Annotated in this window: 52 protein-coding genes and 1 pseudogene (2 of these 53 only partly in view); 13 read left to right on the forward strand and 40 right to left on the reverse strand. The window is 48.3% G+C overall.

Going from position 1 to position 57,671, the window contains the following annotated elements; all coding sequences use genetic code 11:
* Window positions 1-725: the 5' portion of an iron-sulfur cluster carrier protein ApbC gene (gene apbC / locus CWE09_RS03300; RefSeq protein WP_126802588.1), read on the reverse strand. It extends 295 nt beyond the left edge of the window; the window shows 725 of its 1,020 coding nt (coding positions 1-725); its start codon is at window positions 723-725; its stop codon lies off the left edge, out of view.
* 179 nt (window positions 726-904) lie between these two features.
* On the opposite strand from apbC, the gene metG reads away from it, so the two are divergent.
* Together metG and CWE09_RS03310 are read left to right on the forward strand one after the other, a co-directional pair.
* Window positions 905-2,938, forward strand: a complete 2,034-nt coding sequence (gene metG, locus CWE09_RS03305; RefSeq protein WP_126802589.1) for a methionine--tRNA ligase — start codon at window positions 905-907, stop codon at window positions 2,936-2,938.
* Entirely contained in the window at window positions 2,938-4,125 is a 1,188-nt protein-coding gene (locus tag CWE09_RS03310; RefSeq protein ID WP_126802590.1) for a class I SAM-dependent rRNA methyltransferase, read from the forward strand. The genes metG and CWE09_RS03310 overlap by 1 nt, the downstream gene beginning before the upstream one ends.
* 72 nt (window positions 4,126-4,197) lie before the next feature.
* Here CWE09_RS03310 and CWE09_RS03315 read toward each other — a convergent pair whose 3' ends face one another.
* The 6 genes from CWE09_RS03315 to CWE09_RS03340 form a co-directional block, all read right to left on the reverse strand.
* Window positions 4,198-5,637, reverse strand: a complete 1,440-nt coding sequence (locus CWE09_RS03315) for an efflux transporter outer membrane subunit (protein WP_126802591.1) — start codon at window positions 5,635-5,637, stop codon at window positions 4,198-4,200.
* Window positions 5,630-8,758, reverse strand: a complete 3,129-nt coding sequence (locus CWE09_RS03320) for an efflux RND transporter permease subunit (RefSeq protein ID WP_126802592.1) — start codon at window positions 8,756-8,758, stop codon at window positions 5,630-5,632. The genes CWE09_RS03315 and CWE09_RS03320 overlap by 8 nt, the downstream gene beginning before the upstream one ends.
* Window positions 8,759-9,904, reverse strand: coding sequence for an efflux RND transporter periplasmic adaptor subunit (locus tag CWE09_RS03325; RefSeq protein ID WP_126802593.1), 1,146 nt, complete (start codon window positions 9,902-9,904; stop codon window positions 8,759-8,761). It lies immediately after the preceding gene.
* A 49-nt stretch (window positions 9,905-9,953) separates the two neighbouring features.
* Entirely contained in the window at window positions 9,954-10,541 is a 588-nt protein-coding gene (locus CWE09_RS03330; RefSeq protein ID WP_157982800.1) for a TetR/AcrR family transcriptional regulator, read from the reverse strand.
* Window positions 10,542-10,618: 77 nt separating this feature from the next.
* Window positions 10,619-11,104 carry a TetR/AcrR family transcriptional regulator gene (locus CWE09_RS03335; RefSeq protein WP_126802595.1) on the reverse strand — a complete coding sequence of 162 codons (486 nt, stop codon included), beginning with the start codon at window positions 11,102-11,104 and terminating at the stop codon, window positions 10,619-10,621.
* Between the two features lie 220 nt (window positions 11,105-11,324).
* Window positions 11,325-11,606 carry a PilZ domain-containing protein gene (locus CWE09_RS03340; protein WP_157982801.1) on the reverse strand — a complete coding sequence of 94 codons (282 nt, stop codon included), beginning with the start codon at window positions 11,604-11,606 and terminating at the stop codon, window positions 11,325-11,327.
* A 104-nt stretch (window positions 11,607-11,710) separates the two neighbouring features.
* Between CWE09_RS03340 and CWE09_RS03345 the strand changes: the two genes are divergently transcribed.
* Entirely contained in the window at window positions 11,711-12,079 is a 369-nt protein-coding gene (locus CWE09_RS03345; RefSeq protein WP_126802597.1) for a histidine triad nucleotide-binding protein, read from the forward strand.
* A gap of 11 nt (window positions 12,080-12,090) precedes the next feature.
* Here the strand turns inward: CWE09_RS03345 and CWE09_RS03350 are convergent, their stop codons facing one another.
* Window positions 12,091-12,531: a hypothetical protein gene (locus tag CWE09_RS03350; protein WP_126802598.1), complete on the reverse strand. Its 441-nt coding sequence runs from the start codon at window positions 12,529-12,531 to the stop codon at window positions 12,091-12,093.
* Between the two features lie 22 nt (window positions 12,532-12,553).
* Entirely contained in the window at window positions 12,554-14,311 is a 1,758-nt protein-coding gene (gene ggt, locus CWE09_RS03355; RefSeq protein WP_126802599.1) for a gamma-glutamyltransferase, read from the reverse strand.
* Window positions 14,312-14,388: 77 nt separating this feature from the next.
* On the opposite strand from ggt, the gene rrtA reads away from it, so the two are divergent.
* Window positions 14,389-14,991: a rhombosortase gene (gene rrtA, locus CWE09_RS03360; protein ID WP_126802600.1), complete on the forward strand. Its 603-nt coding sequence runs from the start codon at window positions 14,389-14,391 to the stop codon at window positions 14,989-14,991.
* A gap of 56 nt (window positions 14,992-15,047) precedes the next feature.
* On the opposite strand, the gene CWE09_RS03365 is transcribed toward rrtA, so the two are convergent.
* The 12 genes from CWE09_RS03365 to pspA form a co-directional block, all read right to left on the reverse strand.
* The gene (locus CWE09_RS03365) at window positions 15,048-17,534 is read right to left on the reverse strand and encodes a S9 family peptidase (RefSeq protein ID WP_126802601.1); all 2,487 of its coding nucleotides are present in this window, start codon (window positions 17,532-17,534) and stop codon (window positions 15,048-15,050) included.
* Between the two features lie 82 nt (window positions 17,535-17,616).
* Complete coding sequence (gene maiA / locus CWE09_RS03370; protein WP_126802602.1) at window positions 17,617-18,255, reverse strand: maleylacetoacetate isomerase; 639 nt, start codon at window positions 18,253-18,255, stop codon at window positions 17,617-17,619.
* A gap of 2 nt (window positions 18,256-18,257) precedes the next feature.
* Window positions 18,258-19,277: a fumarylacetoacetate hydrolase family protein gene (locus CWE09_RS03375; protein ID WP_126802603.1), complete on the reverse strand. Its 1,020-nt coding sequence runs from the start codon at window positions 19,275-19,277 to the stop codon at window positions 18,258-18,260.
* Window positions 19,278-19,280: 3 nt separating this feature from the next.
* Complete coding sequence (locus CWE09_RS03380; protein ID WP_126802604.1) at window positions 19,281-20,414, reverse strand: homogentisate 1,2-dioxygenase; 1,134 nt, start codon at window positions 20,412-20,414, stop codon at window positions 19,281-19,283.
* Window positions 20,407-21,486 carry a 4-hydroxyphenylpyruvate dioxygenase gene (hppD, locus tag CWE09_RS03385; protein ID WP_126802605.1) on the reverse strand — a complete coding sequence of 360 codons (1,080 nt, stop codon included), beginning with the start codon at window positions 21,484-21,486 and terminating at the stop codon, window positions 20,407-20,409. The genes CWE09_RS03380 and hppD overlap by 8 nt, the downstream gene beginning before the upstream one ends.
* Window positions 21,487-21,736: 250 nt before the next feature.
* Window positions 21,737-23,290 carry a transcriptional regulator TyrR gene (gene tyrR / locus CWE09_RS03390; RefSeq protein WP_126802606.1) on the reverse strand — a complete coding sequence of 518 codons (1,554 nt, stop codon included), beginning with the start codon at window positions 23,288-23,290 and terminating at the stop codon, window positions 21,737-21,739.
* A gap of 131 nt (window positions 23,291-23,421) precedes the next feature.
* Complete coding sequence (locus CWE09_RS03395; protein WP_126802607.1) at window positions 23,422-23,763, reverse strand: 4a-hydroxytetrahydrobiopterin dehydratase; 342 nt, start codon at window positions 23,761-23,763, stop codon at window positions 23,422-23,424.
* A 32-nt stretch (window positions 23,764-23,795) separates the two neighbouring features.
* Entirely contained in the window at window positions 23,796-24,608 is an 813-nt protein-coding gene (gene phhA, locus CWE09_RS03400) for a phenylalanine 4-monooxygenase (RefSeq protein WP_126802608.1), read from the reverse strand.
* Window positions 24,609-24,735: 127 nt separating this feature from the next.
* Window positions 24,736-25,938: a methionine gamma-lyase gene (gene megL / locus CWE09_RS03405; protein ID WP_126802609.1), complete on the reverse strand. Its 1,203-nt coding sequence runs from the start codon at window positions 25,936-25,938 to the stop codon at window positions 24,736-24,738.
* Window positions 25,939-26,057: 119 nt separating this feature from the next.
* Window positions 26,058-26,486, reverse strand: coding sequence for an envelope stress response membrane protein PspC (gene pspC, locus CWE09_RS03410; protein WP_126802610.1), 429 nt, complete (start codon window positions 26,484-26,486; stop codon window positions 26,058-26,060).
* On the reverse strand, window positions 26,483-26,734 hold the full coding sequence (gene pspB, locus CWE09_RS03415) for an envelope stress response membrane protein PspB (RefSeq protein ID WP_126803900.1): 252 nt from the start codon (window positions 26,732-26,734) through the stop codon (window positions 26,483-26,485). The genes pspC and pspB overlap by 4 nt, the downstream gene beginning before the upstream one ends.
* An 81-nt stretch (window positions 26,735-26,815) precedes the next feature.
* Complete coding sequence (pspA, locus tag CWE09_RS03420) at window positions 26,816-27,484, reverse strand: phage shock protein PspA (protein WP_126802611.1); 669 nt, start codon at window positions 27,482-27,484, stop codon at window positions 26,816-26,818.
* Window positions 27,485-27,676: 192 nt separating this feature from the next.
* Between pspA and pspF the strand changes: the two genes are divergently transcribed.
* The 7 genes from pspF (at window position 27,677) to putP (ending at window position 35,768) form a co-directional block, all read left to right on the forward strand.
* Window positions 27,677-28,762 carry a phage shock protein operon transcriptional activator gene (pspF, locus tag CWE09_RS03425; protein WP_126802612.1) on the forward strand — a complete coding sequence of 362 codons (1,086 nt, stop codon included), beginning with the start codon at window positions 27,677-27,679 and terminating at the stop codon, window positions 28,760-28,762.
* A gap of 1 nt (window position 28,763) precedes the next feature.
* Window positions 28,764-30,401 (forward strand): ABC transporter substrate-binding protein, encoded by a 1,638-nt coding sequence (locus CWE09_RS03430; RefSeq protein ID WP_126802613.1) that lies wholly within the window; start codon window positions 28,764-28,766, stop codon window positions 30,399-30,401.
* On the forward strand, window positions 30,398-31,429 hold the full coding sequence (locus tag CWE09_RS03435; RefSeq protein ID WP_126802614.1) for an ABC transporter permease subunit: 1,032 nt from the start codon (window positions 30,398-30,400) through the stop codon (window positions 31,427-31,429). The genes CWE09_RS03430 and CWE09_RS03435 overlap by 4 nt, the downstream gene beginning before the upstream one ends.
* Window positions 31,416-32,309 carry an ABC transporter permease subunit gene (locus CWE09_RS03440; RefSeq protein ID WP_126802615.1) on the forward strand — a complete coding sequence of 298 codons (894 nt, stop codon included), beginning with the start codon at window positions 31,416-31,418 and terminating at the stop codon, window positions 32,307-32,309. Before CWE09_RS03435 ends, CWE09_RS03440 begins: the two co-directional genes overlap by 14 nt.
* Window positions 32,309-33,316 (forward strand): oligopeptide/dipeptide ABC transporter ATP-binding protein, encoded by a 1,008-nt coding sequence (locus CWE09_RS03445; protein ID WP_126802616.1) that lies wholly within the window; start codon window positions 32,309-32,311, stop codon window positions 33,314-33,316. The genes CWE09_RS03440 and CWE09_RS03445 overlap by 1 nt, the downstream gene beginning before the upstream one ends.
* Window positions 33,309-34,079 carry an ATP-binding cassette domain-containing protein gene (locus CWE09_RS03450; protein ID WP_126802617.1) on the forward strand — a complete coding sequence of 257 codons (771 nt, stop codon included), beginning with the start codon at window positions 33,309-33,311 and terminating at the stop codon, window positions 34,077-34,079. Before CWE09_RS03445 ends, CWE09_RS03450 begins: the two co-directional genes overlap by 8 nt.
* A 144-nt stretch (window positions 34,080-34,223) precedes the next feature.
* Window positions 34,224-35,768, forward strand: coding sequence for a sodium/proline symporter PutP (putP, locus tag CWE09_RS03455; RefSeq protein ID WP_126802618.1), 1,545 nt, complete (start codon window positions 34,224-34,226; stop codon window positions 35,766-35,768).
* 81 nt (window positions 35,769-35,849) lie between these two features.
* Here the strand turns inward: putP and rssA are convergent, their stop codons facing one another.
* On the reverse strand, window positions 35,850-36,836 hold the full coding sequence (rssA, locus tag CWE09_RS03460) for a patatin-like phospholipase RssA (protein ID WP_126802619.1): 987 nt from the start codon (window positions 36,834-36,836) through the stop codon (window positions 35,850-35,852).
* Window positions 36,837-36,911: 75 nt separating this feature from the next.
* On the opposite strand from rssA, the gene CWE09_RS03465 reads away from it, so the two are divergent.
* Window positions 36,912-38,132 (forward strand): EAL and HDOD domain-containing protein, encoded by a 1,221-nt coding sequence (locus CWE09_RS03465; RefSeq protein ID WP_126802620.1) that lies wholly within the window; start codon window positions 36,912-36,914, stop codon window positions 38,130-38,132.
* Here the strand turns inward: CWE09_RS03465 and CWE09_RS03470 are convergent.
* The 4 genes from CWE09_RS03470 to CWE09_RS03485 form a co-directional block, all read right to left on the reverse strand.
* On the reverse strand, window positions 38,129-38,848 hold the full coding sequence (locus CWE09_RS03470; protein WP_157982802.1) for a metallophosphoesterase: 720 nt from the start codon (window positions 38,846-38,848) through the stop codon (window positions 38,129-38,131). The two genes, CWE09_RS03465 and CWE09_RS03470, sit on opposite strands and share 4 nt — an antisense overlap.
* A complete protein-coding gene (locus CWE09_RS03475; RefSeq protein WP_126802622.1) occupies window positions 38,838-40,655 on the reverse strand; it encodes a DUF885 domain-containing protein in 1,818 nt (605 codons plus the stop codon). The genes CWE09_RS03470 and CWE09_RS03475 overlap by 11 nt, the downstream gene beginning before the upstream one ends.
* A gap of 184 nt (window positions 40,656-40,839) precedes the next feature.
* Window positions 40,840-41,883, reverse strand: coding sequence for a recombinase RecA (gene recA / locus CWE09_RS03480; protein WP_126802623.1), 1,044 nt, complete (start codon window positions 41,881-41,883; stop codon window positions 40,840-40,842).
* A 123-nt stretch (window positions 41,884-42,006) separates the two neighbouring features.
* On the reverse strand, window positions 42,007-42,489 hold the full coding sequence (locus tag CWE09_RS03485) for a CinA family protein (protein ID WP_241974295.1): 483 nt from the start codon (window positions 42,487-42,489) through the stop codon (window positions 42,007-42,009).
* A gap of 100 nt (window positions 42,490-42,589) precedes the next feature.
* Between CWE09_RS03485 and mutS the strand changes: the two are divergent.
* Window positions 42,590-45,139, forward strand: a pseudogene (gene mutS / locus CWE09_RS03490) (DNA mismatch repair protein MutS).
* Between the two features lie 38 nt (window positions 45,140-45,177).
* On the opposite strand, the gene rpoS reads toward mutS, so the two are convergent.
* The 14 genes from rpoS to relA all read right to left on the reverse strand — a co-directional run.
* A complete protein-coding gene (gene rpoS / locus CWE09_RS03495) occupies window positions 45,178-46,143 on the reverse strand; it encodes an RNA polymerase sigma factor RpoS (RefSeq protein ID WP_126802624.1) in 966 nt (321 codons plus the stop codon).
* Window positions 46,144-46,178: 35 nt separating this feature from the next.
* Window positions 46,179-47,039: a peptidoglycan DD-metalloendopeptidase family protein gene (locus tag CWE09_RS03500; RefSeq protein ID WP_126802625.1), complete on the reverse strand. Its 861-nt coding sequence runs from the start codon at window positions 47,037-47,039 to the stop codon at window positions 46,179-46,181.
* 4 nt (window positions 47,040-47,043) lie between these two features.
* Window positions 47,044-47,622 (reverse strand): YqaA family protein, encoded by a 579-nt coding sequence (locus CWE09_RS03505; RefSeq protein WP_126802626.1) that lies wholly within the window; start codon window positions 47,620-47,622, stop codon window positions 47,044-47,046.
* Complete coding sequence (locus CWE09_RS03510) at window positions 47,619-48,260, reverse strand: protein-L-isoaspartate(D-aspartate) O-methyltransferase (RefSeq protein ID WP_126802627.1); 642 nt, start codon at window positions 48,258-48,260, stop codon at window positions 47,619-47,621. Before CWE09_RS03510 ends, CWE09_RS03505 begins: the two co-directional genes overlap by 4 nt.
* A complete protein-coding gene (gene surE, locus CWE09_RS03515; protein ID WP_126802628.1) occupies window positions 48,257-49,006 on the reverse strand; it encodes a 5'/3'-nucleotidase SurE in 750 nt (249 codons plus the stop codon). Before surE ends, CWE09_RS03510 begins: the two co-directional genes overlap by 4 nt.
* Window positions 48,987-50,045: a tRNA pseudouridine(13) synthase TruD gene (gene truD / locus CWE09_RS03520; RefSeq protein ID WP_126802629.1), complete on the reverse strand. Its 1,059-nt coding sequence runs from the start codon at window positions 50,043-50,045 to the stop codon at window positions 48,987-48,989. Before truD ends, surE begins: the two co-directional genes overlap by 20 nt.
* A complete protein-coding gene (gene ispF, locus CWE09_RS03525) occupies window positions 50,042-50,518 on the reverse strand; it encodes a 2-C-methyl-D-erythritol 2,4-cyclodiphosphate synthase (RefSeq protein ID WP_126802630.1) in 477 nt (158 codons plus the stop codon). The genes truD and ispF overlap by 4 nt, the downstream gene beginning before the upstream one ends.
* On the reverse strand, window positions 50,519-51,226 hold the full coding sequence (ispD, locus tag CWE09_RS03530; protein WP_126802631.1) for a 2-C-methyl-D-erythritol 4-phosphate cytidylyltransferase: 708 nt from the start codon (window positions 51,224-51,226) through the stop codon (window positions 50,519-50,521). It abuts the gene before it with no gap.
* A complete protein-coding gene (ftsB, locus tag CWE09_RS03535; RefSeq protein WP_126802632.1) occupies window positions 51,226-51,510 on the reverse strand; it encodes a cell division protein FtsB in 285 nt (94 codons plus the stop codon). The genes ispD and ftsB overlap by 1 nt, the downstream gene beginning before the upstream one ends.
* A 9-nt stretch (window positions 51,511-51,519) precedes the next feature.
* Window positions 51,520-52,146 carry a hypothetical protein gene (locus CWE09_RS03540; protein ID WP_126802633.1) on the reverse strand — a complete coding sequence of 209 codons (627 nt, stop codon included), beginning with the start codon at window positions 52,144-52,146 and terminating at the stop codon, window positions 51,520-51,522.
* 18 nt (window positions 52,147-52,164) lie between these two features.
* Window positions 52,165-53,463 carry a phosphopyruvate hydratase gene (gene eno, locus CWE09_RS03545; RefSeq protein ID WP_126802634.1) on the reverse strand — a complete coding sequence of 433 codons (1,299 nt, stop codon included), beginning with the start codon at window positions 53,461-53,463 and terminating at the stop codon, window positions 52,165-52,167.
* 19 nt (window positions 53,464-53,482) lie between these two features.
* Window positions 53,483-55,120, reverse strand: coding sequence for a CTP synthase (locus CWE09_RS03550; protein ID WP_126802635.1), 1,638 nt, complete (start codon window positions 55,118-55,120; stop codon window positions 53,483-53,485).
* Between the two features lie 81 nt (window positions 55,121-55,201).
* The gene (mazG, locus tag CWE09_RS03555; protein WP_126802636.1) at window positions 55,202-55,981 is read right to left on the reverse strand and encodes a nucleoside triphosphate pyrophosphohydrolase; all 780 of its coding nucleotides are present in this window, start codon (window positions 55,979-55,981) and stop codon (window positions 55,202-55,204) included.
* A gap of 10 nt (window positions 55,982-55,991) precedes the next feature.
* A protein-coding gene (relA, locus tag CWE09_RS03560; RefSeq protein ID WP_126802637.1) for a GTP diphosphokinase crosses the window boundary here: on the reverse strand, window positions 55,992-57,671 show its 3' portion. 504 nt of this gene lie beyond the right edge of the window; the window shows 1,680 of its 2,184 coding nt (coding positions 505-2,184); its start codon lies off the right edge, out of view — the gene reads right to left on this strand; it ends in the stop codon at window positions 55,992-55,994.

Below are 57,671 nucleotides of genomic sequence, written 5' to 3' on the forward strand. Positions count from 1 at the left end.
ACCTTACGGAACATAGCGATGCCTTTTTGCGCATCGGCCAGGGCTACAGTTTGTGGCGTAGTCACCACGACAGCGCCAGTTAAAGGTAATTTTTGTGCCAGGGTCAGCTGAATATCCCCGGTCCCTGGCGGCATATCAATTAACAGATAATCCAGATCCTGCCACTGTGTATCGTTATACAGCTGCTCCAGAGCACCACTGGCCATAGGACCGCGCCACACAGTGGCGTCTTCTGCATCCACCAGGTACCCCAGCGAATTGACCTGCAATCCATACCGCTGCAACGGCAGCATTTTACGATTCGGCGTAAACGTCAGCTTAGCGTCTCTGTTACCCAACATAGTGGGCAGCGATGGACCATACACATCCGCATCCAGAATGCCCACCTTGGCACCGGCACGACTTAATGCCAAAGCCAGGTTTACGCACACCGAGGACTTGCCGACGCCGCCCTTGCCCGACGCCACAGCGATCACATTACGGGCGGCAATCGGCTGACCGGCACCTTTGCTGTGCGCCATGCTCTCAACGGCTACCTGAACATCCCAACGATAACCCTGCAGCAAAGGGTCGCTCTTAATCAGTCGTTCGGCTTCGGTTTTAGCCGCAAACGGCAGTTTCAGGCTAATCTGCGGGCCTTTGATATCCAGCCATTCAGCTAATAAGCCCTGAGTGAAAATATCGCTACGTAAAGTAGCGCAATGGTTTTTTAATGGCTCTGTCATGAGTTCATTCCTAGTGACAAACTTTAACTGGCTTCAGGCTTCAATCATTTAATGAAAAAGCGTACAGTTTTCGATACTATAGCGGCCTTACAGCAGGCCATTTTGGGGCTGTTTCCCGATATTTAAAGTGGCCGCCGAACAGACTACCCACTTCACCTGACAAAAGATGAGCGATCAGCATGGCAGATAACAAACGACAAATTCTGGTTACCAGCGCCCTTCCCTATGCCAACGGCCCTATCCATATTGGCCATATGCTAGGTTACATTCAGGCTGATATCTGGGTACGTTTTCAGAAAATGTGCGGCCATGACGCTCACTTTGTATGCGCAGATGACGCGCATGGCACACCTATCATGCTTAAATCTCAACAACTAGGCATTACACCTGAAGCCATGATAGCGCAAATGAGCCAGGAGCATCAGGCCGATTTTTCCGATTTCGGGGTCAGTTTTGATCATTACCATTCAACCCATAGCGAAGAAAACCAGGAACTCGCCAGCCTGATTTATACGCGCCTGCGGGACAATGGGCATATTACAACACGCACCATTGAACAGTTATTTGATCCTGAACGGGAAATGTTCTTACCGGATCGTTTTGTAAAAGGCGAATGTCCGGACTGTGGCGCTGAAGATCAGTATGGCGATAACTGCGATGTCTGCGGTGCGGCCTATGCACCAACCGATTTAAAAAACCCACGCTCCGCCATATCAGGCGCAACGCCTGTCATTCGCGAATCCGAGCACTATTTCTTTGACCTGCCAGCTTTCGGCGACATGCTGCAAAAATGGACCCGTTCAGGCTCCTTACAGGAAGAAATGGCCAACAAACTGAATGAATGGTTTGAACAAGGCCTGCAGCAATGGGATATCAGTCGCGATGCCCCCTACTTTGGTTTTGAAATCCCTGACGCACCGGGCAAATATTTCTACGTCTGGCTGGATGCCCCCATAGGCTACATGAGCAGTTTTAAAGCCTATTGCGCGAAGAGTAACCTTAACTTTGATGATTACTGGCAGGAAGACAGCAAAGCTGAGGTCTATCATTTTATTGGTAAAGACATTATTTATTTCCATAGCCTGTTCTGGCCGGCCATGCTCAAAGGCGCTCAGTTCCGCCAGCCAACGAACGTCTGGGCACACGGTTTTATTACGGTGAACGGTACTAAGATGTCAAAATCTAAAGGTACCTTTATTCAGGCGCGTACCTATCTGGATCATCTGAACCCGGAATACCTGCGCTATTATTTTGCAGCCAAGCTCAGCAGCCGCATTGACGATCTGGACCTGAACCTGACTGACTTTGCACAACGGGTAAACTCTGACCTGGTTGGTAAAGTGGTCAATATCGCCAGTCGTTGTGCCGGCTTTATCAGTAAAAAGTTTGATGCTCAATTATCCGACACGGTTTCAGAGCCTGAGTTGCTGGCGCAGTTTCAAGACGCCGCCGATCGACTGGCTGACATGTACGAAAAACGCGAATTCTCCAGAGCTATGCGTGAAATCATGGCGCTGGCCGACAAAGCCAATGAATACATAGCCATCAAAGAGCCCTGGCAGTTGATCAAAGACGAGAACAAACAACAGGACGTGCATGATATCTGCTCTATGGGCATCCACCTGTTCCGCTGTCTGATGGTCTATTTAAAGCCGGTAGTGCCCGAACTGGCCCAACAGGCTGAAACCTTTTTAAATGATCGTTTTACCTGGGACAGTGCTCAACAGGTGCTGACCGGTCATAAAATCAATAAATTTAAAGCCCTGCTACAGCGGGTGCCTATGGAAAAAGTTGAAGCCATGATTGAAGACTCAAAAGACAAAATGGCGGCCGCGGCAGCCCCTGCTGAAACGGTAAATCCGTATCTGTCTGAAGATCCGGTAAGCCCTGAAATTCAGTTTGACGACTTCGCTAAAGTGGATTTACGAGTAGTTAAAATAGTCAACGCCGAACATGTTGAAGGCGCAGACAAACTGCTCAAGCTAACTTTAGATCTGGGTGGCGAGAGCCGTCAGGTTTTTGCCGGTGTCAAATCAGCCTACGAACCCGAAGCCTTAATTGGACAACTCACAGTCATGGTTGCCAACCTGGCCCCGCGTAAAATGCGTTTTGGTCTGTCAGAAGGCATGGTGCTGGCCGCAGGTCCCGGTGGTAAAAACATCTTTATCATGAATCCGCACGATGGTGCTGAACCTGGCATGCGGGTCAGTTAATGGCCGGTCAACTGATTATCAAGCAGGGCAAAGAAAAAGCCCTGCGCCGGCGCCATCCCTGGGTATTTACCGGAGCCGTGCATAAAATCAAAGGCAAACCCGGACTCGGCGATACCGTAGAACTGGTTGATCAAAAAGGCGACTTCCTGGGTCGCGCCGCCTATTCGCCGCATTCGCAGATATGCGCACGGGTGTGGAGCTTCGACGCCGCGGAAGACATCGATGATGCTTTTTTCCTGCGCCGCATAGAACGCGCTAAAGCCCTGCGTACAGCGCTGATACCGGCTGCGACCACAGCTTATCGGCTGATTGCTGGTGAATCTGACGGCCTGCCCGGTGTCACCATTGATATCTATGCCAACTGGATCGTCTGCCAGCTTTTATCTGCAGGTGCCGATGTTCAGCGCGGCAGCATTCTGAACGCCCTGAAAGCCCTCTACCCTGATTTTAGTATTTATGAGCGCTCAGATGTTGATGTACGTAAAAAAGAAGGACTGGAGCCAGTCACAGGACTGCTGCACGGCAATCAACAACCTGAGCCCCTGATCATTGAAGAAAACGGGCTCAAGCTTTGGGTCGATATCCAGAAGGGTCATAAAACCGGCTACTACCTGGATCAAAGAGACGCCCGGCAATCAATTAAAAAATACTGCCAGGACAAAAGCGTGTTGAACTGCTTTAGCTATACTGGTGGTTTTGGTCTCTACGCAGCCTCGGCTGGCGCCAGTGCTGTGACCAATATAGATATGTCTCAGTCCGCGCTGGATATCGCGCAGCAGAATTTAGAGCTTAATGAGTTACAGACACCCGTCGAACACACTCAGGGCGATGTCTTTAAGTTATTAAGAGAATATCAGCAACAAGAGCGACGCTTTGACGTCATAGTGCTGGATCCGCCTAAATTTGTTGACTCTAAAGCCAGCCTGACCCGTGCCTGTCGTGGTTATAAGGATATCAACCGCCTTGCCGCAGAACTCCTGGCTCCTGAAGGCATACTCTTAACTTTCTCCTGTTCTGGCCTGCTCAGCACTGAGCTGTTTCAGAAAGTCGTCGCAGACGGAGCCCTGGATGCAGGTCGTGATATGCATATCATAGAGCGTCTGTTCCAGGCACCGGATCATCCGGTCAGCATGCCTTATCCGGAAGGTTTGTATTTAAAAGGATTTATATTAAGAGCCCGGGACTGAAGCAAGAACATTCGCAGTAAATATAAATAGAAAGGTCGCAAATAAGCGACCTTTCTTTTAACTACAGGTTAACTAACCTTCAGAGACATACTCATCAGCATCAGGTTCATTCCAGCCACCACCCATAGCTTTAAATAATGAAGCTGAGGCAATTAAACGATCACTCACTGCATCGCTCAGGTTCATCTCTGCATTCATCAGCTCGCGTCGCGCATTGAGTAACTCATAAAAACCAATAGCACCTAATTCGTACTGAATTTCAGCCATTTCTACCGTTTCCCGGATAGCATCCGTCTGACGACGAATCGCCGCTACCCGTTGCTCTGAGTTCTGATAAAGCGTTAAAGCGTCCCGTACATCACGAAAAGCACTGGTTACGGCCATCTGATATTCAATCTGCGCTTGTGCACTTTGGGCTTCTGCGCTCTCTACATTCGCCCGTCGGCGCCCGAAATCAAAGATAGGCCCTGCCAGGCCAGCCCCCAGACTCCAGGTTTCTGACGAAGATGTAAAAAGATCGCTGGTATCCAGCGCCGCTGTGCCTATCATGGCATTCAGGTTAAGACTCGGCCAACGTTCAGCCATAGCCACACCGACCTGAGCGTTGGCCGCGATCATTGACGACTCCGCTGCTCTGACATCAGGCCGTCGCTGCAATAGCTCAGACGGCATTACCGCAGGCACATCATCGGGCAACTGAATATCCGCTAAACGGCTATCGCCAAAATCCATTTCCAGAAGTAATTCTTCAGCGGAGTAACCAACCAACATCGCCAATGCACTTTGCAAGGTATGTACCTGCTGCCTTAACTCAGGTAATAAAGCCTGAGTCCCTGCCAGCTCAGCTCGCGCCTGACGAATACTTAAAGGATCGCTGGCGCCACTGGCGTCACGATATTCTTCAAGCTGCAAGGTTTCCCGTCTCGATTCCAATGTATCCAGGCCAGTGGCGTACTGCTGTTCCGCGGCTCGCAGATTGAAGTAGGTAGTTACCACTTCAGTTACCAGATTCAGACGCACCGCTTCAGTGCCGTACAATGAGCCTTCAAGTTGGGCAATCGCCGACTCGCGCTGGCGTGCAACACGACCCCAGAGATCCAGTTCATAACTCAATACACCGGACACAGCGAACTGATTGCGCGGCGCGCCTCCGCCCAATTCGGGTGGAAATATACCGGCAGGTTGTTGTTCCCGGGTAGCGTCCGCCTGCGCACTTAAAGAAGGCCAGCGGTTAGCATTGCTCAGCCCCAGCTGAGCACGGGCCTGTTCAATACGTTGCAGTTGCAACTGCAGCTCCAGATTGTCATCCAGAGCGCGTTCGACTAATGCCGTTAACGCTGGGTCCTCAAAACGAGTCCACCACTGTTGCCAGGATTGCTGCTGCTCAGAGGACTGTTCCAGCTGTTCAGGCCAGTGCTCAGGCAATTCCATTTCCTGCGCCTGGTAATCAGGCCCCATGGCACAACCACTGAGTAGTATAGCTAGCGTTGCTGCGATAATTGATTTATGCATTCTGAGTGCCTCCCTTACGTTCTGAACGCCAGTTTGACAGGTCTTCAAACAGCTTATAGCCCAGTGGTACAAAAAGTAGCGCCAGAGTACTGGCTGCCAGCATGCCGCCAACCACTACAGTACCTATTTCCTGACGACTGGCTGCACCGGCGCCCGTTGCAAATACCAATGGCAAGGTACCAATAATAAAGGTCATAGCCGTCATCAGAATGGCACGGAAACGCTGACGTGCTGCTGCGATAGCGGCCTCTGTTGAGCTCATGCCCTCTTTACGGTTTTGGGCCGCAAATTCGACAATAAGAATGGCGTTCTTAGCCGCCAGACCTATTAACACCAGCAGCCCCACCTGGAAATACACATCGTTAGGGAAGCCTCTCAATAAAGAAGCCCCCGCGGCACCTAACACACCAAAAGGTATAGCAGTAGCAACTGCCAGGGGCAGTGTAATACGCTCATACTGAGCCACCAGGATCAGGAACACCATCAGCAAACCAAGACCGAAGGCAGCACCACCGGCACCAGCTGCTTCATCCAGCTGGAAGGCTTCACCAATCCAGCCTAACTGGATATTGGCAGAACCGTTCTCTTCAGCCACCACCTGCTCTAAAGCATCTTTTGCCTGACCTGTGGTGAAACCAGGCGCTGGATCGGCCATGATTTTAGCCGCAGAGAAGATATTAAAGCGGTTAATGATGTCCGCACCACTGATCCGTTCCACGGATAACAGTGAACTCAGAGGTACCATAATCCCCTGCTCTGAACGGACAAATACATGGCGTAGATCATCAGGCTGAGTACGATATTCGCCTTTCGCCTGCACGTTGACCTGCCACAAACGACCTGAGTAAGTGAAATCATTCACATACAAAGAGCCTAATGTGCTTTGCAAGGTACTAAAGACATTGTCCAGAGTGACGCCCATAGCCAGTGCTTTCTCACGATCTACTTCTATGTGATAGCGTGGAATACTGGTATCCAGAGTAGTTCGGGCGTTAATAAGTTCAGGTCTTGCATTGGCAGCCGCGGCCACCCGTTGTGCGATGGCTTCAACTTCCTGAGGCGTAGACTGTTCACGCACCTGAAGGTAACCTTCAACCCCTCCGGTCAATGACAATCCCTGAATAGGAGGCGGCACAAAAGCCAACACATTGGCTTCCTGTACACCAAATCCCATACCCATAACACGTTGAGTAATGGCCTGTGCATGTTGCTCGGCGCTGCCTCGCTCAGACCAGTCAGTGAGATTGATGAAACCCGCCATGGTATTGCTTCGCAGTGTACTGGCAATAATGTCAAAACCAGCAAATGAAGTGAAATCCTGCACTTCATCCATAGCTAATAGTTGCTCAGACAAGCTGTTACGCACTTCTTCAGTGCGACTCAACGACGATACTGCAGGTAACTGAGCGTATAACATAGCAACACCCTGATCTTCCTGAGGTACCAGACTGCCAGGCATACGGGTTAACAAAAATACAGCCAACACTGAACTCAATGCAAACAGACCTACACCGATAATCCAGTGATGAATCAACCAGCTCACAGTGCCCACAAAACCATTGGTTAAACGTTCAAAACCACGGTTGAATATCTGAAACGGCTTAGAAACCTCTCGTTTCTGACCATCCAGAAAGAGTGCGCACATAGCCGGTGTTAAGGTCAATGCGACCACACCTGAAACCACTACAGAAACGGCAATGGTCACTGCGAATTGCCGATAGAGTTCGCCACTCAAACCACCGAGGAAAGCAACTGGCGCAAATACCGCAACCAGCACCAGCGTCGATGAAACTACAGCACCAGACACCTGTTTCATGGTTTCAACCGCAGCGTCACGCGCTTTCATGCCTTTTTCAGAAATCAGGCGTTCAACGTTTTCCATTACGATAATGGCGTTGTCCACCACAATACCAATCGCGAGTACCAACCCAAACAAAGTCAGCATATTGATAGAAAAGCCCATCAATTGCATACCTGCAAAGGTACCAATAAGAGACACAGGTATAGCCGCCACCGGAATCAAAGTAGCGCGGAAACGTTGTAGGAATAAGAAGGTAACCAGCACCACCAGTAATACTGCAATCAGTAAAGTAGTGACCACCTCTTTCACTGAGATTTCGATAAACTCTGTGGTGTCATATGGGATATAAAAATCAATGCCTTCAGGAAAGCGTGAACGCATATCTTCCAACGCGGTACGTACACCAGCAGCAGTCTCCAACGCATTCGCGCCGGGCTGCAGGAATATACCCATAGGGACCGCAGGCTGACCATTATAGACCGCCGAGAAATCATAATTCTGCGAACCTAACTCAACATCAGCTACGTCTCGCAGGCGCAGTGAAGCGCCCTGTTCATCAGAACGTAAAATGATATTTTCAAATTCTTCGGGTTCGCTCAACTGGGTACTGGTGGTCGCACTATAAGTAAAAGCCTGACCTTCTGGCGCCGGGTTTGCTCCGAAACGACCTGCCGCATACTGCCGATTCTGTGAACCTATAGCGGCCGCAATATCAGCAGGATTTAAGCCGTGCTCTGCGAGTTTCGCCGGATCCGTCCAGATACGCATGGAATAATCGTCAGGTCCGAACAAAGAGGCATCGCCCACACCCGGTAAGCGTGACAATTCGTCCAGGACATTGATTAACGCATAATTACTAAGATCGAGCGTTCGCTGGGAATCATCCGGAGAGAAAAGCACCGGAACCATAAGAATATTGGTCGACTGCGACTGGACCTGAACACCAAGATCGCGAACAATTTGGGGTAAACGTGAAAGTGCCGCCTGAACCCGGTTATTGACGTTAATCTCAGCCTGATCCGGGTCGGTGCCCATGGCAAAAGAAACGGAAATCTGCAGCATGCCAGCATCACTGCTGGTCGACTCCATATACAGCATGTCATCAACACCGTTAATTTCCTGCTCCAACGGCGCAGCCACGGCCTCTGCCAGGACCTCGGCACTCGCGCCGGGATAGATAGCATTCACAACAACCTGAGGAGGAACTACATCCGGATATTGCTCAATAGGCAAGGCCCGTAAAGCGACCACACCCATCAACATAATAATAATTGAAATAACCGATGCAAAGAGTGGACGGTCAATGAAAAAACGTAACATTTAACCCTCCTCGCTACTGTTATCATTCACCGCAATAGATGCACCATCAGCTATGCCTGCAATCCCATTGACAATAAGTTCATCGCCTTCACTTAAGCCATCAAGAACCAGTTGCTTGCCATCAACCACAGGTCCGAGTTGAACCAGCTGCGCACGGGCCGTATCACCATCACGCAAAAATACCTGAGCGCCTTCGGGGCCCTGGTTAACTGCAGAAGGTTCAATCAGGAAAATATCGCTATAATCACTCAACACCACTCGCACACGGATAAACTGGCCAGGGATAAGCGCTCCTTCAGAGTTATCAAACTCAGCGCGCATGGACACACTGGCCGACGCTGCATCAACCCGAGGGTCGATAAAATTAATACGCCCTACTTCAGTGTATTCAGTGCCATCCGGCAAAATCGCCCAGGCCTGACGCATCAGGTCCTGCTTCGACTCCTCGCGTCTTTGGGTGCGCTGCTGATAGGCATCATTTTCCGGCACTGAAAAATGCACTCGTATAGGATCCGTCTGCGTCACATGAGTGAGTGAGGTACCCGACTGGATTAAATTACCTTCGGAAATATTCTCCATGCCAGCAATACCAGAGACCGGCGCTTCTACGCGGGTATAGCGCAGATTCCGTTGCGCATCCGCCAGTGCCGCTTCAGCACGTTCGATACGCGCCTGAGCGGCGTCTCTGTTACTTCTTGCCTGCTCGTAATCACGTTGGCTGACCGCGTTGCGCTCATACAGACCTGACACACGATCCCATTCACTTTGTGCCTGACGGTTTGCGGAACGCGCATCAGTAAGCTCGGCCCGGGCTGAACTTACCTGGATTTCATAAGGTTCAGGGTCAATCTGAAATAAGGTCTGTCCTTCTTCAACAAAGGAACCTTCCTCATAACGACGTTCTTTTAAAATGCCAGCAACCTGAGCGCTGATTTCTACTTCCCTTGCACCTCGCACACGACCTGCGTAAGTCCCGTAGTGCGTCAGATCTTCAGCACTGACTTGCGTCACCGTTACTGGAGCCGGCGGCATCTGCTGCCCTTGCTGCTGAGGATCGCCACCACAGGCCGCTAACAACGCAAGAACACTTATACCTGTCACAGATCGAAATACAAAACGACCTGAAAATACATTACCAACTTTCATTAAAAACACTCCATTAAACTTGTAAATCCTTCAAAATAAGTACTCGGTATTATTTATGCTGCAAAATACCCTGAACATAGAAATCGAAAATAACCTCCAGACTTTCGCTGGAAGATTTTTTATTAAATGGCAAATCATGCAAAATGACGGCTCCATGCATGAGATCCGCGCAGACATCCCGCATGTCTTCTACGCTGATATCGCGCACCGGGTAAGCCGCTTTAATATCAGAGAATAGATGCAGCCAGTCATCCCGGTTTTCAGATACACGCATGAAATAAACAGATTGTGTTTTATCGCGAAACTCCGCCCGCTCCTGAGCAAATAACTCAAGCACCTCGGGATTATCTTCGAAAAAACACATATGAGCTTTCATCACCAGCCGCAAACGGGCTAAAGGGTCAGTTTCTGCGTCATGGGCTTTTTCCATAATGCAACGAAGCATATCCAGCTTTTCATGCAGAACAGACTTAAAAAGCTCTTCTTTACTGGGGAAATATCGATAAACGGTGCCTTTGCCAACCCCCGCTTTATCCGCGATCACCTGCATATCTGCCGCCTGATAACCGCACTTTGAAAAAATTTTCGCCGCCGCTTCCAGTATTTCATGCTGCCGCTCTTCAGCCGGTTTATGCACCCGCTTGCCTTTACACCCTACAACCATTTTACAACAAACCTCAATAGACGGACTGGTCAGTCCGAAATTATATAGGACTAAGCATATTCAAGCAATTCTTCATCCAGGATCCCGTAGACTTTTATAACCCTGTGGCCTACAGCAGCATAAAGATCGACCAACCCGTCATTTGTAGCTATATTTTGCCGCTTAAATGCTGCAATGAGACGTTCTCGAAAAGTTTCATTTTCAAGTGCATGCTTTATAAATAAAGACTCAACATTTGCTTCCACAGGCATAGAGTCAATTACCGCAATAAGTTGCTCAAAGGATACTGATTCAAGTTCTGTCGACTCCAGGAAATGATTTTTTACACTTTCCCGATAATAAAAGACCAGCATTTGCCAGACCAGGTCGCTCATTCCCTTAAAGTGGTAAAGTAAGCCTCCTTTAGTCAGGTTCGCTTTATTTACCAGTGCTTCCATGGTGAACCCCTTGACGCCCTCTTCTGCAGCCAGCTGCAACCCCTGCATCAGAATAAAATGACGACTACTGGGCCGACCTACCGTTTTTTTTATCTCCATTGTTAACCTCTTGCTCAGGGTTTTATACAACACATAAATAGGACTGACTAGTCCGTCCTGATTTTGATAGTAGGTATTTGTGTTTCCCTGGTCAAGATACTATTTTCGAATTTAATCGCCTATAAAGCAGATTATAGGCGTAACTTACAACGTAACAAGAGGCTGGTATGGAAGGATATTTACTCAGTTCAAAGCTTTTTTGCTATCACTTTGTCAGGCTTCAATTCATGGAAACCACCTCGCATCCATAAACAAGTCGGTTTTCATTGAGTCGTTCAACCCTGAGCACTTTTACCTGCATGGATAACGACTGCACGGTGCCACCCTTTATAGTGACACCTATGACCTGCCCCATATCAAGCTCATGATTCAGTTCCAGTGCCAGGCCAGTAGCACTCAAGTCTTTGCATATACCGGTCAGGCTCTCATCACCAATTTGCACTTCAGCTTCTGCATCCAGCATCATCCGGTAAAAATTTCGATTTTCTTTATCAACTATCATTGCTTCTCTCTCCATAATATCCCACAGCATTTACTGCTGCGTATTGAGCTTAATACTTAAAGCACCTACCATTAACATACATCCATTAGTGTTAAGGGCTTGCCATGACTGAAAAAACCATCTTCAGTAAAATTATAGACCGTGAAATACCTGCCGATATCGTTTATGAGGACGAGGTAGCTCTGGCCTTTAAGGACCTGAACCCTCAGGCTCCTGTACATCTATTAATCATTCCCAAAAAAGCTATTGCCAGCGCTAACGATATTACTTCAGCGGATCGTGAGATTATCGGCCATCTGCACTGGGTTGCAGCCCAGATAGCCGAACGCGACGGCTTTGCCGCTGACGGTTATCGAACCGTCATGAACTGCAACGACAATGGTGGACAAACGGTATACCATATTCATTTGCATTTACTGGCTGGTAAAGCCTTCGGATGGCCTCCTTACCAGGAACGCAAAAAACAAGCATAAGAGCAATGGCCCTAGTTCATAGGGCCATCCAGTACTCTGTCTATGCGCCAGTTTCCATTCTCTCTTATCATAACTACTTCACGTAAACTTTCGCGTTTACGACCGGCGTGCATGCCGGTAAAACTAACCTGAACCCGGGCAGTATCTGCCCGGTCCTGATATAAAGAAATGCCACGCCGATCGGCAATGATTTCTACTTCATCAAAGTTCATATTATAAAGATAACGCCCGATAGACGAAGACGCCCCGTAGTGCATTAATACTCTGCGATAATCCTCACTCGCGAGTTCTGCGACTTTTTCCATATCCCGCTCATTATATAAAGCATTAAAGAATGCTTCGGCCTGCTCATGGGCTTCCGTTTCTCGTTTTTCTTCCGAACAGCCAACCATCACAGATAGTAAAATAATCAGCAAACAAGCGTGAATGCCTGACAACCTCTGATACCGCATAACTACTCCCGTCTTAAGGCTTTCACTGCCCTTTCGCTACACCTTCGCGACGAGGATCTGCCCCGCCATATAAAAGCCCACTCGATTCGATAGTAATACCATGCAAACCACTGTTCAATGGTCTTACCTGAAGTTGATGCCCACGCTGTCTGAATTCGTCCGCCCAGAACTCAGGCGCTACGTCTTCTTCAATAGCTGTCTGTCCGTTCAGGTTAGTAACTTTAGGCAAGTTAATAGCGCTCTGAATATCTAATTCCCAATCAATCAGCGCCATTACCGTTTGCGTCACATAATTGATAATTCGCGGCCCACCGGGTGATCCAAGCACATGGCGAAGACTCTGATCGCCATCAAAAACCATGACCGGTGACATTGAACTACGCGGACGTTTGCCCGGTTCTATACGATTTGCCGCCAACCCAGTTTCGGTTTGCGGCTGAAAATCGAAATCAGTAAGCTGGTTATTCAGCAAAAAACCATTGCTCATTACACTTGAACCGAAGCCCATCTCTATAGTACTGGTCATCGAAACAGCATTACCTTCTGCATCCACTATACTAATTTGAGTGGTATTAGGCTGTTCATATTGAATAACCCCGGCCACTTCTTCGGCATAACCCGAGAAAATACCCGCCTCTGCAGGGCCCATATCCTCATCACCGATCAACTGAGCACGATGACGTAAATACTCAGCATCCAACAGCTGCTCTACGGGAACTTCGACAAAGTCACTATCCGCCAGATACCGGTCCCGATCAGCAAAAGCCAGCCGCGAAGCCTGGGTAAACCAGTGCCAGGGCTGACTACTGTTAATATCATATTCGCTTAATTCAAAACCTTGCAGCATTTTTAAAGTTTGCAATAAAGTAATACCGCCAGAGCTGGGTGGCCCCATACTGCATACCTGATGGCTGCGGTAGTCTGAACATACCGGCTCACGCCAGGTCGCTTCATACTTAGATAAATCTTCAGTAGTCAGCACCCCAGGTGCAATTTCTGCATTCTGCACCGCAGCAACCAAATCGCTACCCAGCTCACCGCGATAAAAAACATCTATCCCTTCATTCGCCACCTTGCGTAAACTACTCGCTAATTCCGGGTTGCGCTTCACATCTCCTGCTTGCAAGGCACTACCGTCCGGAAAAAAGTAATTGCGGGTAGTGGTTAGCTGACGCACACCCGGATTAATGTCCATTTCCAATAACTGTTGCAAACGGGGCGACACCATAAACCCTTGCTCCGCCTGTACTATTGCATCATCAAAAAGACTATCCCAGGGTAAACGCCCCCAGCGCTGATGAGCCATATCTAAACCATGCAAAAGGCCGGGTGTTCCAACAGAGCGCCCCCCCACCACAGCATCTATCCATGGGACAGGTTCTCCCTCTGCATCGAGAAATAAATCGGCGCTGGCAGCAGCAGGTGCAGTCTCACGTGCATCAAGCGTATGCAGCTCCTTTTCCGCAGCATCCCAGTACAAGATAAAAGCTCCACCTCCGATACCCGATGATTGCGGTTCAACCAACGTCAGCATGGCCTGAACCGCAATTGCCGCGTCAATAGCATTGCCGCCCTGAGCCAGCACATTAAGGCCGGATTCCACCGCATACCCGTTAGCCGCAGCAACCATATAATGTTCTGCCTGCTCCAGCTGATGCTGCTGAAATCCTGTAGCGGCCTCAGGTTCATAGGCTTCAATCTCCTCCGTCTGAGGCGAGCAACCGATAATGCTAAACGTGAGAACTAAAACGCAGAACGCGGGCGATCGGAAAAACAACATAACTATCCTTTTGAGTCTGACAACTAAAGCGGGCTATTATAGGCCATAGGATACCAATACAATCTTAAGGATTACACATGCTATCGTCGCGTCACCTCATTCTTTTTCGCTCGCCTTCACTCTGGGTACCCGCTTTACTTCTAGCGGTACTCTTCACTTTACACAATACACCTAATGCTCTGGACGCTTTAGCTTATGAGAGAAATCTCTTATTTACCCAGCCCTGGCGCATTATTGGTGCTCATTTTGTGCACCTGAACCTGCTTCACCTGCTCAGCAACGCACTCGCCTTTGTGGTTATCTGCATAGCCTTTCGTCGTTATGTACAGGGCCGTATTTTGCTCAATGTTATTTTCTTCAGCGCGGTATTTGCCTGCTTATTACCCTGGATGGCCGAACAATATGCCAGCTTTGCGGGTCTTTCAGGTGTTCTACACGGCGTGGTCATCTTTGCAGCACTGCGTATGTTACGGGAGAAAAATCAGTGGGGTTTTATTTTGCTGGCCCTGGTCATCGCGAAGCTCATTTTTGAAATGACATTAGCCAGTGGCGACGCCGGCTGGTTGGGCGCTCAGGTTGCGTATTACAGTCACTTAGGTGGTGCACTGGGTGGTGCTTTGTCGATCCCCGCGTTACGTAAACCGCCGGCAAGGCTGACAAAAAACGCCAAGGAAGATTAAAAAAAAGCCCCGCCTGTTTTCACCGGCGGGGCTTTTCCCTTAACTTAGACGCTCAGTTACTTCAGATTGTCTTCAAATAACTTATAAATACGACGGTACTGATCCAACCAACTCGATGGTTGCACAAAACCATGGGGTTCGACCGGGAAGATAGCCGTTTCAAAGTCCTCTTTTTCCAGCTCAATCAACCGCTGCACCAGACGCACAGAGTCCTGGAAGAACACATTATCGTCCACCATAGGCGCACTGATCAGCAACGCGTCTTCTAAGCCTTCAGCAAAATAAATCGGTGAGCTACGACGATAAGCAATAGCATCATCCTGCGGCAAATTGAGAATATTGGAGGTGTACCCGGTATTATAGTGAGCCCAGTCAGTTACTGGGCGCAACGCAGCACCAGCTTTAAATAAACCAGGCTCATTGAACAATGACATGAAGGTCAGGAAACCACCGTAAGAACCACCATAGGTACCTACCCGCTCCACATCTACATTCACGTTCTCGCCCATCCAGCTCACTACGTCAACCAGATCTTCCACCTCAGGCCAACCCATCTGACGATATACAGCGGTACGCCAGTCACGTCCATAACCTCTGGAACCACGGAAATCCAAATCCAGTACCACATAACCCTGTTGGGTCAGTTTATTGTGAAACATGAATTCACGGCTGTAGTTAGACCAGCCTCCATGGGCGTTCTGCAGATAACCGGCACCATGAATGAAGACTACCGCTGGGTACTGTTCCGCACGATTAGGGTCAAAATTATCGGGTAAATACACCCGACTATAAATAGGTTCATCTACATGATTGGAAGGCACCGCCACTATATCTGGCCGTTTCCAGGGCAGCGACTTGAATTCACGGCTGATAGTATGGGTCAGGCGCTGTGCTTGCCCTGATGTGCCTATAGGCTGCACATACAGCTCAGGTGGGCGTAACGCAGAAGAATGCGTTATCAGGAGTTGGTCTTCGGCTGGGCTTAACTCGGCGCTATTAATACCACCAAGATCGGTCAACTGCTGCTGCTCGCCACTGGCTATTGCCACCCGGTAAATCTCATAGTTGCCCGGGCTGGGTTTGTTGGCATGATAATACAGGAAGTCCCCTGCCTGACTCATAGTGACTTCATCCACAATGTACTGGCCCTGAGTAAGCTGCCGTGTGGTGGCACTGTCCAAATCCCGCACATACAGATGAGAATAACCATCTTCTTCGGATAAATACCAGATAGCATTCTGTCCAGGTATCCAGTCAAAATCATTGAATATACGGTTAATCCAGGCCTCATCATGCAAACGATGCTGATTGACCAGCTCTGCATTATCAAAATCCAGCGTCGCTATCCAGCGATCTTTATTGTCCCAGGCACGGAACATTATTGCGACCTGCTCGCCATCCTGAGTCCAGTTGATGTTGCCTTGACCAGCAGACCAGCGAGAGATAACTTCAATCGCCCGCTCTTTGGGTTCACTTTCATAGCTTTCGCCACGTTCCGCGTAGTTTTCTTCGCGCACCGAGGCCAACACGTCCTCATCAAAACCAGGCAGGCTATCGTAACTTAATGCTGATTTTTCACCGCTGGTCAGGTCAAGCAAATAGAGTTCATGATGCACAGGTTCGGCATCGGCAACCCGCCGGCGTACTTCCTGGTTCTCTATGCGCCCGCTCTCCGTCACATAACGCGGCATTAAATCACCCTCACCACGCCAGCTTTGCGAGTCAGTCACAGCAACCAGCATCTTTGTTCCTGCGGGAGAAAGACTGACTTCTGCAACCTGTTTACCTTCACCCAGATAAAAAGGCTTAGGCGCCAGGCTTGGATTGCGCTCCTGCAATGCCTGTTGGCGCTCATGACGTTCCTGTCGCTGGCGACGCTGAACCTGATTATATTCGATAAGATCAACTTCCTCGCGCGCCAGATAATCGCCAGGTTCAGTCACCCCTTGAGGCTCCCGTGACATACGCAGGCTGGCCAGGGTTTCGGTAAAGCCTGAATCCAGGTCAACCGCCATAAAAGTATGGTTTTTACGAAACGCCAGGCGGCCGTCATTCAAAAACTGTAAGTTGCTTTTGTTTTCACTGTCACGGGTCAACTGCCGCAGTTGCCCGCTTTGCAGGTTACGGACGAAAATATTGCCTTCGAAAACATAAGCCTGCATATCACGGTTATCGTTATACACAGCATTGCTGTAGTCATGTTCATGCAGCTCAGCGATGTCGACTTTTGCAACCTCGTCCTGCTGGTTCAAAAGCAGGCTATGTAAGTCACGCAAAGGCGAGCCTTCACGCTTGCGTTCAAAGAACACTGCATTCCCGTCATAAGACCAGTAAGGATTTTCCGGGGAACGTGCCACCCATTCAGTATCAGCCATGATCTGAGTCAGCGCTATCCGCTGATCAGAAGTAGTGGAAGTAGCCTGAGGCTGATATTCAGCCGGCGCATAATCGTTGCCTGAAGCCTCAGTTACATCGCTATCAGTAGCGGCACAAGAGACTGTCAGCAACGCAGAAGCAATTGCCAGATAGAGTTTAGTTTTCATTTTTTATTGTCCTTGCCATAAGAAAAGCTGACCTATTAAAACAAAAGCGCTCGCTGATAGCGAGCGCTGCTGCGGTCAATGGTCAAACGACAGCGTCAGGCTGTGCCTCAGGTCTTGCTTTGGCAAATGCTGGCAGCTGCTGCAGGCGATCGTGTACCGCCATCAAGGTAGGATAAGGTGTTAAGTCAACACCGAAGCGCTGCGCATTATATACCTGGGGCACCAGACAAAGGTCCGCCAGAGTCACTTGGTCGCCGACGCAATAGGTGCCTGCGTAAGTCTGTAAACGGCTTTCAAACGCCGTAAAAGCTTTATCTACCCAGTGTTTGATCCAGGCACTACGGCCTTCATCACCAGCTTCCAGTGTGCCACTGACATACTGCAGTATCCGTAAATTAACAATAGGTTGCAGATCGCATGCCATATCATAAGCCAGCATACGCACAATAGCGGCCTGCTTAGCGTCTTCAGGTAGCAAACGTGGGCCTGACAGGCTATCCAGATATTCAATAATAGCCAGTGACTGATTCAGCTGCAGATCACCATCAACCAGCGTCGGTACTAACTGAGCCGGGTTTAGTTGCCCATAATCCGCTGACTTCTGCTCACCGCCATCTTTAATCAGGTGCACGGCCTTATATTCGAAATCCAGTGCTTTCAAATGCAAGGCAATGCGTACCCGATAACTGGCGGATGACCGCCAGTATCCGTATAGCTGCATATTCAGGCTCCGTCGTACTTAACAACTTTTTGTTCAATCGCACCAAAAATACTATGGCCCTGACTATCCAGCATTTCCATGTGAATGCTGTCACCAAACTTCATGAACTGAGTAGCGGGTTTACCATCACGAATGGTTTCAATCATACGTACTTCCGCTATACAGCTATAACCGACGCCCCCTTCACTAATAGCGCTACCGTGATCAGTGCCCTGCTTATTCGACACCGTACCTGAACCTATAATAGTACCGGCCGCTAATGGGCGGCTTTTGGCGGCATGTTCAACCAGGCGTGAAAAATCAAAGGTCATGTCCTGACCGGCATTCGGCTTGCCAAAAAGCTCACCGTTGTATGTAGACAGCAATGGCAGGTGCAGTTTGTTGTCTTTCCATGAGTCGTTCAGCTCATCCGGTGTAACTGCGACCGGAGAAAACGCTGAAGACGGTTTAGACTGGAAGAAACCAAAACCTTTAGCCAGTTCGCCCGGGATAAGACCGCGCAGAGACACATCGTTAACCAGCATCAGCAAACGAATGTGTTTGTCCGCATCTCTGGCTTTAACTGCCATAGGCACATCGTCGGTGATAATGGCGATTTCGCCTTCAAAGTCGATACCCCACTCATCAGAAGGCATTTCTATATCTTCCCGCGGTGCCAGGAAGGAATCAGACCCACCCTGATACATCAATGGTTCTTCCCAGAAGCTCTCTGGCATCTCCGCATTGCGCGCCTTACGCACTAATTCGACATGGTTGACATAAGCACTGCCATCCGCCCACTGGTAAGCACGTGGTAATGGTGATTCACACTCATCCTGATGGAACGCAAAATCGTCGCTGCACTTGCCATTATTTAAGGCTACGTAAGCTTCTTTAAGCTTAGGTTCTACAGTATCCCAGTGATCCAATGCATATTGCATGGTGGGCGCAATTTCCAGCACTTTAACCGCGCGCGACAAATCCTTGCTAACAACAACCAACAGGCCGTCGCGACTGCCATCTTTATAAGTAGCTAATTTCATAAATTATTCCTTCTCCTGCCAGCTGTAGACATAATCAGGGTTTTCGACGGCATCGGCGGCTTCACCCACCTCCAGCGAATCCCGTGTGTCCAGCATAACAGCAACTTCATCAGTGAATTTTTTCTTGTGCTCACGCCCAGCCTGAAACGCTTTCGGATGGGGTCCGTGAGTAAATCCTGCGGGATGGAATGTAACCATACCCCGGTCTATATTGTCACGGCTGAAAAAATCACCCGCGTGATAAAACAGCACTTCATCATAATCATCGTTATTATGATAGAAAGGTACTTTCAACGCACCCGGATCGCTTTCTATAGGTCTGGGCACAAAAGTACAAACCACAAAACGAGCGGCTACAAAAGTAGTATGCGCGGAAGGCGGCAAATGATAGCGGTGGCTCATTAATGGCCGAATATCACGCCAGTTCACACGCACCGGCGCCAGATCACCATGCCAGCCGAGCGCATCCAGCGGGTTATAAGGAAAGGTCACCAGAGACACGGCACCGTGTTTCTTCACTTCAACCTGCCACTCGTCTTCACTGTACTGAGCCTTAAAAGCGTCATCGATCTGAGGCACATCCAGCACCGCCGGATCGAAGATCGCATGATTGCCCACCAGGCCTTTTTCCGGCAACTGATAGGAATCATTGGTCGCTTCGATCATCAGCAAGCGCATGTCCTGGGTAGGTTCAATGCGCCAGTTAGTAGAACGGGGAATCACTACATAGTCTCCGTCCCGCAACGTCATATGACCGTAATCACAGAACAGCTCGCCAGCGCCATCGTGCACAAACAGCAAATCATCGCCGTCAGCATTACGCGCCAGCTTTTTCATCGGCTGCTTCACATCCCATAAACGAAACTTACAGGACGCATTGTGCAGCAGCGAAGGCACTGCCCAGGGCGATTCCGGCGCCAGCTCTTTTAGCGCATTAAAATCAAAGGCACGAGGCCGTAAAGGCCCCTGCCACTCGCTCCAACCGGTTGGCGCATGTTGGTGATGAAAGTGGGTGGCAGGACCGAAAAAGCCACTACGGCCCGCTTCCCGCTCATAAATCGCTTCCTCAGGAAAGTCAGCGTGCGCCTGGCGCGACGCTGTACCCTGTTTTTGAGGAAAGGAAATCCACTTACGCATCGCTTAACACTCCCCGGCGTATCTGATCTTCTTCAATAGATTCAAACAACGCCTTAAAGTTACCTTCGCCAAAACCTTCATTGCCTTTGCGCTGGATAATTTCAAAGAACACAGGGCCGATCACAGTTTTGGTGAAAATCTGCAACAAAATACCATCTTTCATCGGCGCGCCATCGATCAGAATACGTAAGTCACGCAATTCATCCAGGCTTTCGGTATGGCCTTCAACACGCTCATTCACTTTGTCGTAATAAGTATCAGGTGTAGACATGAACTCCATACCCTTTTCACGCAAATCACGCACGGTTTTATAGATATTGTCAGTGCTCATGGCTATGTGCTGAATGCCTTCGCCTTTGTACTCGCGCAGGTATTCTTCGATTTGTGACTTATCATCATGGGATTCATTGATTGGAATCCGGATCTTACCGCAAGGAGAAGTCATCGCTCGACTTAACAGGCCTGTCAGCTTGCCTTCAATGTCAAAGTAACGCACTTCACGGAAATTACCGATACGCTCGTAAAAACCGGCCCAGACATCCATATTGCCACGGAATACGTTGTGGGTAAGATGATCGACATAATCCATGCCCGCTTCGTTTTTCTTCATCTCAGCTTCCCAGTTATCATAAAACTGGAAATCCACATCATAGATGCTCTTGCCGTCTTTATAACGATCAACAAAATACAAAGCACTTTCGCCAATGCCATAGACAGCAGGGATATTCAGCTCCATAGCCCCAACGTCCGGACGAAATTCTTTAGCACCGTTGGCCAGCGCATGCTTCATAGCTACATTCGCATCTTTGACCCGGAACGCCATACCGCAAACACTAGGGCCATGCTCACGGGCAAATTCTTCAGCCTGCGAGGACGGCTGCGCATTAACTATAAAGTTCACGTCATTCTGTTTATACAGCCATACGTCCTTACGGCGATGCTTGGCCACTTCAGTAAAACCAAACAGCGTGAATAATTCTTTCAGATCTTTAATGCCTTTAGGGTCAGCAGCGGTATATTCAACGAATTCAAAACCATCAGTGCCTAACGGGTTAATTTGATCATTGCTCATAGTTTATATCCTCATTCCATCATCAACGCCCCGCCTGTCAATTTGCAGGCCGGGTCAATTCTATTTATTAGGCTATAAGTTGTAGCGCGAGCGGGCAGCTTTGCATAGCACCCTCTGGATAATGATGAGGCGCTCAGAAAAAAGGCGTTTGTAACTATTTCTATACACTAGCGAGGGATCACAACAAAAGGCGCACAAGATGTAAAGTAATTAATACAATCTGGCGCCTGCTGTTGCGTTTGCTATACACTTAATCGCGACGACGTTGTTTCCCAATGCCGTATTCGCGTAGCTTATTCGCGATAGCGGTATGACTTAAACCTAGTTTGCGGGCTAGTTGACGGGTACTTGGGTAACTAGGGTACAGTCGGCGCAGCATACTAGCTTCAAAACTTTTCACTGCTTCTTCAAGGGAAGCTTCATCCAAATCAATATCCAGGCTGTCACTTATAGGCGGCAGCTCTGGCAGATGAATATCCTGAGGCTCAAGTAGTTCACCATCAGCTAAAGACACCGAGCGAAACAGCGTATTTTCCAACTGCCGGATATTGCCCGGCCAGTTGTATTGGGTCAGATAGTTCTGACAGGCGCTGCTCATGCGCACCAACGGCCGCCCAAGGCGTTGGCAGGACTGCTGTAAAAAATGCTCAGCAAGTAACAACACATCCCCTTTTCGTTCGCGCAACGGCGGTAGGTTCAGCGACAATACATTCAGGCGATAATAGAGGTCCTCTCTGAAATCACCACTTTCGACCGGATCCATGAGCGAGCCCCGCGCAGAACAGATAATGCGTACGTCGACACTTACTTCAGCCTCTTCACCAATACGGCGAAAACTGCCATGCTGTATAAATCGCAACAGTTTAGCCTGCAGTTCAGGCGACATATCGCCCACTGAATCAAGCAAAACGGTGCCGCCGTCAGCCTGCTCAAAAATTCCTTTTTTGCCTTCGGGGTGATTATTAAAAATACCCGCGCCGTAACCAAACAACTCACTCTCGGCTACATTGTCCGGCAAAGCGCCGCAATTAACCGCCAGAAACGCAGCTTCTGAGCGACTGCCTGCTTTGTGACAGGCCCGCGCAATCAATTCTTTGCCAACTCCGGTTTCACCTTCAATCAACAAAGGCACTTCCAGGCCCGCCATACGTTCGGCGTCTTTTAATATACGTCGAAAGCCGCTGTGCTGAGTCAGGATATGAGAAAATGCAGCACTGCCCTGAGCACTCAAGGAAGGAATACCCACAGGCTCAGACTGACAATGAATAACCGCGCCGGCAAAACTAGGCTCACCATCTTCATCGGTTAACCAAATCGGCAGTATATTGGCATAATAAGCGGAACGACCACACTTAACCTGCGCTGTCGTCGCTTCCTGTGGCTTTTTCTCTAGCCAGCGAACCACCGAATAACCGCCAAGCCAGTCATCAACCCAGGCCCCCTTTAGTTCACTTTTATCCTGATTAAGCAAAGCGGCGCCAGCACTATTGATAACGTCAATATGGCCTTTTGCATCTACCGATATAACCGGATTTGGCAAAGTGCTCAGTAACATATTGAACTCATAGTGTTCGCGTTCAGAAGGCATGTAAGGCGTCGTTTTAACGTCTTCCACATTGGGTATGCGGCGGATCTTAGGCATTAATTCCTGAAAATCAGCAAACTCAAGAGCGGGGAAATTAAGATATATCTTACCTACCGGATCTACTTCAATACCACGTAGATCAATTTCGTTCTCTCGCAGAATAGCCAGAATTTCCTGGCATAATCCCAGTCTGTCTTCACATGTAATTTCTAGGCGCATAAAGTCTCAGCACGACCAAAGTGTAAAAAAAATTATACAGCGCCTGAAATAAAAAAGCAGCACCTGTCGATAGACAAAGTGCTGCCAGCGATGAATAACTGCCAACTGATTAATATTTAACCTGCTTTGCTTTAATCGTCCAGCAAGGCGTCGGTTTTAGCAGCCATTATGAAATCGTTTTTGTGCAAACCATTAATAGCATGAGTCCACCAGGTCACCGTTAACTTGCCCCACTCGAGGGTCAATGTCGGGTGATGGAACTCCTGCTCAGCCAACTCGGCCACTTTGTCACAAAACGCCCAGGCTTTTTTGAAGTTCTTGAATTTATACTCACGCTCCAACTGCAACACGCCATCGCGACTGGGAGCTGCCCATTCAGGGATTTCACGCATTAAAGTCGTCAGTTCTTCATCACTCACTTGAGGAGCATCTGCCTGACAGGCTTCACATTCTTGTTGTTTCAAATCAGTCATTGTCTTTCCTTCACTCATAAAATTTCTGCCGACTAGGCGGCGTTAGTATCCTGTTTTGGTTTAGGTGGAAACTTAGGTTCATACAAACCTAACTCCATAGCCTCGTGTACCAGGCTCATAATATCCATTTCAGAAATCTTAAACAGCTCTTCAACTGACTCAATAGTGTAGTAAACAGGCTGCATAATATCGATTCGATACGGAGTTCTCAGCGCATCCAAAGCTTTCAATGGATAACGTTCTGGTTTATCACTGTTCACCGCATATTCAGTCTCACCAGGTGAAGATAAAATGCCTCCGCCATAAATACGCAGACCTTGCTCAGTTTTCATTAAACCGAACTCCACCGTAAACCAGTACAGGCGAGCCAGATAAACCCGCTCTTTCGGCGTCGCCGCATAACCCAGTTTGCCATAGGTATGGGTAAATTCAGCAAATGCCGGGTTGGTTAACAACGGGCAGTGGCCAAAAATCTCATGAAATATGTCCGGCTCCTGCAAATAATCAAATTCTTCCCGGGTCCGGATAAAGGTAGCGACCGGGAACTCTTTATTTGCCAGCAGGCGGAAAAATTCATCAAAAGGAATCAGTGCTGGTACCTGAGTAACCTGCCAGCCTGTTGTTTCGCTTAATACTTTATTAATTTCACCGAGCTGCGGAATGCGATCTTTCGGGAAGTCGATAAGATCCAGTCCAGCCATATACTCATCACAAGCTTTACCGGGCATCAGTTTTAACTGACGCTCAACCAAATCCCGCCATATAGCATTTTCTTCATCGCTCCAGGCGATAATGCCATTCTCGTCTGGCTCACGCGATACGTACTGACTTTGCTTTTTTGCCATGATTATTTCCTGTTGCTGTTAGCAGATTAAACTTACATCTTATTATTAATGGACACTAAACTACCCGAGGCAGCTCATAACTAGCAAATGGGCCAGTTTTGCTGGCTGTAAACTATTGCTGCCAAAATTAACCAATGGTAGCAAATGACTGCTTCAGATCAGCGATAATATCGTCACTATGCTCCAACCCGACAGACAGACGCACCAGCCCATCGCCAATACCAGCTGTTGCTCGCGCTTCAGGAGTCAGAGGTGAATGGGTCATGGACGCCGGGTGTTGAATCAAAGTTTCCGCATCTCCCAGACTTACCGCTAGTTTAATCATTTTCAGATTATTCAGTAATTGCAAAGCGGACTCATAACCGTCCCGCATATCAAAAGCGATAATCGCACCCGCTGCGCGCATTTGTTTTTGCCCAATTGCGTAACCAGGATGCGTCTCCAGACCAGGAAAATATAGCCGACTAACCGCTGGCTGACTTTGCAGAAAATCAACTACCTGCAACGCATTTTCACAATGCCGTTGCATACGTATCGGCAATGTTTTTAGCCCACGCAGTATCAACCAGGCGTCGTGAGCTGACATCGTAGCGCCCATATCTTTTAAGGTAGTTAATTTAATTAATTCAATATCCTGCTGATTACCCACCACTACGCCGGCAACTACATCACCATGTCCATTCAGATACTTAGTTGCGCTATGCACTATCAGGTCAGCACCCAGCTCTGCTGGTCGCTGTAACAAAGGAGTCATAAAGGTGTTATCGACAACCAGTCGCGCCTGACGTTGATGAGCAAAGTTGGCAACAGCTTGAATATCAATGAGTTTGAGATGTGGATTGGCGGGAGTTTCAACGAACACCAATTGCGTTTTATCGGTAAAGGCAGCCTCGGTGGCAGCAAGGTCGGACATATCGACAAAAGTGACATGGATACCAAAACGCTCAAATAAATGACTAAATAAAGCAAAACTACAACCATAAATCGCATCCGAAGCCACTACATGGTCGCCCTGCTTTAAAAACGCCAGCATAGTTGCTGAAATAGCGCCCATGCCTGTAGCTGAAGCCGCCCCGGCCTGCATACCTTCCAACTCAGCGACGCGTTGCTCAAGCTGAGCGACCGTAGGATTACCCAGGCGTGAATACATATAACCTTCTTCTTCGCCAGCAAAACGCCGGCCGCCCTGGGCTGCATTATCAAATACAAAGGTAGAGGTCTGATACATAGGGGGAACCAGGGCACCATGGGGATCCTGAGGCGCTTCGCCGCCATGAATGGCGATAGTATCTTTGTGCCAGTCTGATGCTGACTTCGTACTGTGACTCATATAGAACTGCCCTGCATAAGGATATAATCAGCGGCCTAGGTTATGCAGGGCTCTTCAGCTTCGCAATACAGGCCTGCTTCTCAGACCAGTTGTCGATGTAACGAAAGTTTGCCAGTCGCTTAAAGCTGGTTAAATTCCTGACGCACCTTAAACTCAGAAGAAGTCACATAAGTTTCCATGTTACGAATGGACTGCTCCATTTGTTGAAACCTGGCCTGTATATCTTTCAAAGCCTCTTTAGGCGGCTCGCCGGCTTCCCATACCCGGGTTTTCACTTCAATAGCCCGGCCATCTGAGGTGCGCTCTACCGTGGTAGTTTCTTTCAGAACCTGGCCACCGTGACTAGTTGTAGCCGGTTCTTTATCAAAAATAATCCAGGCAGCTATGTAGGCGATAAAAGTAAGTTTACCCATCAGAATCAATGCCGTTATCGCCACTACTCTGACTACCCATACTTCCCAACCAAAATAGCGGGCTATGCCGGCACAGACACCGCCTACTTTGCCGCGGCGAGTATCACGATAAAACTTTTTCTTTAGCTCACTCATTGCTGACCTCCTTCCTGCCGCCGCCAGCCAGCATGCCCCTCATCCAGAATTGCTTCCAACGTACGAATACGTTCCTGCATGCTCTGGGCGCGTTGCGCCAGCTCGCGAATATTCGCCGCCTCCTCGTCGTTCAAACCCGCATTTATCTTATTTTTGCTACGATAATGCAGAATGACCCATATAGGTGCCACAAAAATCACAAACAAAACTAATGGCGCAACAAAAAGCGCAACTAAACCTTCCATCATAAATCCTCCAGCCATGGCGTCTGCAACCATGGCATTAATCTGTGCTTCATCCATAAATCAACCTGTTACAAGCAAGTTATATTACTGTTTGTCCCGGTCCTGCACACGTTGCTTCAGTGCCGCCAGCTCATCCTCTACCTGGGACTCGTTTTCCAGTGTTTTAAACTCATCAGACAGGGTTTTCTTACCCAGGTCATAAGCGTCTACCTGAGACTCTATACCCTCAATTTTAGCCTCATAGCGGTCAAACTTCTGCATCGCCTGGTCTACTTTACCGCTGTCCAGTTTGCTCTTCACGCTTAAACGTGAAGTTGCAGTGCGCTGACGCATCAGAATTGATTTCTGACGAGCTTTCGCATCTGACAGTTTTTCCTGTAACTGGCCGATTTCATCGCTCAGGCGGTCGATATGCTCGTCGACCCGCTCAATTTCCCGTTGCAGACTTTCCAGCGCCTCCTGAAGCTTTTTCTTCTCCAGCAAAGCAGCCCGGGCCAGATCATCACGGTCTTTCGATAATGCCAATTCCGCTTTGCTTTCCCAATCCTGAGCTTCCCGCTCCAGCTGGCTTAAATGCCGCGTTAGTTCTTTCTTCTCGGCCAGAGTTTTTGCCGAGCTGGAACGAACCTCGACCAAAGTGTCTTCCATTTCCTGAATAATCAGACGCACCATTTTTTGGGGATCTTCTGCTTTATCCAGTAACGAATTCAAATTAGCATTTACGATGTCTGTAAAGCGTGAAAAAATACTCATAATCAGTACCTCAAGTAAGGACAGTGTTTTAAATAACCACTAGTTACTATTCATTATTTGAGCCAACTCGCATGATTTTTATAAAACATTGAAAAATAAAGAGTTATACTACTAACACTTGGTTAGCATTGACTGCTACATTAAATAAAAACACTAATAATTAGTCAAAATAGCTAATCCTTAAGGAAAATCATGAGTCCGCGTCGCAATGACAACCTGATCGGTCAGTCAAATAATTTTCTCGAGATATTAGATCACGTTTCGCAGGCCGCTCCACTGGGGAAACCAGTGCTTATCATCGGTGAACGCGGTACGGGTAAAGAATTGATTGCAGCCCGCCTGCATTTCCTGTCCCAACGCTGGGACCAGCCTTATATTAAGCTTAACTGTGCTGCACTCAATGAAACTCTTCTGGAGACTGAACTCTTCGGACATGAGTCTGGTGCTTTCACCGGTGCCAGCAAACGCCATGAAGGTCGCTTTGAGCGCGCCCATAGCGGCTCATTATTTCTCGACGAACTAGCTACTACTTCCAGTCTGGTTCAGGAAAAGCTACTTAGAGTTATAGAATATGGCGAGTTTGAGCGCGTCGGTGGAAATAAAACCATTAAAACCGATGTCCGCCTTATCGCTGCCACCAATGAAGACCTGCCGTCATTAGCTGAGCGCAACGAATTTCGTGCCGATCTGTTGGATCGCCTCGCTTTTGACGTCATCACCCTGCCCCCATTACGGGAGCGGCGGGAAGACATTATGATCCTGGCGGAACATTTTGCTATTCAGATGGCCAGGGAGCTGGAATTAGAACTTTTTAGTGGCTTTACCAGTAAAGCCCAGCAGAAGTTATTAGACTACTACTGGCCGGGTAACATTCGCGAACTCAAAAATGTTGTTGAACGCAGTGTATATCGGCTCAACAATGCGCACCTTCCGGTCAACGAAGTTATCCTTGACCCTTTTGATAGTCCATACCGACCTGCCAGCAACAAAAAGAATAAACTCACCAGCAGTCCGATAAATACTATCAGTGAGAGTGAGCCGGCCAAAATAAATGAAGATAATGTAAATCCAGACACACACTTCGCAATGCCAGACCTGGATGCTGACTGTAACTTTAAACAATTAACCCAGGATTTTGAGGTTCGTATGTTACGCTGTGCTCTGCAGAAAGCTCAGTATAATCAGAAAAAGACCGCAGAAAAGCTTGGCCTCACCTATCATCAGTTAAGAGGCTACTTAAAGAAATACCAGTTACTGGACGCTCAACAAGGTGATTAATGTGATTTGGTTACGAAGCATTGGTTTATGTCTGCCTCTGTTATGGCTGGCTGCCTGCTCGCCTTCCGCAGAACGCTCCGAAACACTGCAGGACGGTTTACTGTACTGCGCGGAAGGAAACCCTGAGTCTTTTAACCCTCAGTTAGTAACCTCTGGTACGACGCTGGACATGACTGCCCCCCATTTGTATAACCGCCTAATTGATTACGATGACGATGAACAACAATTTGTTGCCAGCCTGGCTACCAGCTGGACGGTCAGCGATGACGGCACCCGTTACCGCTTTAAATTACGCGATGATGTCAGCTTTCATGAAACCAGTTATTTTCAGCCCAGCCGCTATTTAAACAGCGAAGATATTCGCTTCAGTTTTCAGCGCTGGCTGGATCGGGAACACCCCTTTCATGCCATTTCCACCACAGGTTATCCCTTCTTCACCTCAATTGGACTGGATAAACTGATTACCGCTGTGAATACTCTCGGTGAACATGAAATAGAAATTAAGCTCAGTCAGCCTGACAGTTCGTTTTTAGCTAACCTGGCTTCCGACTTTGCCGTTATTCTGTCTGCTGAATACGCTGGTCAATTACTGCAGCGGGAACAGGCTCACCTTATCGATCTTTACCCTATAGGAACCGGCCCCTTTAAATACCAGTCTTTCCGCAAAGATGTCAGCCTGCGCTATGAAAGCCATGCTGAGTACTGGGACGGTGCCGCTAGTATTCAACGTCTGGTTTTCCGCATTATCCCCAGCGATCATAAACGCATGCTAATGCTACTGACAGGCGACTGCGATATTATTCCTTATCCACCGGCTCGTGATATCTCTGATCTCGAACAAAATGAAGACATTCAGCTTTATTCTACTGTCAGCCCCAATACCGCGTTCTGGGCTTTTAATACGCAGCGCCCCCCTTTTGACGACGTGCGTGTACGCCAGGCATTAATTCATGCCATTGATCGCCGCGCTATCGTTAATGCGGTTTATTTTGATCATGCTGCACTGGCTCAATCGATTCTGCCCAATACCTCATGGGCACACTTTTCAGATGAAGAAGCTTTTAGCTATGACCCTGAAATAGCACGTGAGCTTTTAGCTGATGCGGGTTATGGCAATGGCTTCAGCATGAATATCTGGGCCATGCCTGTACAGCGCGCCTATAACCCGAATGCCCGTAAAATGGCAGAACTGATGCAGGCTGATTTGGCCCGCATCGGCGTTGAAGTCAATATTATCAGTTATGAATGGAGCACTTTCCGGCGCCGTTTAGTCGACGGCGATCATGACTCAGTGTTGATTGGCTGGTCTGCAGATAACCCCGACCCTGATAACTTTTTCCGCCCTTTATTAAGTTGCGACGCTGTGCTTTCCGGCAGTAACCGGGCACACTGGTGTAACCCCGCATTTGATGAAATGGTAGGTCAGGCAATTGCCACCGCCGATCAGAACCAGCGCCAGGTCTATTACCAGCAAGCTCAGGAATTACTGAATGACCAGGTTCCGCTGATGCCTATTGTCCACTCTTTGCGTTATTTAGCAGCGCAACCTGAAATTAAAGGAATACAGTTACAGCCCTACGGCAGTATTCAGCTACACCGCGCCTACAAAGAAGATATTGCGGCAGAGGAGCAACCATGAGTCGGTACGTATTACGCCAGCTTAGCTTGCTACTAGTCACTTTTTTCCTGCTGACCCTACTGTCATTCAGTCTCGGCTACTGGTTTCCTGGGGACGCCCTGGCTAATTTGAGCGGTATTCAAACTCTCGACAGTGCGCTTTATGAACAAGCTATTGCCAGCCGTTCATTCGACCAGAATATAGCAGCCCAATACTTCAGCTACCTGACACATTTGTTGCAAGGAGACTGGGGCGTTTCTTTGCAGGATGGGGAACCGGTCTGGAATGAGATGAAAATTCGCTTCCCCGCCACTATGGAACTTGCTCTACTCGCTCTGCTACTCGCACTAGCTATTGGTCTGCCTGCGGGCATTATCAGCGCTGTTTATTATACTCGTTGGCCCGACCGCGTGATTAACACCTTCAGTCTCTCCGGTTACTCTATTCCCGTTTTCTGGCTAGCACAGTTATTAATTTTGATCTTTGCAGTCACCCTTGGGCTAATACCTATCGCGGGGCAAATAAACCCCCTGTATAATATTGAACCGGTTACGGGCTCCATTCTAATTGATATTATGATCTCGGATGGCCCCCATCGTCTGGAAGCTTTAGGCAATGCCTTACGTCACATGGTGTTGCCTGTGATCGTATTGGCTATTATGCCAGCCACTCTGTTAACCCGTATCACACGCAGTGCCCTGCACGATGTCCTTAATAAGAACTACATTCATGCAGCACGTGCTAAAGGATTGCATTCAGCCAGCGTGATCTGGAAGCACGCGGTACCCAACGCAATGCAAAATATTACCCGGCAACTGGGGTTATTATTTAGTATTCTGATAACCAATACGATGATCACGGAAGTTATTTTTTCATGGCCCGGAGTGGGCAGTTGGCTCGTGCGCAGCATCTATGAACGTGATTATCCGGTTATGCAGGCTGGTTTATTGGTACTGGCTACCTTAATTTTGCTGGTAAACGTACTGCTCAGTTTACTTCATGCCTGGCGCTACCCGCAGGTAAGGCAGGAACTTTATGCCACGCACTGACTTATACTACCAGGAACGCACCCCCTCCCCATTGCGACAGGTCTGGCATCAGTTTCGCCGTAACCTGCTAGCCATGAGCGCCCTGTACATACTGATTGCTATCGTTTTTGTTACTCTTTTTGCACCTTTGCTAGCACCTTACTCACCTACCGAGCAGTTTACTGATTACCTGTCCTTGCCACCTGCCTGGTCAGACAACGGTAATATGCGCTTTTTACTGGGCACCGATGAGTTGGGCCGCGATATGTTGTCCCGCCTTTTATATGGCGCACGACTGAGTTTCGGACTGCCACTGCTAGTGGTGGCTGGCGCTGCCGCTATAGGCATTCCATTAGGTGCCGCTGCAGCGATGACCGCGGGTGTGAAAAGCTCAACCTTGAAACACTTGCTCGATGTGCTGCTTTCTATTCCTTCGTTGTTACTAGCCCTGATTATCGTAGCTATTCTCGGACCAGGCCTGGGCAATGCTTTATTTGCCATAGGTCTGGTACTTATCCCCCAGTTTCTGCATGCCACCCGCAACGCCATTTACGATGAACGCTACAAAGACTATGTAGTTTCAGCCCGCCTCAATGGAGTCAGTCAATGGTATTTATTAACGGTGGTCATTTTCCCCAACACTATTAAGGTTTTGGTGGTCCAGCTTACTATGGCTCTCTCAACGGCTATTCTGGATATTGCAGCCCTTGGGTTTCTCGGCCTGGGTGCTCAATCGCCCTCTTCCGAATGGGGCACTATGCTAGCCAAAAGCATGGAAGTGGCGTATAGCTCTCCCTGGGTAATGGCATTACCAGGTCTGGCACTTTTTATTACTCTGGTAAGTCTTAATCTGGTCGGTGACACATTAAAGTCAGCTATTGATGACAGGGTGAAACGCTAATGTTACTGGATATTCGCAACCTCACTATCAGAATCCCTACCGCGCAAGGCTGGGTTAATGTAATCGACCGAGTCAGTCTGAGTGTGGCCGAAGGTGAGATACATAGCCTGGTCGGTGAATCAGGTTCAGGAAAAAGCATTATTGCCAGCGCAATTATGGGGTTTCTCAACCCACGCTGGGAAGTTCAGGCCGATCGTCTTTGGTTTGATGGCAAGGATCTGCTTACCATGACGGCTGCCGAGCGACGTAACATTATAGGGGTCGATGTCGCTATGATATTTCAGGACCCTGGCAGCCACCTGGACCCCAACAGTAGTATTGGCGAACAATTAGGCGAAGCTGTGCTCGACAGTGATTTAAGCAGCACCGGTATATTTGCACGCCGCCGCGAACGTCACAAAAAAGTGATCAAACTTTTGCATCGGGTGGGAATCAAAGAACACAAAGCTGCAATGGAAAGTTATCCTTTTGAGCTCTCTGAAGGTGCTGCGCAAAAAGTCATGATAGCCAGCGCTATTGCACACCGTCCACGCTTACTTATCGCGGATGAGCCCACTACTGCAATGGAGCCCTCAACCCGACAACAAATTTATCGCCTACTCAGTCGTTTTCATAGTAGCCATAATATGTCGATTTTATTAATTTCGCAGGATCTGGGCACTATCATGCCGGAGAGTCAACGTCTGACAATGCTTTACAGCGGTCAGATAATGGAATCCGGGCCCACCAAAGCCTTATTAGATGAACCCTTTCACCCTTACACGAAAGCATTGGCAGAAACCTCTCTGTACCAACAGAGTAAGTGCGACCCCAAAACTCATTTGCCGACGCTGCCTGGGGCCTCACCACCATTACAGCACCTTCCTATAGGTTGCCGCCTGGGACCTCGTTGCCCAAACGCAAGGCGCAAATGCGTGCAGACTCCGGGTATACGTAAACTGCGCTCTCACTTTTTTGCTTGCCATTATCCGCTGAACGCGGCCAAAAAGGGGTCTTTTAATGAGTAGCCTGCTACGTGTCGAAAACCTGGCCAAAAGCTACCTGCATAAAGGTAGCTGGATGAAGGCGCGAGCTGTCCCTGCCCTGCACCCTACCAGTTTCACTCTGGAGAGCGGTAAAACTCTGGCTATCATAGGTGAAACCGGTTCTGGTAAAAGCACTCTGGCAGAACTGATTGCCGGAGCTCAAAAACCCAGCTCAGGCGCTATGTTTCTGAACGACAAAGAGCTAAAGCCTGGTGATTACAGTTTTCGTTGCCGCCATATACGACTTGTTTTTCAAGACACTGATGCTTCGCTTAATCCGCACCTGACTATTGGCAAGCAATTAGAAGAACCTCTTATTTTCAATACCAAACTGACTGCACAGCAACGTCACGAACAGGTAGAGCGCGTATTACGTAAAGTCGGCTTACTCCCGGAACATGCGGTTTTCCACTCCCACATGATGTCCAACGGGCAAAAGCAGCGCGCCTGTATCGCCCGCGCCATCATGTTAAATCCAGACATCATAGTTGCGGACGAAGCCTTAGCCGCACTGGATTCATCCATCCGTGCCCAAATTATTAATCTACTTCTGGATCTGCAACGGGATATGAAAATGTCATATATTTTTGTTTCCCATAGCCCTGAAATCATTCGCCATATTGCTGACGACCTGCTGGTACTAAAGGATGGTAAAACCGTGGAGTATGGTAATGTACACAAGTTATTTGAACAGCCTGAGCATGCATATACAGCTTCTCTTCTGCAGCATACCTATACGTTGTAAGTAACGCTGTAAGTAAGAGCTTGCAGGCACTTCAACCTGTCTGCTTGATGCAAGGTAAAGATTTTGTTAGCGTGATGCGCTTTATATTGGTCTGTAGTTTGTGCGCAGAACTACAGTATTTTTTCTCTGAACAGGAGTTTATCCGTGGAAACAGGTACGCTGATTTCATTAGCGCTTTATTTTCTCGTCATGCTCGGCATAGGGGTCTATGCCTACTTCAAATCAACCAGTGACTTAGGTGACTACATGCTTGGGGGCAGACGCTTAGGTCCAGGCGTAACCGCCCTGTCTGCTGGTGCCTCCGACATGAGTGGCTGGATGTTAATGGGTTTACCTGGTGCATTCTACGTGGCTGGTTTCTCTGAAGTCTGGCTCGCATTAGGTCTACTAATTGGTGCTTATGTCAACTACCGGGTAGTGGCTCCTCGACTGCGTATGTACACGTATGTAGCCAAGGACTCTATTACTATTCCAGATTACTTTGAAAATCGCTTTCAGGATAAAACCCGAATTCTACGACTGGTTTCAGCGGTCGTTATTATTATCTTCTTTACCCTCTATACCGCGTCTGGCGTATACGCAGGCGGAACCCTGTTTGAAAATGCCTTTGGTATGGATTACCACAAAGGGCTTATCCTGACCGCCGCTGTCGTGGTCGCTTATACCCTGTTGGGTGGTTTCCTGGCTGTCAGCATGACCGACTTTGTGCAGGGCTGTATTATGTTTGTCGCCCTTATCATGGTGCCTTTAGTTGCCTTTGGTGCGCTTGGCGGTATCGAACCAGTCACCACCGAGGTGCGCGAACTTAATCCGGCCATGCTGAATCCTTTCTATGGCATTACCTTCCTGGGTACTATCTCGCTGCTTGCCTGGGGTCTGGGTTATTTTGGTCAACCGCATATCATCGTACGCTTTATGGCCATTAAATCAGTGCGCGACTTTAAAGCAGCTCGTCGTATTGGTATGACCTGGATGACAGTTGCCATTATTGGCGCCATGCTTACCGGTCTGGTCGGGGCTGCTTATATGTCGTTGCATGCCGATGATGTCAATGTCGGGGCTTATGTTGCTGAAGGGACACTGGAGAACTCAGAAACGATCTTTATTGTCATGTCCCAGCTACTATTCCATCCTTTCATTGGTGGTTTCCTGCTAGCTGCAATACTGGCCGCTATTATGAGTACAATTTCCTCGCAGTTGCTGGTTACTTCAAGCGCACTTACTCAGGATTTTTACAAAAGTTTCCTGAATAAAAACGCCAGTGACAAGGTACAGGTACTGGTGGGCCGTATTTCGGTACTGCTGGTTGCCATAGTAGCCATAGCTATTGTCTGGGTGCCCCAAGGCACTATTCTCGACCAGGTAGGTAACGCCTGGGCTGGTTTCGGTTCCGCCTTTGGTCCGTTAATCGTGCTCAGCCTTTACTGGAAACGCATGACCATGCAAGGCGCTCTTGCCGGTATGCTGACCGGCGCCTTCACCGTCCTGTTCTGGATCTATGTGCCTATACTGGCCGACGGCGAAACACTAAGCTCAGTAGTCTATGAAATGGTACCCGGCGTCTTGTTATCCACGCTGGCTATCATCATTGTCAGCCGCCTGACGCAAATCCCGAATAAATCAATAAAAGCGGGCTTTGTGGAAATGCAGGATGAACTGCAGACAGAAATGGATAAACCGAACGACTGATTTTATCCACGCAAATAAAAAGGGCAGCTACTGTGAAGTGGCTGCCCTTTTTTATGAGCGATCTATTTTACTATTACTCGTTCAGGCTCCATTACGACGCAGGCTGAGTACTTTTAAATCTTCTTTAATAAGTTCTTTCATTCGCATGGTGGTGTCATAACCTACTTCAATGGCTTCTTCGCCCCGCTCAAACTCAAGCAGGCCTATATGACCCAGTTTTGGCTGTAAAAGTACATCTGGCGGGTCGCCGGCCATACGAGCTTTGGTGATGCGTTCCTGCATAATGTCAATTGAAGCGGCCATGACTCCAAAAACGCCCGGGCTGGTATTTTTTTCTTTCTTTATTTTCTGCTTAAGACTGTCAAAATAACTTTGCCCGCGAGCAAGGAAATGGTCAAAACGGCTGTTATCCTGCTCCGCAGCGTCCTTTTTCAGTTGCCCTTCTTCAAATTCCAGTTGGTCTGCCAGACCCTGTGGAGCCATGTCCTGACTGGGAACTTCAGGTGTTTTCACATTCAGCTGAGAATTTAAATGCACAGCAATAACAAACTCGGCGTCCAGTGCACGGTTCAATGACACAGGTACCGGATTGACCAGAGCCCCGTCTACCAGCCAACGACCATTGAGCAATTTGGGTGAGAGTAATCCTGGCATGGCACAGGAGGCACGTGCTACCTGATAGACATCCCCCTTTTTCAGCCAGATTTCACGGCCGGTATAGAGATCAGTAGCCACGGCAGCAAAACGTTGATCCAGATCACGAATTTCAATAGCGCCAAACTCTTTACGTGCAAAGTTAAATACTTTTTCACCAGAAACTATGCCGCCGTTGCTTAAGCCAAAATCGAGCAAATTAAATACCTGCCAGCGGTCCATATCACGGACCCATTTCTCGACCTCATTTAAACGCCCTGCAGCATAGGCCCCGCCTACCAGCGAGCCTATTGAAGTGCCGGTAATAATATGCGGTCTGATCCCCATATCTTCGAGCGCACGAATCACCCCAATATGAGCCCACCCCCGGGCAGCTCCCGAGCCTAAAGCTAAACCGATTTTGATATCCTGCATGCCCTGTTATTCCCTGTTATTCTCTGCGAGTATTCTGTTAGTATATTGGTTGAATTATCCTAATTATCTGATGCTATGTTCTTTTACCTTGCTCGACAACCTATATTAAACCGATGTCAGCGGCTGTTTGGTTATGAACTACTTTTCCGCGATGGAGAACAAAACGCTTTCCCGAATGTTGATGATGACGTAGCGACCGCCAGACTGATAGAAAATAGCCAACTACAGCACACTATTGCCGAGCTCACGGAGCATAAACTCGCCTTTATTAATTTTGCAGAAGGTGGCTTGCTATCCGACCTTCCCAGGTTACTTTCACCATCAGATGTAGTCATCGAAGTACTGGAAAGCGTTACTCCCAGCCCTGCGGTACAAAACAAGCTGCAAACGCTCAAAGAACTTGGCTATCGGATTGCATTAGATGATTATAATTTTGACCCCGAATGGCAAAAAGTATTTCCTTACTTAAGTATTATCAAAGTAGATCTACAAGCTTATACATATCGTCAACTGCAAGTACTTAAACATCAAATACGAGGAACGGGCATAGCCCTGCTAGCCGAAAAAGTTGAAACTCGACAACAATTTTCAGACGCTCTTGAAGACGGCTTTGAATACTTCCAGGGCTATTTTTTTTCCAAGCCGGAAATGCTTAAAAAGCGTAATATTTCGCCAACTAAAGCAGCTTGCACCGAACTTCTTGCTGAAACTTCCCGAGAGCAATTTGATTTCAAATATGTGACCGAGATTCTGCAACGCGATGTAGCTTTGTCTTATCGTCTTCTTCGTTTTGTTAATGCGGCTGCTTTTGGCAGAGCGAAAAAAGTAACCTCTTTACATCAAGCGGTGATCTTCCTTGGTGTAGAGGAAGTGAAGCGTTTTGTTACTCTGGCGGTAACTGCAGCTTTAAACGATGATAAACCCAGCGAACTCATTCGTTTAGCCATCACGCGCGCGCGTTTTTGCGAACTACTTTCACAACATCATGAGCACAAAACGGTAAATTCAAATCAAGCTTTTCTGGTAGGCCTGTTTTCTCTACTGGACGCGATGTTTGACGAAGAACTGAAAGTCGCATTAAATCGCCTGAACCTGACCGATAGTATTCAAAGTGCCTTAGTTGAACGCCGGGGTGCACTGGCCTTCTACCTTGCGCTGATTGAACAGTACGAAAAAGCAAACTGGCAAAAAGTAGATATTATATGCAAGCGACTAAAAGTGGATCCAGAGCAGATTCCAGAGCTCTATATACAGGCCAATAACTGGGCTCAACGCATCTTACCAGATGATAGTTAACTCAGACTAAAACTATGCAGATCTCCGGCTAACTGGGCTAAAGTAAGCTTTCCGTCGCCGTTCTGCGCTTTATAAGCGCCAGTATCTATCATCTGTACATTGCCAATTAAGCGGGGTTCATCAACAATATGATGGCCGGTAAATAAACGGTCAATGCCTTCCATACTATCCAGTCGCAAGCCTTTTCCACGATCTCGATCCCACAGGCAACTACGCTGCCATTCTGGCTTGCAATCAATACCCTGCTTAAAAGCGGGCCAACCGATATCAGGCGGAAAGTCGGCATGCATAACAGCATATAACTGTTGTTGCAGACGACATTCGATAGCATAACTCATGTTCAGGCTGATTTTTTCCGCTAACTCAATCCTTTGTTGCGGGCGCAACCGGAAAAACCAGCTCCCTCCAAAAGAAGACCATTGGCTACCCAATTCATGGTCGCCACTGGCCATAAACTTTAATAATATTTCTTCGTGGTTGCCCAGGCAGGAGAAAAACCAGGGTTTGCCTAACCAGGATAATAAAGCATAGGAGTCTGGTCCCCTGTCTATTAAGTCACCTACAGAAAGCAGACGATCCCGGGTCTCATCAAAGTTAACCTGATTTAAGGCAGCCTCTAGTAAAGATGCGCATCCATGCACATCTCCTACCACAAAGTCTCTTCCTTGCAGATTTTCTGAGAGACAATGAACTGGCTGGTTAAGTTTAAGCTGCATGCTCGGAGGCAACCCAACTTTCAATCCGCTGACGCAGAATGGATAAAGGTAAAGAGCCATGGCGCAATACTTCACGATGGAAATCACGAACATCGAAATCATCGCCCAGGGCCTGTTCAGCCTCACTTCGCAGTCTGCGGATTTCTAACTGGCCTATTTTGTACGCCAGAGCCTGTCCAGGCAGTGCCATAAAACGTTCAGCCTCAGATACCGCCCGAGCCTCAGCAACTGGCGCATTTTCATACATGTAAGCCAACACCTGATCACGGCTCCAGCCTTTTGCGTGAATACCGGTATCTACCACCAGTCGTATGGAGCGCCATAACTCAGCCACCAGCGCACCAAACTGGTCATAAGGCTCATAGACACCTAATTCGTTACCTAAGGATTCTGCATATAAACCCCAACCTTCAATAAAAGCAGTTTCACCACCAAAACGGCGAAAGCGGGGTAAGTGTTCCATTTCCCGTTGCAAGGCCAGCTGGTAATGGTGTCCTGGGGCCGCCTCATGTAATACCAGTGCTCCCTTAGCCCAGGTTGGGCGGGCTGAAAGGTCATAGGTATTCAGATAAAAGATACCTGGACGGCTGCCATCTTCCGAGGGCGATTGATAGCTGGCAGAACTTGCACTCTGTTCACGAAAACGTTCAACCTTACGAATTTCGTAGTCTGCACGGGGAAACATGTCAGGATGAAAAAGTTGCCCGGTCACCTTGTCAACCTGTTCAGAGAAGTCGCGGTAGTCCTGCAGCATAGCTTCACGACTCTCATAAATAAACTGCTCATCGGTACGGGTAAATTCAAAAAACTCCTGTAAAGAACCGGAGAACTCGACATGCTGCATAACCTCCCGGATAGAGTCGTGAATACGAGCCACTTCGTCCAGACCGAGCTGATGGATTTCTTCCGCGGTCATATCTGTGGTGGTTCGCCAGCGCACATTAAACGCATACCATTCTTCTCCTCCAGGTAGCGCACTGAGGCCATAACTATCCGTTCGTGTAGCAGGCATATAGTCCTGCTCTATAAAGTCATGAAGTCGCTGATACGCGGGTAACACATGGTCCTGAATACGTTCACTGTATAATGCGATTAACCTTTCCTGTTCACTCTTTTCTATATCGCCTGGAAAATTCTCCAACGGCTGATAAAACATGCTCTCGCTAATATCATCCACCAGCTGTGATTCAATTTGCGGCAAAGCCCGTTCCATCAATACGCGGGGCTGTACAATATCGCGCTGCATTCCCTCTTCCATATTGTGGATAGCTTGTTCAATCAGAGAAGGAATCTGACTCATGCGACTCGCCCAGTTATCATAATCTTCAACTGTAGAAAAAGGTTGTGCTGATTGGCCAGAACCCAACATCGCAAGTCGTGCGGCCAGATTATAAAATTGGTTAATTGGGAGTAGATGCTCCGGATACTGCATCTGCTCCAAAGCCATGCTTCTGTCACGCTTAAAAACCTCATAACTGAGACGATCCTGTTCATTCAGCTTAGTTTCATCGATATCTACTAATAAGCTCAAATATTCCTCTTCCAGCATACGCTGACGGATTCTGTGTTCTTCACTCAATGAATTAGCTAAACGATCGTTAAATCTATGGTCACCCATGAATGTTGCTCGCAAAGGATTCAACTGAAGATTGGCTGCAAAATATTCGGCATAGACATCTTCCAGAAAGGCCGCCTGTTTTTTACTTGCTGAGCTTTGTGACTCTGCTTCTTCTGAAGGACTGCATGCAACCCCTACTACTAAAACCAAACTAACCAAAAAAGTCATTTTGTGTACGCGCAACTTCATGCTGGAAATACCTCTGTCGCTTTGAGCGTCTTATTTTAAGGGAATAAAAAAGAGCTTAACCATTACATAAAAATTAACCAATGTGAAGAAAACCACCAGTCATTTATTTAAGTGACTGATGGTCACGACAGGTTAATAAAAAAGGCTGCACAGAGCAGCCTTTCAGTAAAGCGCGCAATCAGCGCTATAGTAACTCATCTTCTTTAGGCTCTTCCGGCTCAGCATCTTGGTTTTTGCTCGGCTTAAGTAGCAGCATCTCACGAAGCTTGCCTTCGATTTCATCAGAAATAGAAGGGTTCTCAGCCAGGAATTTCATAGAGTTCGCTTTACCCTGACCAATTTTATCGCCTTGATAACTGTACCAGGCACCGGCTTTCTCAACCAATTTATGCTTAACGCCCAGGTCAATAAGTTCGCCCTCTCGAGAAATACCTTTACCGTACATAATCTGAAATTCAGCCTGTTTAAATGGCGGTGCCACTTTGTTTTTAACGACCTTCACCCGAGTCTCATTACCCACCACTTCATCGCCTTCTTTCAAAGCACCGGTACGGCGAATATCCAAACGTACCGATGAATAAAATTTCAGCGCGTTACCACCGGTAGTGGTTTCAGGGTTACCAAACATAACGCCAATTTTCATTCGGATCTGGTTAATAAAAATCAGCATCGTATTGGAGCGTTTCATATTACCAGCTAGCTTACGCAGGGCCTGAGACATTAAACGAGCCTGCAAGCCTACATGAGTATCACCCATTTCACCTTCAATCTCTGCTTTTGGCGTCAAAGCAGCTACCGAGTCAACAATGACTACATCTACCGCAGCTGAACGAACCAGCATATCGCAAATTTCCAGCGCCTGTTCACCCGTATCTGGCTGCGATACCAATAACTCATCTACTTTAACGCCCAGGTTTTCAGCGTACAAAGGATCCAGTGCATGTTCGGCATCAACGAAGGCACAGGTTTTACCTTTCTTCTGCGCGGCAGCAATAACCTGCAGGGTTAATGTTGTTTTACCACTCGACTCCGGACCATAGATTTCAATGACTCGCCCGGTAGGCAGACCACCGATACCAAGGGCAATATCCAGGCTCAATGAACCTGTCGAAATGGTTTCAATATCCATGGCTTTATTATCGCCCAGACGCATAATTGCACCCTTACCAAACTGGCGTTCAATTTGGCCTAAAGCGGCGTCCAATGCTTTTTGTTTGTTATTGCTCATTCGTTTACTCCGAAACAGTAATGGGAGGTCATTGCCAGTCAGTATACTGTAGATATGTACAGTATCAAGTCAAATTAGCTATTTTCTTACAAGGATGACGCAAGAAACTGATATAAAAGGATTTTATAAGATTTCATTCAATTTACTCAGGGCATGAATCACCGATTGTTCTCTGATTTCCCGGCGATCACCAGTAAATAAACAGCATTCACTGTATTGCAGACTATCGCTTCCCGACCATGCAAAACAAACCGTGCCCACCGGTTTCTGCGGACTTCCGCCACCAGGGCCTGCAATACCTGTAATGGCGAGTGCATAATCGACATTTAACAAAGGTAAAGCTCCCCTGGCCATCGCTATTGCCGTTAATTCTGAAACTGCCCCCTCCTTCTCCAGCGTAGCTAAGGGCACTCCCAGTAATTTTTGCTTCAGTGCATTACTATAGGTCACCACACCACCGGCGAACCACTGTGAACTTCCCGCCAGTTCGGTGCAGGCATGAGCAACACCACCGCCAGTGCAGGACTCAGCGGTGCCTAACATCTGACCGCGTTCTAGCAAGCGCTTCGAAAGACTTTCCAGTTCCTGCTGTAATATTCGCTGCACTTTCTTTTCCTTATCTGGTGGCCTGAGGGCTTGGCTTTTGTAACTGAACAAGCGATCATAGTGATATCATCTGAACCACCAGGATAACAAGATTAAAACCATGGTTTCGAGCCCTCATACGCCAATGATGCAGCAATATTTGCGCATTAAGTCTGAACACCCTGACATTTTGCTGTTCTATCGCATGGGTGACTTTTATGAGCTTTTTTTTAGCGATGCTTAAAAAGCCGCTCAGCTACTGGATATTTCGCTGACCAAACGCGGACAGTCTGGCGGTGAACCTATCCCCATGGCAGGTGTTCCCTATCATGCGGCGGAAAACTATCTTGCGCGTTTATTACGCTTAGGTGAGTCCGTGGCTATTTGCGAACAAATTGGCGATCCCGCGACCAGCAAAGGTCCGGTGGAACGCAAAGTCATGCGTGTATTGACCCCAGGAACACTAAGCGATGAGGCCTTACTGGATACTCACCAGGAAAACCTATTGGTGGCCGTTACCTGGTTCCAGGAGAAATTCGGATTAGCCGCTCTTGACCTTTCCAGCGGCCGTTTTAGCCTGAGTGAAGTAAGTGGAGAAGAAGAACTGCAAGCAGAACTGGAGCGCCTGCAACCCGCTGAGTTATTACACCCGGAACAATGGCCGTATGCACATTTAATTAGCTCTAAAAAAACTTGCAGGGGCCGGCCTTTATGGGAATTTGAACTGGCAACTGCAGAGCAGTTATTAACTCGCCAGTTTGGCACCCAGGATTTACAGGGGTTTGGAGTACAGGCTGCGAAAAGCGGGCTTTGCGCAGCCGGCGCTGTAATGCATTTCCTGAAAAGTACGCAAAAATCAGATTTACCGCATATTAAAAGCATCCATATGGAGCAAAGCAGTGATGCAGTTCTACTTGATGCAGCTACCCGACGTAACCTTGAACTGACCCAGAATCTTGCGGGAGGCCACGAGCACACCCTGGCAGCAGTACTGGACAATACTGCAACCGCTATGGGAAGCCGCCTGTTGAAACGCTGGCTACACCGCCCTCTACGCAGTCGGGAAGCATTGCAAAAGCGTTTTGATGCCGTTTCCTGTATTCGAAAAAAAGAGGCCTGGCCAGACTTGCAAGAGCTGCTAAAACAGGTCGGCGACGTCGAGCGTATTCTGGCGCGAGTCGCACTGCAAAGTGCACGCCCTCGCGATCTCACTCGTTTGCGGCAGGCACTGCAAACGCTTCCTGAGGTGAAACCATTACTGACAGATACTGCACTACAATTTATCAATCAGGACATTCAGTTATTTTCCAGCACCCGAGAAACCCTGGAACAGGCCATAGTAGAGAACCCACCCGTAGTTATCCGGGATGGTGGTGTATTAGCTCCCGGTTATAACGAACAACTGGATGAGTACCGTGAATTAAGTCAGGGAGCAAGCAGCCAGCTTGAGCAGCTGGCAGAACGAGAGCGGCAACGCACAGGAATTAGTGGTCTGAAGGTAGGCTACAACAGGGTTCATGGCTTTTATATTGAAACCAACCGCCAGGCTGAAGTGCCTGCCGACTACCAGCGCCGACAAACGCTTAAAAATGCAGAACGTTACATTATTCCTGAGCTGAAAGTTTTCGAAGATAAAGTACTGCGTAGTCAAAGCCAGGCACTAGCCCTTGAAAAACAACTGTATCAGGAGCTGATCGCCAGTTTATTAAAAGACTTAGCGGGTCTGCAGAAAATGGCAACGGCGCTGGCCCAGCTAGACGTGCTGACCTGTTTCGCTGAACGAGCTGCCAGCCTGGATTATTGTCAGCCAGAACTGCATCAGGGCTATGGCCTGGAAATAGAACAAAGCCGGCACCCGGTAGTCGAGTACTACAGCGAGCAACCTTTTATTGCCAATGATCTGCATATTACTGAGCAGAAAAAATTATTAATCATTACCGGCCCTAATATGGGCGGGAAATCAACTTATATGCGTCAGGCCGCACTTATTACTTTAATGGCACATATTGGCTCTTTTGTGCCCGCTAAACAGGCAAAAATTGGTCTTGTAGATCGCATCTTTACCCGCATAGGTGCAGCCGATGAATTAGCCTCCGGGCGTTCTACTTTCATGGTTGAGATGACTGAAACCGCTAACATACTGAACAACGCCACCCCTCAAAGTCTGGTCTTAATGGATGAAATTGGTCGTGGGACTTCAACTTATGATGGACTTTCGCTGGCCTGGGCCTGTGCTGAGTCGCTGGCCCGCGAGCAACGTTCAATGACTCTTTTTGCTACTCATTATTTTGAGCTTACCAGCCTGGATAAGATATTACCCGCAACCATTAATTTGCATGTAGATGCCACCGAGCATGAGGATAATGTGGCCTTCCTGCATCATGTCAAAGCAGGTGCTGCCAACCGCAGTTATGGGCTTCAGGTAGCAAAACTGGCAGGTGTCCCACAGGATGTGATCAGTAAAGCACAAGCTAAATTGAAAGAACTGGAAAGTGAGCGTGGTAATTCAGTAGAAAGCCCCCCTGCGCAAAAACAGTTACCCTTGCAGGAAGAAGCCCGTGATAACAGCAAAGCAGAGGTTATGCAAAAGGAATTGGACAAATTAGAGTTAGACGAACTAAGCCCGAAAGAAGCGCTTAACTTATTGTACCGCTGGCAGCATAAAAGCTGACAGCGGTACATTCTTTTGCTCATATGTTGTGGATAATATTATCCACTGGTAAATACTGATTCCAGGCTTAACCCTTGCTGACGCAGAGTTTCACGAAGCTTACGTAAAGCTTCAACCTGAATCTGGCGAACCCGCTCACGGGTCAAGCCAATTTCGCGGCCGACGTCTTCCAGTGTAGAGGGTTCATAACCAAGCAAACCGAAACGCCGTGCCAGTACTTCGCGCTGTTTTGCATTTAGCGTATCCAGCCATTCCAGGATATGCTCACGCATGTCATTATCCTGGATGTCCATTTCCGGACCACCTCCTTTCTCATCGGCAATGATATCCAGCAAACCTTTTTCAGAGTCACCGCCAATAGGCGTATCGACCGATGAAATACGCTCATTAAGACGCAGCATTTTATTCACATCTTCTACTGGTTTTTCCAGTTTATGCGCAATATCCTCGGCCGTAGGTTCGTGATCCAGCTTATGTGCCAGCTCCCTTGCCGCGCGCAAATATACATTAAGTTCTTTAACTACATGAATGGGTAAACGAATGGTACGAGTCTGGTTCATAATGGCACGTTCTATAGTTTGACGTATCCACCAGGTAGCGTAAGTTGAAAAGCGGAATCCGCGCTCGGGATCAAATTTTTCAACAGCGCGAATGAGTCCCAGATTGCCTTCTTCGATCAAGTCTAATAATGCAAGACCCCGGTTATTATAACGACGGGCGATTTTAACAACCAGGCGCAGGTTGCTCTCAATCATTCTTTTGCGCGATTTATCGCAACCTTTTAAGGCTTTACGTGCAAAATAAACTTCTTCTTCTGCACTTAATAGTGGTGAGAAGCCAATTTCGCTTAAATACATCTGAGTCGCATCCAGCTTGCGACTTTGTTTGCTGGAGCTGGCCAAAGCATCATTCAACTCAGCGTCAACCTGAGCTTTTTCATCTCGCTCAGCACGCTCCTCATCTGTGGCAACATCATCCATCAAATTTTTAGTTTCTTCACGCATTTTCCGTTCTCCATATTTAGGCCGCTAACGCAGCTTTAGCGAGATCGGGGTAGATACCTCTCTGGATTAACCGAACTCCCCTGATATCGAAGCTCAAATCTTAACCGTACGTTATCCGCTTCGGAATCACCCATAGTAGCTATTTTTTGACCCGCTTCTACGCTCTGTTGTTCCCGCACTAACAGTTCATCGTTATGTGCATAAGCGGTTATATAATCATCACTATGTTTCAGTATGATTAACCGCCCGAAACCGCGTAATGCGCTGCCAACATAAACTACCTTTCCTGCTGCCGCTGCTGTTACCGGGTCGCCTTTCTGTCCCGCAAAAACAAGCCCTTTCCGTCCGGGCTCGCTATCTGAAAATCGCTGTACAATACGACCTTGAGATGGCCAGAACCATTCTATTTTGCCGTTGCTGTTTGTACGTTGTTTTTCAGACTCTTGGTTTACGGACTCTGTTTCAACATACTCGCCATTAGTCTTACTATCAATGGGGTCCTTTAGATCAGTTTTTTTCGAATTTTTATGTTCGATATTACTAACCTGTCTACTTTCTACCCCATTCAGGCCACTTTTGGGAGGGGTAACTGGTGTTTTAACGCTTTCTTTACGTATTCTTAGAACTTGGCCCGGAAAGATAGTATAGGGTTCAGAGAGGTTGTTGAGCCGTGCGATATCGCGCATATCCATATTGGCGCGAAAAGCGATGGAGTATAGAGTTTCCCCCTGCTGCACTTGATAAGAGGCACTGGATAAAGAGCCCTGAGTGTAATCATAGACACTGCGCCCCTGATAGACGGACTCTACCGGTGCTGGCTCAGAGCGAGTGCTGCAAGCCGTTAATAAAAGTAAGAGAAGCACGCTACAAGTAGCCGGACTAAAATAAATACGCATAACGCTACCGTAGCAGTAAATAAGCGATCACAGCCAGAACCACAGTGACCCAACCTATAGTATCCAGGTGATTACGCAAATGCTTATCCATCATAGGCCCACCAACACGCATCAACCAGGCCACCAGAAAGAAGCGCATGCCGCGGCTAATCAAAGCAGCCAGTACAAATGGCCAAAAGGCAACAGACATAACACCTGCGGCAACGGTAAAGACTTTAAAAGGAATGGGCGAAAAGCCAGCCAGAAAAACCACCCAGAAGCCCCACTCCATAAACCATTGCTGCGCACGGTCAAAATGGCCCATATAGCCCAGACTTTCAAGCACAGGTTGCACCAACGGCTCATAAGCAATCTGCCCCAACCAATAACCAAGAATACCGCCCAGTACCGAAAAAATAGTTGCCAGCCAGGCGAAATAAAAAGCTTTTTTCGGTTGCGACAGGGCCATAGGGGCAAGCATTACGTCTACTGGAATAGGAAAAATCACAGATTCAGCGAAACTCACTCCAGCGAGAATAGCCGGCGCACGGCGATGTTGTGACCAGATAAGAGCTTTATCATAAATAGGTGTAAATATTTTCACTCTGTATCCCCGGCAATAAGCGGTACAAAACGGACATCTACCAACTCACGATAGCTAAAATCCTCCTGCTCACGTTCAATAACCAGCAATCGCTGACGTTCTTCACCAATAGGAATAACCATCATACCGCCTTCCGGAGACAATTGACTGAGCAGGTTTTCAGGCACTTTTGCTGCAGCTGCAGTCACTATAATACCGTCAAATGGCGCTTTGCTGCGCCAGCCCTGCCAGCCATCTCCATGTTTCATTTTTACATTGTGCAGATCTAATTGCTTAAGGCGCCGTTTTGCCTGATATTGCAACTGGCTGATACGCTCAACAGAAAATACTTCATCCATAAGTTTGGCTAATATCGCAGTCTGGTAACCGGATCCCGTACCTATTTCCAATACCCGCCGACATTTCTTCTGCACCAGTAAACTAGTCATCAAAGCGACCATATAAGGCTGCGAAATAGTCTGGCCGTTCCCAATGGGCAAGGCCGTATTCTCATATGCCTTGTGAGCCAAAGACTCGGGCATAAACTGATGTCTCGGAGTATCTTTTATAACGTCCAGTACGCTAGGTTCAGTAATGCCCTGCTCCTGCAGCTGAGCAATCAAACGACGTATGACTCCCTGAAAATTTGTGACTATCATAAATCTTGAGTTAACCAATCTGAGACATGTTGTTGTTGCGAACGAGCGGTCATATCAACCGTCAGTGGGGTTATCGAAACATAACCTTCCCGTATTGCAGCAAAGTCGGTATCTGGCCCATCGTCCTGATGATCACCCACTGGGCCGTACCAGAAAAGTTCGCGCCCACGCGGATCAGTATCCCTGAACATGCCTTTGGCCCGGTGTCTGCGCCCTAACCGAGTAATTCTCGTACCTTTAATGCCCTGCAGACTGCAATAAGGTACATTTACATTCAGCACAAAATCGGCACTCAGTGGCTTTTGCTGCAAACGGACAATCAGATCGGCAACTATTTTTGCTGCTGTCTCATAATAATCATGACCATGTTCGCCCATAGAAACTGCTATCGCAGGTAAGCCCATGAAACGACCTTCGGTAGCCGCGGCTACCGTTCCTGAATAAAGTACGTCATCACCCATATTTGGGGCGTCATTAATGCCTGACACCACCAGATCCGGAATTTCTGCCAGCGGCGAATTGGTGCCCAGATGAACACAGTCAGTAGGTGTGCCATTCACCGAAATAAAACCGTTTTCCAGCTGCTCTACCCGTAACGGATCATGCAAGGTCAATGAATTACTGGCACCGCTGCAATTGCGTTCCGGCGCGATTACCCGAACATCCGCAATCTGAGACAGCTCTTTATACAAAGCCAGAATGCCTGGTGCACGCACACCATCGTCATTACTCAGTAATATTTTCACTCGCTTTCTCCTGTAACTCAGCAACTTCACGTAATACGCTGGTTGCATACACTCCGGCCGGCAACCTCATATACACAATGCAGTCTTGTTCCAGCCATTGCCAGCTAAACGCCTGAGGGCGTAATAACAAAGCCCGGCGTTCCTGTTTTAAACCGGCTTTCTCCAAGCCTTCGCGAAAATCCGCAAAGCCATCTAATAACTGACTTTCCAAGTCAGCGGCATCGCTTTGTGCAGGTGTGGCACCACGCCCCCATAAAGGACCCGACAATTCAACATCACCGCTGTTAAGCCGTTGCTCAGTGTCTTCCGCATTATCAGCATCGGCAATAAAATACGAGCGAGTACCGGATAACAACAAGGCATCACCGGCCAATAATCTATCCAGCCCATGCAATTGCATACGCTGGTTGAGGTAATGATTAAACAGATAAGAGCGGGCACTGGATAACAATAAACTGCGCATATGGCGATCTTTAATGCGTCGCCCGGCGAACATCGCCTGAGCTTTGCTTAAATTGGCGCCGCCATGACCAAACCGTTGCACACCAAAATAGTTAGGTACACCCTTTTCCGCCACGCGCTGTAATGCCTGTTCCAGCGCTGCAGAATCACTGATATCGCGCAGACGTATAATAAAACGATTGCTGGCATGGGTGCCGCGACGTAATTTACGCCCCTGACGACTGATTTGCAGAATGCTGAATTCGTCGTTCTGCAAGTGGTTCCAATCGATCTCGGTGGTGGCTGGCAACTGCACTGAAAACCATTGCTCAGTCACCGCCTGGCGATCCTTCATGCCCGAGTAACTAACCTGCTTAATTGGCACCTCTGCAAAACGTGCTAATTGGCGGGCGACAAACTCAGTATTGGCACCGCGCTTTTTTATATATAACCAATGGTGTTCTGCTTTTTGTTCCGCAGGCAGCTCAAAACCCAATTCTTCATATACCTGAAAATCTTCTGGTTGTGCTTTAAAAATCGCTGTAGCAGAAGGCGGTTTGCCGGCTTGATAGGCAAAATCTAAGGAAAAATCGCTCATACCTGAGGCTCCAGTAAAACCACTGCCATTGCCGCTATACCTTCTTTTCGTCCAGTAAAGCCCAATTGTTCAGTGGTGGTTGCTTTCATGCTTATACATTGTGTTTCTGCATCCAGTAAAGCCGCCACAGATTCACGAATAGCCAGATTGTAAGGGGCTAATTTAGGCGCTTCCGCCATCACCGTCATATCGGCATTGACCAGCTTATAACCGGCTTCGCGCACTTTGCGGTAAACCTGACGCAGCAATTCGCCGCTATCAGCACCGGCATAGGCCGCATCCGTATCCGGAAATAATTGTCCGATGTCGCCGGCGGCAATCGCGCCCAGCAAGGCATCACACAGCGCGTGTAACAGGACGTCGCCATCGGAATGGGCAAGCAGCCCACGCTCATGAGGGATGCTTACACCGCCTAAATGCACGGGTCCTTCACCAGCAAACTTATGTACATCAAAACCCTGGCCTATACGCATTTATTGATTCTCCTGATGGCCGTTTTGCTGCAACAAACAGGCAGCCAAAGCCAGATCATCCGCTTGAGTGACTTTAATATTGTTGCTGGAACCTTTAACCAAAGCAGGCCTGAATCCTGCCCACTCCATCGCTGAAGCTTCATCTGTTATGTCTACACCCGCACTGTTCGCCGCCATTATCTGAGTGGCGAGCTCTGAAGCCATAAAAACCTGAGGTGTCAGTGCGTGCCATAAGTCGTTACGAGCTTCAGTACGTAGCACATAACCACCTTTTGCACGTTTCATGGTGTCACGCACCGGGGTCGCCAGAATAGCCCCCTGTTTCGGGTCCTGTTGTGCCTGGTCCAGCAGTAACTTTAGGTCACCAGCTGATAAACAAGGTCGCGCAGCGTCATGAACCACTGCCATCACCTGATCTGAAGAAGACAGGCTGCATAAAGCATTAAGTACAGATTTACTGCGGCTGACGCCACCAGTTACGGTATAAATTCGGGGGTCCAGGGAGATAGCTAACTGCTGAAAACGCTTATCCTCTGGATGTAGCGCTACTATTACTTTTTCAATGCGGGTCTCAGCCAGCAATGCCAGCAAACTGTATTCGATCATAGAGCGACCGCCAAACTGCAAATACTGTTTAGGAAGTTCCAACTGCATGCGACTGCCAATGCCAGCTGCTGGCATAATTCCCACAAATGATAGCGAGGTCATTAGTTTTCCGTTTGAATTCTGACTAAGCGAAAGAAAGTTTCATTCTCTTTAATTAAACCCAGCTCATTACGAGCCCTTTCTTCCACAGCTTCCTGCGCGCTGCGTAAATCATTAATGTCCGCTTGTAAAAGCTGGTTACGTTGCGCCAGTTGTTCATTACTGGCTTCTTGCCGGGCGATATCTTCCTGCAATTGACGATAGTCGGCAATGCTATGTTCACCCATCCATAAACGGTATTGCAGGGCAAACATCAAACCTATCAGGCATAAGGTCAATAAACGCATCTGCTGTCCTCAATCAGGTAACCATTGTACCGAGGTGAATTTAGGCCAACGCAGTGTTGCCGCCAGCAGAACCTCTCGTAAGTTTAACGTGCGCGGCGCAACACGGCCACTCACGGCCCACTGATGGCCACAGCACGCTGCACTCATACTGGCCTTATCAGGCTTTAGCAGCAAACAGCTTTGCTGATTCTTAGCAATTGGCTGCCCCTGCCAGTCAAACCAGCCGTACTGATTAACATGCACGCCCGCTTCGCTAATGCGATCAATGCTGTCGAGCATAACACTAACTATGCCCTGTTGCTCAGACTGAACTGGCACTACTAATGCAAGCCGGGCATGCTTTTGCAGCCAGTTTTGCAGCCCTTGAGGATCATGTTTTGCCGCTGGCGGTTTAAGTTTCTGTTTGCTTTGCCAACTGGCATTCTGAGTATCCAGCAGCAGAGGGGTCTGAATACGATTCAGCGCATGAGCGGCACGCTCAACATAGAAAGGCAGACTGGCCAGACGACGCTTTAAAAACAATGCATTGTCTGGCCCTTCCCGGCTCAGGTGAAGCAGTTCCCTTTCATACAAAGCGATACATAACTCAGTGAACTGAGCCTGTTGCAGTGGCTGAAATAGCGTGGACTGATTCACCTCGAAGCCCCGTTACATTTACTGCGCTACCGCTTTTACTTCTTTGCGGCCGCGATAAAGAGCTGAGTCACCCAGTTCACCCTCGATACGCAGTAGCTGATTGTACTTGGCTACCCGATCGGAACGACACAGACTGCCGGTTTTAATCTGACCAGCACAGGTGCCTACCGCTAAGTCCGCAATAGTCGCATCTTCGGTTTCACCGGAACGGTGCGAGATAACCGCCGTAAAACCAGCATCCTGAGCCATGCGAATGGCATTCAGAGTTTCTGTCAGGCTACCTATCTGGTTGAACTTAATTAAAATAGAGTTACCAATTTTTTCATCAATACCGCGCTGTAAAATAGCGGTGTTGGTAACGAAGAGATCATCGCCTACCAACTGGATCCGGTCGCCCAGCTTCTCAGTCAGGATTTTCCAACCGTCCCAGTCACTTTCGTCCAGGCCATCTTCAATAGAAATAATGGGATAACGATCGCAAAGGCCTGACAGGTAATCGGCAAACTCAGACGCGCTGTATTTTTTGCCTTCGCCTTTCAGGTTGTATTCGCCATTTTCATAGAACTCGGAGGCCGCGCAATCCAGTGCCAGTGTGACGTCGGTTCCCAGCTCATACCCGGAGTTTTTAACCGCTTCAGCAATGACTTCAAGGGCTTCTTCATTAGATGAAAGATCCGGTGCAAAACCGCCTTCATCGCCTACCGAGGTGCTTAAACCGCGGGCTTTGAGTACCGCTTTCAGGGCATGGAAAATTTCCGCGCCCATGCGCAGGCCTTCCGCAAATGTTTTAGCGCCTACCGGTTGGATCATGAATTCCTGGATATCAACATTATTATCGGCGTGTTCTCCGCCATTAATGATGTTCATCATAGGCAACGGCATGCTGAACTGGTCTGGTTGTTTATAAAGCTCTGCAATGTAGGCGTACAAAGGTTTTTGCTGGCTTTGTGCCGCGGCTTTAGCCACCGCCAATGACACTGCCAGAATCGCATTGGCACCCAGCTTTTCTTTATTCTCAGTACCATCCAGCTTGAGCATCATCTCATCAATGGCCTGCTGCTGATGCGCGTCCTGATCTTTTAACGCCGCGGCGATGCTGCCATTAATGTTTTCTACCGCTTTTAAAACGCCTTTACCCAGATAACGTCCGGCATCCCCGTCACGCAGCTCCAGCGCTTCACGACTACCTGTGGAAGCGCCACTTGGGGCGACGGCGCGGCCCATAGCACCGCAGTCCAGATGCACATCGGCTTCTACCGTAGGGTTACCCCGTGAGTCCATGACTTCACGGCCTGTTACTTTTACAATTTTGCTCATTGCTGAATCCTGTATTGTATTAACTACGCTGTTTTTTCTGATATTCACCGGCTGCGGCTATAAAACCACTGAAAAGCGGGTGACCATCGCGTGGCGTTGAGGTGAATTCCGGATGGAACTGCACCGCCACAAACCAGGGATGAGAAGACACTTCAATGGCCTCTACCAGGCGTTTGTCATAAGACAGCCCAGAAATGGTCAGGCCTGCTACTTCAAGCTGTTCACGATAATTATTATTCACTTCATAACGATGGCGATGACGCTCTTCAATCACATCACTACCATATAATTTGTGAATCAGGGTTCCCGGAATCAAGTGACAAGGTTGTGCACCCAGACGCATAGTACCGCCCAGATCAGAACCTTCATCGCGCATTTCCATCTGTCCGCTTTCTGACATCCATTCAGTAATCAAACCGACCACAGGATGCGCCGACTCGGCATCAAATTCTGTGCTGTTAGCGCCTTCCAGACCTGCCATATCACGGGCAAACTCCATCAGTGCTACCTGCATACCCAGACAAATGCCCAGATAAGGAATATGGTTTTCACGGGCATAACGGGCGGCCAGTATTTTGCCTTCGATACCACGACCACCAAAACCACCAGGCACTAAAATAGCGTCCACGCCTTCCAGCTTGCTTAGCCCTTTGCTTTCAATGTCCTGCGAATCTATATAACGAATGTGCACAGTCAATCGATTATGCAAACCAGCATGCGCCAGCGCTTCATTGACCGACTTATAGGCATCCGGAAGTTCAACGTATTTACCCACAAAACCGACAGTGACTTCACCACTTGGATTGGACTCCAGGTACAGTACCCGCTCCCACTCTGCTAAGTCAGCTTCCGGGCACTCAATGCCAAAGCGATTAACCACCAGTTCATCCAGCCCCTGAGCTTTTAACATTGCTGGAATTTTATAAATGCTATCGACGTCTTTCAAAGAGATAACGGCGCGTTCCTGCACATTGGTAAAGAGCGCAATTTTTGCTCTTTCATTGGCCGGAACCGTGCGGTCAGAACGGCAGATAAGCACGTCAGGCTGAATGCCAATAGAACGTAGTTCTTTGACTGAGTGCTGGGTAGGTTTGGTTTTAACTTCACCGGCAGCCCCCAGGAAAGGCACCAGTGTCAGATGAATGAAAAGCGCACGTTCACGACCAATTTCAGTACCCAGCTGGCGAATGGCTTCGAGGAAAGGTTGCGATTCGATATCACCGACCGTACCACCAATTTCCACCAAAGCCACATCATAACCTTCAGCACCTTCCACCACACGACGTTTGATGTCATTGGTAATATGCGGAATAACCTGAATGGTTGCACCTAAGAAGTCACCACGCCGCTCACGGCGTAACACATCTTCATACACCCGACCGGTGGTGAAGTTGTTTTTCTTAGTCATGCGGGTACGAATATAGCGCTCGTAATGCCCCAAATCCAGATCCGTTTCTGCACCGTCTACGGTGACAAAAACTTCGCCGTGCTGAATCGGGCTCATAGTGCCCGGATCAACATTGATATAAGGGTCAAGCTTAAGAATTGTTACGTTAAGGCCACGGGCCTCAAGAATTGCTGCTAATGATGCCGCCGCAATGCCTTTTCCCAGCGAGGATACAACACCGCCGGTGACGAAAATATATTTTGTTGCCATGCATAACCTGTAGCGTCAGGGAATTTAGGAAAAGTACTTCAGACGGGGAGACAGTATACCCGAGCCGGGCACCAGCAACAATCACCTTTGCTTAGCCAGTTGCCAGAAGTTTTCCAGTTGTTCCAGTGAATAATCGTCAACAGCTTTATCCTGCGCTGCTACCTGTTGTTCAATATAGCGAAAACGCTGCATAAATTTCTGGTTGGCACCACGCAAGGCATTTTCAGGGTTGACCTTAGCGTGCCGCGCCAGGTTAACGGCCGCAAACAGCAAATCACCAACCTCTTCCTCTACCCGGTTTTGCTCTACGGTCCCCTGCAGCTCTTCCTCTACTTCTTCTATTTCTTCGCGTACTTTAGCGCTGACATCTTTGATATCATGCCAGTCAAAACCCACGCTACGACAACGTTTCTGAATTTTCACCGCCTGCAATAAAGCGGGTAAATTGGCGGGTATGTCGTCAAATACACTGGACGAGTTTTTTTTCTCAGCCCGTTCCTGCTTTTTTATCGCTTCCCACTGTTCTTTGACCGCCTCTTCATCAGCGACATCACCACTACCAAACACATGGGGATGGCGCCGTTCCAGTTTGTCACTGACCGTACTGGCAATATCCGCAAAATCAAACCACTGCTGCTCTTTACCCAGTTGCGCATAAAAGACGACCTGGAATAAAAGGTCACCCAGTTCGTCTTTAATCGCCTGAGGTTCACCTTTGGCAATAGCGTCCGCGACTTCATAAGCTTCTTCAATGGTATGCGGCACTATGCTCTGAAAGTTCTGTTTGATATCCCAGGGACAGCCAGAAACCGGGTCACGCAGGCTTTCCATAATAGTTAACAGACGTTGCAATGCCTGCATATAAATACCTCTAACTGTTTAACCGCTGCACATTGAGCACATCGCTTATCTGACGCACCCTGTTAAGTACCCGCTGCAATTCGTTATTGTCGCGCACATACAAAGTCAGAGAAATGGTCACCTGTTGCTGGACCTTATCAAGGCGCGAACTGATTTCGCCGACATTGACTTTTTCATTCGCCATCACAGTAGTCACATCATGCAATAAGCCGTTACGATCCATAGCATCGACCAGGATACGCGCCTCATACTGCTGTTCCTGCTGCCCCGACCAGGAAACTTCTATGCCCCGCTCCGGATTCTGCTCCAGCAACTGTTTAAGCTGCTCGCAATCCCGCTGATGTACAGAAACCCCCCGCCCCTGCGTCACATACCCCATAATGGCGTCGCCTGGAAGCGGCTGGCAGCAGCGGGCGTAACTCATCATCAGGTTACCTATACCTTCCACTTGTACGCCGTCTTTATTGCTTTTTGGTGGCGCTTTTCTCCTGATAACGCTGCGAACCTGTTCCTCAGGTTCATTCTCAATAACAGGCTTAATAAAATTAACTACTTGATGCAAACCTATGTCACCGGCCCCTATCGCGGCCAGCAAATCATCCAGGTTTGTCATATTAAAACGTTCAACGGCTTTTTCTGCTTCAGACATATTCAGCCGCTGCTTTTGTAATTCAGTTTCTAGTAACTCTTTACCTGCGCTGATATGTTTGTCCCGGTCCTGCTTTTTAAAATAGGTATGCACCTTACTGCGGGCCCGGCTGGAGTTTAGGTATCCCAGGCCTGGATTCATCCAGTCGCGTTTCGGCGAAGGTTCTTTTTGAGTCAGTATTTCAACGCGCTCACCATTTTGTAAATGGTAGGTGAACGGCACAATACGGCCATCCACCTTGGCGCCAATGCAACGGTGCCCGACCTGACTATGGATATAATAGGCAAAGTCGAGCGGCGTAGAACCGGCAGGAAGGTCAATCACATCGCCTTTGGGGGTAAATACATAAACCCGGTCTTCAAATACCTGACTGCGAATTTCCTGCACCAGGTCATCGTTCTCAGCCATATCTTCATGCCAGGCCAACAATTTGCGTAACCAGGCTATTTTTTCTTCGTATCCATGAGCTTTACCGGTCACCGCACCTTCTTTGTACATCCAGTGGGCGGCTACACCCATTTCCGCATCGTCATGCATTTGCTCGCTACGGATCTGGATTTCAACGTTTTTCTGCTCGGGTCCTATCACCACGGTATGAATAGATTGATAACCATTGGCTTTAGGGGTCGCTACATAGTCATCAAACTCAGAAGCCAGATGACGCCAGCGGGTATGCACCACACCTAAAGCGCCATAACAGTCCTTCAACGACTGAGTCACAATACGCACGGCACGAATATCAAATAATTTAGAGAAATCGAGATTTTTTTTCTGCATCTTGCGCCAGATGCTGAAGATATGTTTGGGACGACCGTACACCTTTGCATCCACCTGTTCTGCATCCAGGCTGGCTTGCAGATCAGTTACAAAATCATCAATGTATTGCTCACGTTGCAGGCGTTTTTCATCCAGCTGACTGGCGATGGCTTTATAGGTTTGTGGATGCAGATAACGAAAGGCTAAATCTTCCAATTCCCATTTTAGCTGCCCTATGCCCAGTCGGTTGGCCAGTGGCGCGTAGATTTCACTGCACTCTTTGGC

This window comes from Aliidiomarina minuta (genome assembly GCF_003987145.1).
GTDB classification, from domain to species: Bacteria; Pseudomonadota; Gammaproteobacteria; order Enterobacterales; family Alteromonadaceae; genus Aliidiomarina; species Aliidiomarina minuta.

What these genes read in the sequence shown, in the direction of transcription:
- CWE09_RS03380 (WP_126802604.1), bottom strand. Translation starts at nt 20,414, where the DNA reads ATGCGTAAGTGGATTTCCTTTCCTCAAAAACAGGGTACAGCGTCGCGC.
- CWE09_RS03450 (WP_126802617.1), top strand. Translation starts at nt 33,309, where the DNA reads ATGAGTAGCCTGCTACGTGTCGAAAACCTGGCCAAAAGCTACCTGCAT.
- CWE09_RS03435 (WP_126802614.1), top strand. Translation starts at nt 30,398, where the DNA reads ATGAGTCGGTACGTATTACGCCAGCTTAGCTTGCTACTAGTCACTTTT.
- CWE09_RS03510 (WP_126802627.1), bottom strand. Translation starts at nt 48,260, where the DNA reads ATGATAGTCACAAATTTTCAGGGAGTCATACGTCGTTTGATTGCTCAG.
- rpoS (WP_126802624.1), bottom strand. Translation starts at nt 46,143, where the DNA reads ATGCGTGAAGAAACTAAAAATTTGATGGATGATGTTGCCACAGATGAG.
- ftsB (WP_126802632.1), bottom strand. Translation starts at nt 51,510, where the DNA reads ATGCGTTTATTGACCTTATGCCTGATAGGTTTGATGTTTGCCCTGCAA.
- rssA (WP_126802619.1), bottom strand. Translation starts at nt 36,836, where the DNA reads ATGCAGGATATCAAAATCGGTTTAGCTTTAGGCTCGGGAGCTGCCCGG.
- truD (WP_126802629.1), bottom strand. Translation starts at nt 50,045, where the DNA reads ATGAGCGATTTTTCCTTAGATTTTGCCTATCAAGCCGGCAAACCGCCT.
- pspC (WP_126802610.1), bottom strand. Translation starts at nt 26,486, where the DNA reads ATGAGTGAGCTAAAGAAAAAGTTTTATCGTGATACTCGCCGCGGCAAA.
- CWE09_RS03465 (WP_126802620.1), top strand. Translation starts at nt 36,912, where the DNA reads ATGTTCTTTTACCTTGCTCGACAACCTATATTAAACCGATGTCAGCGG.
- CWE09_RS03550 (WP_126802635.1), bottom strand. Translation starts at nt 55,120, where the DNA reads ATGGCAACAAAATATATTTTCGTCACCGGCGGTGTTGTATCCTCGCTG.
- CWE09_RS03310 (WP_126802590.1), top strand. Translation starts at nt 2,938, where the DNA reads ATGGCCGGTCAACTGATTATCAAGCAGGGCAAAGAAAAAGCCCTGCGC.
- CWE09_RS03345 (WP_126802597.1), top strand. Translation starts at nt 11,711, where the DNA reads ATGACTGAAAAAACCATCTTCAGTAAAATTATAGACCGTGAAATACCT.
- CWE09_RS03445 (WP_126802616.1), top strand. Translation starts at nt 32,309, where the DNA reads ATGTTACTGGATATTCGCAACCTCACTATCAGAATCCCTACCGCGCAA.
- phhA (WP_126802608.1), bottom strand. Translation starts at nt 24,608, where the DNA reads ATGGCAAAAAAGCAAAGTCAGTACGTATCGCGTGAGCCAGACGAGAAT.
- CWE09_RS03500 (WP_126802625.1), bottom strand. Translation starts at nt 47,039, where the DNA reads ATGCGTATTTATTTTAGTCCGGCTACTTGTAGCGTGCTTCTCTTACTT.
- CWE09_RS03470 (WP_157982802.1), bottom strand. Translation starts at nt 38,848, where the DNA reads ATGCAGCTTAAACTTAACCAGCCAGTTCATTGTCTCTCAGAAAATCTG.
- CWE09_RS03320 (WP_126802592.1), bottom strand. Translation starts at nt 8,758, where the DNA reads ATGTTACGTTTTTTCATTGACCGTCCACTCTTTGCATCGGTTATTTCA.
- CWE09_RS03440 (WP_126802615.1), top strand. Translation starts at nt 31,416, where the DNA reads ATGCCACGCACTGACTTATACTACCAGGAACGCACCCCCTCCCCATTG.
- maiA (WP_126802602.1), bottom strand. Translation starts at nt 18,255, where the DNA reads ATGCAGCTATACGGATACTGGCGGTCATCCGCCAGTTATCGGGTACGC.
- CWE09_RS03350 (WP_126802598.1), bottom strand. Translation starts at nt 12,531, where the DNA reads ATGCGGTATCAGAGGTTGTCAGGCATTCACGCTTGTTTGCTGATTATT.
- megL (WP_126802609.1), bottom strand. Translation starts at nt 25,938, where the DNA reads ATGAGTCACAGTACGAAGTCAGCATCAGACTGGCACAAAGATACTATC.
- hppD (WP_126802605.1), bottom strand. Translation starts at nt 21,486, where the DNA reads ATGAGCAATGATCAAATTAACCCGTTAGGCACTGATGGTTTTGAATTC.
- CWE09_RS03365 (WP_126802601.1), bottom strand. Translation starts at nt 17,534, where the DNA reads ATGAAAACTAAACTCTATCTGGCAATTGCTTCTGCGTTGCTGACAGTC.
- CWE09_RS03395 (WP_126802607.1), bottom strand. Translation starts at nt 23,763, where the DNA reads ATGACTGATTTGAAACAACAAGAATGTGAAGCCTGTCAGGCAGATGCT.
- CWE09_RS03335 (WP_126802595.1), bottom strand. Translation starts at nt 11,104, where the DNA reads ATGGAGATAAAAAAAACGGTAGGTCGGCCCAGTAGTCGTCATTTTATT.
- CWE09_RS03325 (WP_126802593.1), bottom strand. Translation starts at nt 9,904, where the DNA reads ATGAAAGTTGGTAATGTATTTTCAGGTCGTTTTGTATTTCGATCTGTG.
- ispF (WP_126802630.1), bottom strand. Translation starts at nt 50,518, where the DNA reads ATGCGTATAGGCCAGGGTTTTGATGTACATAAGTTTGCTGGTGAAGGA.
- CWE09_RS03340 (WP_157982801.1), bottom strand. Translation starts at nt 11,606, where the DNA reads ATGATAGTTGATAAAGAAAATCGAAATTTTTACCGGATGATGCTGGAT.
- ggt (WP_126802599.1), bottom strand. Translation starts at nt 14,311, where the DNA reads ATGTTGTTTTTCCGATCGCCCGCGTTCTGCGTTTTAGTTCTCACGTTT.
- mazG (WP_126802636.1), bottom strand. Translation starts at nt 55,981, where the DNA reads ATGCAGGCATTGCAACGTCTGTTAACTATTATGGAAAGCCTGCGTGAC.
- CWE09_RS03315 (WP_126802591.1), bottom strand. Translation starts at nt 5,637, where the DNA reads ATGCATAAATCAATTATCGCAGCAACGCTAGCTATACTACTCAGTGGT.
- CWE09_RS03475 (WP_126802622.1), bottom strand. Translation starts at nt 40,655, where the DNA reads ATGAAGTTGCGCGTACACAAAATGACTTTTTTGGTTAGTTTGGTTTTA.
- rrtA (WP_126802600.1), top strand. Translation starts at nt 14,389, where the DNA reads ATGCTATCGTCGCGTCACCTCATTCTTTTTCGCTCGCCTTCACTCTGG.
- CWE09_RS03375 (WP_126802603.1), bottom strand. Translation starts at nt 19,277, where the DNA reads ATGAAATTAGCTACTTATAAAGATGGCAGTCGCGACGGCCTGTTGGTT.
- tyrR (WP_126802606.1), bottom strand. Translation starts at nt 23,290, where the DNA reads ATGCGCCTAGAAATTACATGTGAAGACAGACTGGGATTATGCCAGGAA.
- ispD (WP_126802631.1), bottom strand. Translation starts at nt 51,226, where the DNA reads ATGACCTCGCTATCATTTGTGGGAATTATGCCAGCAGCTGGCATTGGC.
- eno (WP_126802634.1), bottom strand. Translation starts at nt 53,463, where the DNA reads ATGAGCAAAATTGTAAAAGTAACAGGCCGTGAAGTCATGGACTCACGG.
- recA (WP_126802623.1), bottom strand. Translation starts at nt 41,883, where the DNA reads ATGAGCAATAACAAACAAAAAGCATTGGACGCCGCTTTAGGCCAAATT.
- pspB (WP_126803900.1), bottom strand. Translation starts at nt 26,734, where the DNA reads ATGATGGAAGGTTTAGTTGCGCTTTTTGTTGCGCCATTAGTTTTGTTT.
- pspA (WP_126802611.1), bottom strand. Translation starts at nt 27,484, where the DNA reads ATGAGTATTTTTTCACGCTTTACAGACATCGTAAATGCTAATTTGAAT.
- metG (WP_126802589.1), top strand. Translation starts at nt 905, where the DNA reads ATGGCAGATAACAAACGACAAATTCTGGTTACCAGCGCCCTTCCCTAT.
- pspF (WP_126802612.1), top strand. Translation starts at nt 27,677, where the DNA reads ATGAGTCCGCGTCGCAATGACAACCTGATCGGTCAGTCAAATAATTTT.